33 protein-coding genes and 2 pseudogenes are annotated in these 42634 nt (G+C 74.6%); 17 read left to right on the top strand and 18 right to left on the bottom strand.

Translation table 11 applies throughout. The annotated features are described in order from the left end of the window. A pseudogene (locus ABD353_RS22645) lies at positions 1-666 on the top strand (hypothetical protein); the annotation flags it as partial. Positions 667-743: 77 nt separating this feature from the next. On the opposite strand, the gene ABD353_RS22640 reads toward ABD353_RS22645, so the two are convergent. From ABD353_RS22640 to ABD353_RS22625, 4 genes are all read right to left on the bottom strand, one after another. After that, on the bottom strand, positions 744-2120 hold the full coding sequence (locus ABD353_RS22640) for a S53 family peptidase (protein WP_344625476.1): 1377 nt from the start codon (positions 2118-2120) through the stop codon (positions 744-746). Positions 2121-2304: 184 nt separating this feature from the next. After that, the gene (gene fabG / locus ABD353_RS22635) at positions 2305-3063 is read right to left on the bottom strand and encodes a 3-oxoacyl-ACP reductase FabG (protein ID WP_344625475.1); all 759 of its coding nucleotides are present in this window, start codon (positions 3061-3063) and stop codon (positions 2305-2307) included. A gap of 11 nt (positions 3064-3074) precedes the next feature. Then, a complete protein-coding gene (locus ABD353_RS22630; RefSeq protein WP_344625474.1) occupies positions 3075-4262 on the bottom strand; it encodes a thiolase family protein in 1188 nt (395 codons plus the stop codon). Positions 4263-4289: 27 nt separating this feature from the next. Beyond that, on the bottom strand, positions 4290-5438 hold the full coding sequence (locus ABD353_RS22625) for an acyl-CoA dehydrogenase family protein (RefSeq protein WP_344625473.1): 1149 nt from the start codon (positions 5436-5438) through the stop codon (positions 4290-4292). Positions 5439-5562: 124 nt separating this feature from the next. Between ABD353_RS22625 and ABD353_RS22620 the strand changes: the two genes are divergently transcribed. Next, on the top strand, positions 5563-6192 hold the full coding sequence (locus ABD353_RS22620) for a TetR/AcrR family transcriptional regulator (protein ID WP_344625472.1): 630 nt from the start codon (positions 5563-5565) through the stop codon (positions 6190-6192). A 277-nt stretch (positions 6193-6469) separates the two neighbouring features. Next, positions 6470-7672, top strand: a complete 1203-nt coding sequence (locus ABD353_RS22615) for a serine hydrolase domain-containing protein (protein ID WP_344625471.1) — start codon at positions 6470-6472, stop codon at positions 7670-7672. On the opposite strand, the gene ABD353_RS22610 is transcribed toward ABD353_RS22615, so the two are convergent. From ABD353_RS22610 to ABD353_RS22575, 9 genes and pseudogenes are all read right to left on the bottom strand, one after another. After that, complete coding sequence (locus ABD353_RS22610) at positions 7653-7796, bottom strand: hypothetical protein (RefSeq protein WP_344625470.1); 144 nt, start codon at positions 7794-7796, stop codon at positions 7653-7655. The two genes, ABD353_RS22615 and ABD353_RS22610, sit on opposite strands and share 20 nt — an antisense overlap. A gap of 146 nt (positions 7797-7942) precedes the next feature. Beyond that, positions 7943-8935, bottom strand: a pseudogene (locus ABD353_RS40505) (aminoglycoside phosphotransferase family protein); the annotation flags it as partial. Positions 8936-8966: 31 nt separating this feature from the next. Then, positions 8967-10175, bottom strand: coding sequence for a nitric oxide synthase oxygenase (locus tag ABD353_RS22605; protein WP_344625469.1), 1209 nt, complete (start codon positions 10173-10175; stop codon positions 8967-8969). A 204-nt stretch (positions 10176-10379) separates the two neighbouring features. Beyond that, a complete protein-coding gene (locus ABD353_RS22600; protein ID WP_344625468.1) occupies positions 10380-11828 on the bottom strand; it encodes a sugar porter family MFS transporter in 1449 nt (482 codons plus the stop codon). A gap of 121 nt (positions 11829-11949) precedes the next feature. Beyond that, a complete protein-coding gene (egtD, locus tag ABD353_RS22595; RefSeq protein ID WP_344625467.1) occupies positions 11950-12921 on the bottom strand; it encodes an L-histidine N(alpha)-methyltransferase in 972 nt (323 codons plus the stop codon). Beyond that, entirely contained in the window at positions 12918-13766 is an 849-nt protein-coding gene (egtC, locus tag ABD353_RS22590; RefSeq protein ID WP_344625466.1) for an ergothioneine biosynthesis protein EgtC, read from the bottom strand. The genes egtD and egtC overlap by 4 nt, the downstream gene beginning before the upstream one ends. Beyond that, positions 13766-15106 carry an ergothioneine biosynthesis protein EgtB gene (gene egtB, locus ABD353_RS22585; RefSeq protein WP_344625465.1) on the bottom strand — a complete coding sequence of 447 codons (1341 nt, stop codon included), beginning with the start codon at positions 15104-15106 and terminating at the stop codon, positions 13766-13768. Before egtB ends, egtC begins: the two co-directional genes overlap by 1 nt. Beyond that, positions 15100-16374 carry an ergothioneine biosynthesis glutamate--cysteine ligase EgtA gene (gene egtA / locus ABD353_RS22580; RefSeq protein WP_344625464.1) on the bottom strand — a complete coding sequence of 425 codons (1275 nt, stop codon included), beginning with the start codon at positions 16372-16374 and terminating at the stop codon, positions 15100-15102. Before egtA ends, egtB begins: the two co-directional genes overlap by 7 nt. Before the next feature lie 143 nt (positions 16375-16517). Further along, on the bottom strand, positions 16518-17648 hold the full coding sequence (locus ABD353_RS22575) for an aminotransferase class I/II-fold pyridoxal phosphate-dependent enzyme (protein WP_344625463.1): 1131 nt from the start codon (positions 17646-17648) through the stop codon (positions 16518-16520). Positions 17649-18018: 370 nt separating this feature from the next. Here ABD353_RS22575 and ABD353_RS22570 point away from each other — a divergent pair, with 370 nt between their 5' ends. Further along, positions 18019-20244 carry a glycoside hydrolase family 6 protein gene (locus ABD353_RS22570; RefSeq protein ID WP_344625497.1) on the top strand — a complete coding sequence of 742 codons (2226 nt, stop codon included), beginning with the start codon at positions 18019-18021 and terminating at the stop codon, positions 20242-20244. A gap of 133 nt (positions 20245-20377) precedes the next feature. Here ABD353_RS22570 and ABD353_RS22565 read toward each other — a convergent pair whose 3' ends face one another. Then, positions 20378-22159: a glycoside hydrolase family 15 protein gene (locus ABD353_RS22565; RefSeq protein WP_344625462.1), complete on the bottom strand. Its 1782-nt coding sequence runs from the start codon at positions 22157-22159 to the stop codon at positions 20378-20380. 163 nt (positions 22160-22322) lie between these two features. Between ABD353_RS22565 and ABD353_RS22560 the strand changes: the two genes are divergently transcribed. The 11 genes from ABD353_RS22560 to ABD353_RS22510 all read left to right on the top strand — a co-directional run bounded on the left by ABD353_RS22560 (position 22323) and on the right by ABD353_RS22510 (position 36565). Continuing rightward, positions 22323-23129 carry an SAM-dependent methyltransferase gene (locus ABD353_RS22560; protein WP_344625461.1) on the top strand — a complete coding sequence of 269 codons (807 nt, stop codon included), beginning with the start codon at positions 22323-22325 and terminating at the stop codon, positions 23127-23129. Further along, on the top strand, positions 23126-25252 hold the full coding sequence (locus ABD353_RS22555) for a putative bifunctional diguanylate cyclase/phosphodiesterase (protein WP_344625460.1): 2127 nt from the start codon (positions 23126-23128) through the stop codon (positions 25250-25252). The genes ABD353_RS22560 and ABD353_RS22555 overlap by 4 nt, the downstream gene beginning before the upstream one ends. Positions 25253-25550: 298 nt before the next feature. Beyond that, on the top strand, positions 25551-26384 hold the full coding sequence (locus ABD353_RS22550; protein ID WP_344625459.1) for a glycosyltransferase family 2 protein: 834 nt from the start codon (positions 25551-25553) through the stop codon (positions 26382-26384). Further along, entirely contained in the window at positions 26384-27694 is a 1311-nt protein-coding gene (locus tag ABD353_RS22545) for a glycosyltransferase (RefSeq protein ID WP_344625458.1), read from the top strand. The genes ABD353_RS22550 and ABD353_RS22545 overlap by 1 nt, the downstream gene beginning before the upstream one ends. Before the next feature lie 5 nt (positions 27695-27699). Beyond that, a complete protein-coding gene (locus ABD353_RS22540; protein ID WP_344625457.1) occupies positions 27700-28923 on the top strand; it encodes a glycosyltransferase family 2 protein in 1224 nt (407 codons plus the stop codon). Next, the gene (locus ABD353_RS22535; protein ID WP_344625456.1) at positions 28920-30296 is read left to right on the top strand and encodes a lipopolysaccharide biosynthesis protein; all 1377 of its coding nucleotides are present in this window, start codon (positions 28920-28922) and stop codon (positions 30294-30296) included. The genes ABD353_RS22540 and ABD353_RS22535 overlap by 4 nt, the downstream gene beginning before the upstream one ends. Then, positions 30293-31264: a glycosyltransferase family 2 protein gene (locus tag ABD353_RS22530; protein WP_344625455.1), complete on the top strand. Its 972-nt coding sequence runs from the start codon at positions 30293-30295 to the stop codon at positions 31262-31264. Before ABD353_RS22535 ends, ABD353_RS22530 begins: the two co-directional genes overlap by 4 nt. Next, a complete protein-coding gene (locus ABD353_RS22525; protein WP_344625454.1) occupies positions 31261-32073 on the top strand; it encodes a polysaccharide deacetylase family protein in 813 nt (270 codons plus the stop codon). The genes ABD353_RS22530 and ABD353_RS22525 overlap by 4 nt, the downstream gene beginning before the upstream one ends. Positions 32074-32131: 58 nt before the next feature. Further along, positions 32132-34042, top strand: coding sequence for a glycosyltransferase (locus ABD353_RS22520; RefSeq protein WP_344625453.1), 1911 nt, complete (start codon positions 32132-32134; stop codon positions 34040-34042). Further along, on the top strand, positions 34039-35322 hold the full coding sequence (locus ABD353_RS22515) for a glycoside hydrolase family 16 protein (RefSeq protein ID WP_344625452.1): 1284 nt from the start codon (positions 34039-34041) through the stop codon (positions 35320-35322). Before ABD353_RS22520 ends, ABD353_RS22515 begins: the two co-directional genes overlap by 4 nt. A 22-nt stretch (positions 35323-35344) precedes the next feature. Beyond that, on the top strand, positions 35345-36565 hold the full coding sequence (locus ABD353_RS22510; protein ID WP_344625451.1) for a carboxylate--amine ligase: 1221 nt from the start codon (positions 35345-35347) through the stop codon (positions 36563-36565). A 45-nt stretch (positions 36566-36610) separates the two neighbouring features. Here the strand turns inward: ABD353_RS22510 and ABD353_RS22505 are convergent, their stop codons facing one another. The 4 genes from ABD353_RS22505 to ABD353_RS22490 all read right to left on the bottom strand — a co-directional run bounded on the left by ABD353_RS22505 (position 36611) and on the right by ABD353_RS22490 (position 40663). Next, positions 36611-37837, bottom strand: coding sequence for an NAD(P)-binding domain-containing protein (locus ABD353_RS22505; RefSeq protein ID WP_344625450.1), 1227 nt, complete (start codon positions 37835-37837; stop codon positions 36611-36613). A 75-nt stretch (positions 37838-37912) separates the two neighbouring features. Next, positions 37913-38587, bottom strand: coding sequence for an FxLYD domain-containing protein (locus ABD353_RS22500; RefSeq protein WP_344625449.1), 675 nt, complete (start codon positions 38585-38587; stop codon positions 37913-37915). A 152-nt stretch (positions 38588-38739) separates the two neighbouring features. Next, the gene (locus tag ABD353_RS22495; RefSeq protein WP_344625448.1) at positions 38740-39855 is read right to left on the bottom strand and encodes a baeRF3 domain-containing protein; all 1116 of its coding nucleotides are present in this window, start codon (positions 39853-39855) and stop codon (positions 38740-38742) included. Between the two features lie 148 nt (positions 39856-40003). Further along, positions 40004-40663, bottom strand: a complete 660-nt coding sequence (locus ABD353_RS22490) for a GTP cyclohydrolase II (RefSeq protein WP_344625447.1) — start codon at positions 40661-40663, stop codon at positions 40004-40006. A 205-nt stretch (positions 40664-40868) separates the two neighbouring features. Between ABD353_RS22490 and ABD353_RS22485 the strand changes: the two genes are divergently transcribed. After that, on the top strand, positions 40869-41777 hold the full coding sequence (locus ABD353_RS22485; protein WP_344625446.1) for an NADP-dependent oxidoreductase: 909 nt from the start codon (positions 40869-40871) through the stop codon (positions 41775-41777). 1 nt (position 41778) lies between these two features. Next, positions 41779-42549 (top strand): VOC family protein, encoded by a 771-nt coding sequence (locus tag ABD353_RS22480; RefSeq protein WP_344625445.1) that lies wholly within the window; start codon positions 41779-41781, stop codon positions 42547-42549. The last annotated feature ends 85 nt before the right edge of the window (positions 42550-42634 follow it).

The following is a 42634-nucleotide window of genomic DNA, read 5'->3' as shown; positions in this document are numbered from 1 at the left end:
CCCCTGCCCAGCCGCCTGCCCGCCCCCCCGCCGTTCCCACCGACGATGTCGCCGGAGGCTGCCGCCGCGGCGGCCGAACTCGCGCGGACCGCGGTGGTCCCCGACCCGATCGGGGCGCCCGCGGAGGCGCCCGGCGGCTCCGCGGCCCGGGTCCAGCTCGGCAAGCGGGCCGCCCCCGGGGCGTCCCCCTCCGCGGAGCCGGCAGCGGAGCCGGTGGCCGAGCCGGTCGCGGACTACCGCGAGGCGGTCGGCCGGATCGTCCGCGCCGCCGACGCTGGCGAGCACGACACCGCCGCCGAACTCGCCCTCGCCCTGGAGGAGGAGGCCCTCGGAACGCACGGCGCGGCGGCCCCCGAGGTGCTGCAGGTCCGTCAGGTCCGGGCGCACGTCTCCCGGCTGGCGGGCCGTACGGTGCTCGCCGCCGACCTGTACCGGGAGGTGGCGCTGGCGCTGATCGGCACGGTCTGTGCCGAGGACCCGGAGACCCAGCGGGCCGCGACCAACGCCGAGGCCTGCTGGCGGGCGGTGGCGGACCCGGCCGAGGCGATCCGGATCGCCCCGGAGATCATCGAGCTGCGGGCCCACCTGCCCGGTCCGGAGGGCCGCAAGCTGCGCGCGGCCGAGCGCTACCTCGCCAAGCTGGCGGCCGCGGCCGCCGAGGGCTGACGGACGCCGCGGCCCCGCGGACGCCCGGAGGGCCGCCCCGCCGGCAGCGGCGGGACGGCCCGGACGTGCGGGGCCGGTCAGCGTCCGGCGAGCGCGTGCACGAAGCGGGTGCCGTCCACGGTGCCGAGGCCGGAGGCCAGGTCGTAGCCGGGGGCCGCCTGGTACCCCGTCACCTTGTCCCAGGAGTTGTCGCCGGCGGTGACGTCGTTGATGCCGCTCCACTTGGCGGGCAGCATCGCCAGGCCGTACATCCGCCAGTTCAGCTGGCCGAGGCGGTGCCCGGCGAGCTGGTCGGCGAGCGCGACGACGCCCGAGAAGATCGGGGTGGCCTCGCTGGTGCCGCCGGTGAGGTGCCAGCCGACCCGGGTCGGGTCGTAGGACTCGTACGTCCAGGCCGCGCCGTCGACGGCGGCGCTCATCGAGATGTCCGGGGTGCCGCGGTGGTTGCCGGTCACCTTGGCGACGCCGGCCTGGTACCAGGGGCGCTCGAAGACGCCGGAGACGCCGCCGCCGGCCGCGCCGTAGTCGTCGTGCCAGACCTTGTCGGGTGCGGTGCGGACGCCCTTGTCGTCCAGGGTGAGCTGGGTGCCGCCGACGGAGGTGACCAGCGGGTCGGCGGACGGCCAGGAGTTGACCTTGTACGGGTACAGGTCGCTGCCGTTCTCCATGGCGTCGGTCGCGCCGTTGTCGCCGGAGGCGGCGAGCACGGTGACGTTCCGGGCGGCGGCCTCCTTGAAGGCGTACCGCAGCTTCTCGATGGACGAGAAGTCGTGCTTGTCGAAGCCGGGGAAGGTGTTCTCGGTGGCGCCGAAGCTCTGCGAGATCACGTCGGCCCGGCCGGAGCGGATCATCGCCTTCTCGGCGTCCATCATCTCCGGCAGGCCGGTGACGCCCTCGGTCTCGGCGACGCCGGTCTCGACCAGCACGATGTGCGCGTCCGGGGCGATCGCGTGGGCGTACTCGACGTCGAGGGTGGTCTCGCCGGCCCAGCCGGTGTGGTCCCCGTTGGTCGGGTCGAACGGCGGCACGTCGCCCCACTTGACCACCTCGACGTCGGTGTCGGGCAGCCCCCACTGCTTGTCGAAGACCTCCAGGTCGTGCTGGATCGTCGGGGAGCCGAAGGAGTCGACGATGACGATCGTCCGGCCCTTGCCGGTGACGCCCTGCCGGTACAGCGGGTCCAAGTTGTAGGCGGTGCGGTACTGCAGCGGCGAGTAGCAGTGGATGCCGATCTGTGCGACGCACTCGGCGGTGGATATCGGGGCGGTGCGGCCAGCCGCGCTGATGTGGCCGCTCGACGCGGGCCGGACGTGGACGGCCGGCCCGCGGAGGGCGGACCCGGCGGCCGGCCGGGCGACGGCGGTGCCGCCGGCCAGGGCGGTGGCCCCGACGGCGAGCAGCGCGAGCGCCCGGACGGTGGAGCGGGGACCCGCGGTGACGGGATGCGTGCCCATGGGACTCCTCGGTGGAGGGGTGCCGACCGGTCGGTCGGCACCCCACATCCCACCGGGCGCGGGCCCGTTGATCCATAGTCACCCCGGGGCCGTCGCACCCACCGCAGTGGGCCACCGGATCGGGTAAAGACCACCCCCGGATTCGGTAAGCCCGCACGACTCCGGGGCGGGGCGACAGCTCCCGTCAGCGGGCGCCGCCGTTGATGTACAGCGTCTGCCCGCTCACGTACGAGGCGTCCTCGCTGGCCAGGAAGGCCACCACCGAGGCGACCTCCTCCGGCTGCCCGACCCGGCGCAGCGGGGTCCGCTCGGCGGCCATCGCCTGGTGGTCCTCGGCGGAGGAGCCGACCCGCTCGGCGGTGGCGGCGGTCATCGCGGTGGCGATGTAGCCGGGGGCGACCGCGTTGACGTTGATGTTGAACGGGCCGAGCTCGATCGCGAGGGTGGCGGTGAGGCCCTGGATGCCGGCCTTGGCGGCGGCGTAGTTGGCCTGGCCGCGGTTGCCGAGCGCGGAGCGCGAGCTCAGCGAGACGATCTTGCCGTACTTCTGCTTCACCATGTACTTCTGCGCCACGTGGCTGCAGTTGTACGCGCTGGTGAGGTTGACGGTGAGGACGGCGTCCCAGTCGTTCTTCGCCATCTTGAAGAACAGGTTGTCCCGGGTGATCCCGGCGTTGTTGATCAGGATGTGCAGCGCCCCGAGGTCCTCGACGACCTGCGCGAAGACCGCGTCCACCGCGTCGTAGTCGGCCACGTCGCAGCCGTACGCGCGGGCGGTGCCGCCCTTGGCGGTGATGGCGTCGGCGGTGGCCTGCGCCCGCTCGGCGGTGAGGTCGACGACGGCCACGGTCGCGCCCTCCTCGGCGAGCCGGGCGGCGGTGGCCGCGCCGATGCCCTGGGCGGCGCCGGTCACCACGGCGACCTTGCCTGCGAATCGCGTCATCTGATCTGCCCTCAGTTCTTCTCGACGAGTACGGCGGTGCCCTGTCCGACACCGACGCACATGGTGGCCAGGCCGCGCCGGGCGCCGGTCCGGCGCATCCGGTGCAGCAGGGTGGTGAGGATGCGGGCGCCGGAGCCGCCCAGCGGGTGGCCGAGCGCGATCGCTCCGCCGCTCGGGTTGACCAGGTCGTGGTCGAAGCCGAGCTCGTTGACGCAGGCGAGCGCCTGGGCCGCGAAGGCCTCGTTGAACTCGGCCTCCTCGACGTCGCCGACCTGCCAGCCGGTCCGGGCCAGCACCTTGCGGGTGGCGGGGACGGGGCCGATGCCCATGACGTCCGGGTGGACGCCGGCCGAGGCGCCGGCGACGTAGCGGCCGAGCGGCTCCAGGCCGAGCCGGCCGAGCGCCTCCTCGGAGACCAGCAGCAGGGCCGCGGCGCCGTCGTTCATCGGCGAGGCGTTGCCGGCGGTCACGGTGCCGCCGGCCCGGAAGACCGGCTTGAGACCGGCCAGCTTCTCCAGGGTGGTGTCCTCGCGGATCGACTCGTCGGCGGTGACGGTGACCCCGTCCGGCCGGACGACGGGCAGCAGTTCGGCGTCGAAGTGGCCGTCCTTGCGGGCGGCGGCGGCCCGCTGGTGGCTGCGCAGCGCGAAGGCGTCCTGCTGCTCGCGGGTGACGCCGAAGCGCGCGGCGACCTCCTCGGCGGTCTCGCCCATGGAGAGGACGCCGTGCAGCTCCTTCATCCGCGGGTTGGTGAGCCGCCAGCCGAGCCTGGTGTCGAAGGTCTCCATCCGGTGCGGCATCGCCTCGTCGGGGCGGGGCAGCACGAAGGGGGCGCGGGTCATCGACTCGCAGCCGCCGGCGACGACGACCTCGGCCTCGCCGGAGCCGATCGCCCGGGCGGCGCTGGTGACGGCCTCCATGCCGGAGGCGCACAGCCGGTTGACGGTGGCGCCGGGGATGCTGTCGGGCAGTCCGGCGAGCAGCACGGCCATCCGGGCGGCGTTGCGGTTGTCCTCGCCGGCCTGGTTGGCGGCGCCCCAGTAGACGTCGTCGATGAGGGCCGGGTCGAGCTGCGGCACGTCGGCCAGCAGACCGGAGAGGACGGCGGCCGACAGGTCGTCGGGCCGGACGGTGGACAGCGCGCCGCGCAGCCGCCCGATCGGGGTGCGGCGGGCGGCGGCGAAGTAGACGGGACGCACTTCGTCGGGCTCCTGTTCTCGTGGGTTCTAGAACGCGTTGATGCCGGTCAGGGATCGCCCGATCAGCAGCTTGTGGATCTGGCTGGTGCCCTCGTAGAGGGTCATGACGCGCGCGTCGCGCAGGTACTTGCCGACGGGGTACTCGTCGATGAAGCCGTAGCCGCCGAACACCTGCAGGGCGTTGTTGGCGGCGCGCACCGCCGCCTCGCTGGCGTACAGCTTGGCGGTGGAGGACTCGGTGGCGAAGGGCAGACCGCGCTCGATCAGGTCGGCGACCTTCCAGGTGAGCAGCCGGGACGCCTCGACGTCGACGGCGATGTCGGCGAGCAGCTCCTGCACCAGCTGGTGGGAGGCGATCGGCTTGCCGAACTGCTCGCGCTCGCCGGCGTACTTCACGGCGGCCTCCAGGCAGGCCCGGGCGATGCCGACGCAGCCGGCCGCGACCGACATCCGGCCCTTGGCGAGCGCGGACATCGCGACCCGGAAGCCCTGGCCCTCGGCGCCGAGCCGGGCGCCGTCCGGCACCCGGACACCGTCGAGGACGAGCTCGGCGGTGGCCTGCCCGCGCAGCCCGAGCTTGCCGTGGATCGTGCGCCGCTCGAAGCCGGGCAGTCCGGTCTCCACCAGGAAGGCGGTGATGCCGCGGTGGCCCTCCTCGCCGGTGCGGGCGAAGACCAGGGCGACCTCGGCCCAGGTGCCGTTGGTGATGAAGGTCTTGCTGCCGGTGATCAGCCAGTCGCCGCCGTCGCGGACGGCCCGGGTGGTCAGGTTCGCGGCGTCGGAGCCGGTGCCGGGCTCGGTGAGGGCGAAGCAGCCGAGCGCCTCGCCGGAGGTGAGCCGGGGCAGCCAGGCGCGCTTCTGCTCCTCGGTGCCGTACCCGGCGATCGACTTGCCGACCAGGCCGAGCGAGACGGAGACGATGCCGCGCACCGCGGAGTCGCCGCGGCCGAGCTCCTCCAGCACCAGGCAGTACGCCAGGTGGTCGCCGCCGCTGCCGCCGTACTCCTCGGGGATAGTCAGACCGAGGAAACCGAGCTTGCCGAGCTTGCCGACGATGCCGCGATCCACGGACTCGGCGCGGTCCCAGGCGGCCGCGTGCGGCACGATCTCGCGGTCGGTGAAGGCCGCGGCGAGGTCGCGGACGGCGGCCTGCTCCTCGGACAGCTCAAGATTCATGGCGGCGGACGCTCCATAAACTAGCAGTGCAAGTTTTAATGGGAGCGTAGCCCCACCGCGCCGCCCGCGGAAGGGCCGCCTGCAAGAATGTGTGACACCCCACCCGATCGGAGGCCGCGACCGCATGGCCCGCCCGCGCACCCCGCTGCTCAGCCGCGAGCGGATCGTCGCCGCCGCGCTCTCCCTGGTCGACGCCGACGGCCTGGACGCGCTCTCCACCCGCCGCCTCGCCACCGAGCTCTCGGTCAGCGGGCCCTCCCTCTACAACCACTTCGCCACCAAGGACGACCTCCTCGACGCCGTCGTCGACAGCGTGATGGGCGAGGTCGACCTCTCGATGTTCGACGCGCCGGAGGACTGGCGCACCGCCCTGCGCGACTGGGCCCGCAGCTACCGCGCCGCGCTCGCCGCCCACCCCAACGTCGTCCCCGTCCTCGCCCAGGGCCCCGGCCGCCGCCCCAACGCGCTGCGCCTCGCCGACGCCGTCTTCGGCTGCCTGGTCGACGCCGGCTGGCCGCGCGGCCAGGCCACCCGGATCGGCGCGCTGATGCGCTACTTCATCACCGGCTCCGCCCTCGGCTCCTTCGCCGGCGGCTTCCCCGAGGACGCCGCCGTCTACGCCGCCGACTACCCCCACCTCGGCGAGGCCCACCTGCTCGCCGAACACCGCCGCGCGATCGACGAGGGCGCCTTCGAAACCGGCCTCGCCGCCCTCCTCGACGGCCTCGCCCTGCGCCACCCCGCGGCCGGCTAGGCGCTGTAGCGCAAAGGGGTAGCCCACCAGGGGCCCCCACGCGCCCCTGGTTTGTGCTTCTTCGCCGGAGACCGGATGCCCCCAAGAGGCGCGGGGAACTGCGCAGTCCGGGCGCGGTGCTCCCGACCACTCCGGCTCGCCCGGGTCCGTACGGTGGCAGCCATTCGAAGGGTGTCGTTCTCCCCTCCGGGTCACAGCCGCCCAGGATGCGTTTGCCCGGCCCGACGGACGGTCATCACTGGCTGCTGTCCCCTCGGTCCGCCACCCGGAGCCCACCGTGCAGCCATCGCCCCGCCCGGCCCGCACCTGCCGCCGGCCCCTGCGCCCCGCCGCCGTCCTGGCCGCCGCCCTCGCCCTGACCGGCCTGCTGCCCGGCACCGCCCTGGCCGGCGGCCGAGGCGGAGGCCAGGACGGCGGCCGCCCGTCGCTCGACCGCGCACTGCGCGAGCTGGTCACCGCCCCCGGCGGCCCGCCCGGCGCCATCGCCGTCCTGCGGTACGGCGACCGCACCGAGGTCCACCGCGCGGGCACCGCCGAGGTCGGCACCGGCCGCCGGCCCCGCATCACCGACCACATGCGGATCGCCAGCGCCGCCAAGGCCTTCAGCGGCGCCGTCACCCTGCGGCTGGTGGACCGCGGCGCCCTCGGCCTGGACGACACCATCGGCGAACGGCTGCCCGACCTGCCCGCCGCCTGGCACGCGGTGACGCTGCGCCAGCTGCTGCAGCACACCAGCGGACTGCCCGACTACAGCGACTCGGCCGCCTTCCGGGCCGTCATCACCGCCGACCCGCACCACGTCTTCGACCCGCACCACCTGCTGGACTACGTCTTCGGCCAGCCGCTCGGCTTCGCCCCCGGCACGCAGTACCGGTACTCCAACTCGGACAACATCGCCGCCGCCCTGATGGCCGAGGCCGCCACCGGCCGCCCGTACGAGGAGCTCCTCGCCCGACTGGTGAACCGCCCGCTCGGCCTGCGCGAGACGACCCTGCCGCGCGGCTACGAACTGCCCGAGCCCTACCTGCACGGCTACGACGTCGTCCCGCCCGACCCACCGGAGGACGTCTCCACGCTGTTCGGCGCCTCGGGCGCCTGGGCCTCGGGCGGCATCGTCTCCACCCCCGCCGACCTGTCCGCCTTCATCCGCGCCTACGGCGGCGACGGCTTCCTGAAGCCCTCGACCCGGCAGCAGCAGACGGACTGGGTGCCCGGCGCCTCCGAGCCCGCCGGGCCCGGCACCAACGCGGCCGGGCTCGCGCTCTTCCGCTACACCACCCGCTGCGGCGTCGTGTACGGCCACACCGGCAACACCGCCGGCTACACCCAGTTCGCCGCCGCCACCCCCGACGGCCGCCGCTCGGTGACGGTCTCCGTCACCGAGCAGATCAGCCAGAGCACCCGGCCCGCGCTGCTCGTGCAACTGCGGGCGGTCGAGGAGGAGTTCGTCTGCCGGCTGCTCAACGGCCCGGGACACTGAGGGCGTCGGCCGCCGCCAGTGCGGCCCGCACCTCGGAGGCCGGGTCGCCCTCGTGGTAGATCCGTTCGCTGCGCTCGATCCCGTCCAGGAACTCCTGGTAGCGGACGGCGTAGCCGAGGTGCACCAGCGGGGCCGCGAGCTCCAGCGCCCGCAGCGGGTCCGAGCCGGGGGCCGCCGCCGACCAGGCGGGGGCCCAGACCGGCCCGGCCTCCCCCCCGCGCTGCCCCAGACGGACCGGACGTCCGCCCAGCGCTGCTCGCCGAGGAAGTCCTGCGGCCGCAGCCCGTCGAAGGCCGGATGCCCGAAGAAGGCGTCGGAGAAGTCGACCAGCACCGTGGCGCTGCCGTCCGAGCGGTAGTTGCCCGGGTGGAAGTCGCCGTGCACCAGGGTGAGCGGCAGCCCGCAGGCGTCCAGCGCGTCGATCACCGTGGGCAGGCCGTCCAGCAGTGCCCCGGCCCGCCCGCGCTCCTCGGCCGACAGGTCGTCCAGCCGGGGCAGCAGCTCCCGGGCCTGCTCCAGCACCCGCCGCGGCGAGCGGTCGCGCAGCCCGTGCGCCGCCGGGTCGGCGGCCAGTGCCGAGGCCAGCCCGGCCTGGACGGCGACGGTGCGTCCGACCGCGTCCAGCATGGCGTCCTCGGGCAGCCCCCAGCAGTCCTCGCCCGGCACGTGCTCCAGCAGCAGCCGGCCGGGCGCCGCGGCGATCACGCCGGGCACCAGGGCCGGGTCGAGCGAGGCGACCAGGGCGATCGGCCGGTGCTCGTCGGTGCCGAACGGCGGCGTGGTCTTCAGCCAGGCCGGCCCGTCCGCCGTGGGGATGCGGACCAGACCGGAGAGGTTCCAGCTCTTCACCTGCTCGGCGGGGCCGGTCGCCGGGCGGCCGCACGCGCGGAGCTCCTCCTCGGCCCAGGCCAGCGCGGCCCGCAGGCCGTCCGGGGTGGCCCAGGCGGCTCGCAGCGGGTCCTCCTCCAGCCGGACGGATCCCTCGTCGAGCACGGCCTCCGGCCGGCGCAGCGCCTCCGCGTGGTACACCACGTGCCCGCCGAGTCCGGCCTCCCCGCCCGCCACGGACACCAGGCGCAGCACCAGCACCGGCACCCCGAGCCGCTGTTCCAGCCCCCGCGCGACCGGCCCGACCTCCTGCCACCGCGGATGGTCCACCGGGAACGGCCCGACCTCCCCCAGCCTCTCGCCCTCGAAGGTCACCACTGCCGTCACACTGCGCTGCACACTCTGTTCCACCCGCGCATTGTGACCACCCGTCATCCCTCCGGCCAGCGATTTTCCCCGCCGCCGCTCAGGGCGCCCCCGCGTCGCCGGGCAGGAAGGCCGGCCGCAGGTCCGGGTCCACCGGGTCGTAGTACCGGTGGTACACCGGCGTCAGCCCGCCCGAGACCGGCGGCACGATCCAGCTCCAGTCCGCCGGTGTGGGCCGCCCGTGCCGCCGTTCCCGCGCGACGTGCGCGAGGAAGCGCGCCGACTCCGTGTGGTGGTCCGCCATGGTGACCCCGGCCCGCTCGTAGGAGTGCAGGACCGCCACGTTCAGTTCGACGAGCGCCCGGTCGCGCCACAGGCTCCGCTCCGACCCGGTGTCGAGGCCGAGCCGCCGGGCCACCTCGCCGAGCATGTCGTACCGGTCGGCGTCGGCCAGGTTCCGGGCGCCGATCTCCGTCCCCATGTACCAGCCGTTGAACGGGGCCGCCGGGTAGCGGACGCCGCCGATCTCCAGGGTCATGTCGCTGATCGCCGGCACGGCGTACCACCGCAGGCCGAGCCCGGCGAACCACGCGTGGTCGGGATGCCGCAGCGGCACCTCCAGCACCGCGTCGTCCGGCAGCTCGTACCAGCGCGGCTCCTCGCCGGGCCGGTGCCGGATCATCAGCGGCAGCACGTCGAACCGGTCCTCGCCGCTCTTCCAGCCGAGCCCGCGGGCGAGTCCGGCGAGTGCGGCGCCGGCCGGGTCGCCGATCCAGCCGCCCGCCCCGTCGGGGTGGCCGGCGTAGCGGACGAGCTGCTGGTTGAGGATGCGCGGGGCGGGCCGCCCCGGCCGGTCCGGGGCGAAGACGGAGACCACCGGGCGGATCCGGCCGCCGTTGGTGGCCGTCCGCAGGTGCTCGAAGCACTCCTCGGCCATCGCGTCGGGGGTGTCGACGTGCCGCAGGTCGCGGACGACGAGGCTGCGCCAGTAGAGGCGGCCGATGCAGCGGGCGGCGTTGCGCCAGGCCAGCCGGGCGCCGAAGGCGAGTTCCTCGGCGGTGTGCCGGTAGCTGCCGGTCCGTTCGATCTCGGCGAGCACCTGGCGGACCCGCGGGGCGGGGTCGCCGGTGCCCGGCTGCTCGCGGTGGAACTGGCGGACGAAGGCGACGGCCTCGCCCGCGAGCGCCCCGGTCGGCGGCGGTGCGGCCGCGGCCGGCGGGGCCGGCGGCTGAGGTGCGTGCTGGTGGGCGTAGGGGCAGGCCGCGGCGGGTCTGCGGGTGGCGCGAATCCGGCGGAAGATCAAGGACACATCCCTCCCTGGCGTCATGGGTACCGGATGTGCCGGGTCGGGCGCGGAGAGTGCGCGATTGTGCCGCGTCCCGCCGCGGCGGCCGCTATGGTGCCCCCCCCCCCCCCCCCCCCCCCCCCCCGCCCCCGCCGCTGTCCGGCGCGGTCGGCCGGACACGGCGGAGGGGCGCCCGCACCCCGCGGACGCCCCTCGACTCCCGGAGGATCAGCCCATGTCCTCCAGGCGGATCCCCTTGGTCTCCTTCATGAAGCGGGCCACGAAGACCATCGAGCCGAGCGCGAAGGCCGCGTACAGGGCGTAGGTGGCCGAGAGGTTCCAGCGGGACATCGCCGGGAACGACACGGTGATCGCCCAGTTGGCCAGCCACTGCGCGGAGGCCGCGACCGACAGGGCGGCGGCACGGATCCGGTTGGGGAACATCTCGCCGAGCATCACCCAGACGACGACGCCCCAGGAGAGCGCGAAGAACAGCACGAACAGGTTGGCCGAGACCAGCGCCACCGTGCCCTGCAGGTCGGGCAGGGTGACGTCGTCGCCGGTGCCGGTGGCGGAGGAGAACGCCCAGGCGGCGGCGCCGAGGGTGACGGCCATGCCGGCCGAGCCGATCAGCGCGAGCGGCTTGCGGCCGATCCGGTCGACGAGCAGGACGGCGATCGCGGTACCGGCGATGTTGATCACCGAGCCGATGAAGCTGATCATCAGCGAGTTGCTCTGGTCGATGCCGACGGACTGCCAGAGGATCGACGAGTAGTAGAAGATCACGTTGATGCCGACGAGCTGCTGGAAGACCGAGAGGCCGATGCCGACCCAGACGATCGGCAGCAGCCCGGCCCGGCCGCCGAGCAGGTCGCGGAAGCGCGGCCGGTGGTCGGAGTCGATCAGGCCGCGGATCTCGGCGATCCGGGCCTCGGTGTCCGTCCCCTCGCCCTCGACCTCGCGGAGCACGGAGCGGGCCTCGTCCAGCCGCCCGGCGGAGATCAGGAAGCGCGGGGACTCCGGGATCATCGCCGACATCACGAAGTACAGCACCGCCGGCAGCACGCAGATGCCGAGCATCCACTGCCAGGCCTCCAGGCCGAGCAGGCTGCCGCGGGTGTCGCCGTCCGCGGCCTCGGCGAGCAGCCAGTTGACCAGCTGGGAGATGGCGATGCCGAGCACGATGGCGGCCTGCTGGAAGGAGGCGAGCCGGCCGCGGTAGCGGGTCGGGGCGACCTCGGCGATGTAGGTCGGGGCGATCACCGAGGCGATGCCGATCGCGGCGCCGCCGAGGACGCGCCAGGCGGCGAGGTCCCAGGCGGAGAAGGGCAGCATCGAGCCGACGGCGCTGAGCGCGAACAGCACGGCGGCGGCCTTCATCACCCGGATCCGGCCGTAGCGGTCGGCGAACCGGCCGGCCAGGGCGGCGCCCACCGCGGAGCCGAGCAGCGCCGAGGAGACGATCAGCCCGGTGACGCCGTCCCCGATCCCGAACCGGGCCTGGATGCCGGAGACGGCGCCGTTGATCACCGAGCTGTCGTAGCCGAACAGGAAGCCGCCGAGCGCGGCCGCCGCCGTGATGAAGACCACGAAGCCGAGCCGGTCCGGCGACTGCGCGCGGGCCGCTACGGGCTGTTGGGTGACGCTCACGATCACTGACTCCTGTGTACTCGACATTGAGAGAGGCGTCAGGATCGTACCCCCGGTCTGTTCATCACATGTACGCACTATCCGGTCATTGGGGCAAACCCTTCCGGACGAGCGTTCAAGAGCCGAATCGTATGAGGATTCAGCCGGCTCAGACGGGCTCCGACAGCGACAGCCCGAACCGGCCCTCGGCGTCCGTCCACCAGTGGGTCAGCCGCAGGCCGGCCGCCGCCAGCTCCCGGGCCACCCGCTCCCGCCGGAACTTCGCCGAGACCTCGGTGCGCAGCTCCTCGCCCTCGTCGAAGTGCACCGGCAGGTCGAGCGCCGGGATCTTCACCGTCTGGTCGCGGACGGAGCGCAGCCGCATCTCGATCCACTCCTGCTCGGTGTCCCAGAACGCCACGTGCTCGAAGGCGTCCGGGTCGAAGTCGGCGTCCAGCTCCCGGTCGAGCACGTTCAGCACGTTCTTGTTGAACTCGGCCGTCACCCCGGCCGCGTCGTCGTACGCGGCGACCAGCACCGCCGGGTCCTTCACCAGGTCGGTGCCGAGCAGCAGCGCGTCGCCCGGCTCCATGGCCGCCCGCAGGGTGCGCAGGAAGCCGGCCCGCTCGGCGGGCACGAAGTTGCCGAGCGTGCCGCCGAGGAAGGCCACCAGTCTCGGCCCGCCGCCGGGCGGCAGCCCGAGCCCCTGGGTGAAGTCGGACAGCACCGCGTGCACGTCGGTGCCCGGGTAGTCGGCGATCAGCGCCTTGCCCGCGGCCTCCAGCGCGCTCTCGCTCACGTCCACCGGCACGTACCCCCGCAGGCTGCCGATCCCGTTCAGCGCGTCCAGCAGCAGCCGGGTCTTCTCCGAGGAGCCCGACCCGAGTTCCACCAGGGTGCGGGCCCGGGTGAGCGCGGCGATCTCGCCGGCCCGGTCGGTCAGGATCTCCCGCTCGGCCCGGGTCGGGTAGTACTCGGGCAGCCGGGTGATCTCCTCGAAGAGCTCGCTGCCCCGCGCGTCGTAGAACCACTTCGGCGGCAGCCACTTGGGACTCGCGGTCAGGCCCCGCTGCACGTCGTGCCGTAGCGCGTGGCTGAAGTGGTCGGCGGGCAGCAGGCGGGTCAGGTCGAAGGTGCTCACGGCGAGTCGTCCTCTCGCGTCGGGCGGCCGGACCCGGGTGCGGGCCGGTCGCTCTCCTCCTCGGTGCGCCCCGGTCGGGCGGACTCCTGTGCGGCGGGCGCCGGTCCGGCGCGGTCGATGGGGTGCAGCGCCACGCCCGCCGGCCCGGCGAGCAGCAGCGTGCGGTCGGGGACCTCGGCCCAGCCGGGTCCGTCGTCGTACGGCTCCGAGGCGACCACCACGCCCGGGCCGGAGCGGTGGAACAGCGTGTCGCCCCAGGCCGTCGCGGCGATCGAGGTCCCGTCGGTGACGAGCAGGTTGAGCCTGGCGTCGCCGTACTTGGCGGCCTCCCGGACGGTGTCGGCCAGCGCCTCGCCCAGCTCGGCGCCGGTGCGCAGCCTGGCCAGCAGCAGCGCCCACAGCAGGGCCGAGTCGCTGCGCGCCTCCAGCGCCATCAGGTCGGCCGGCGGCAGGGTGGCGGCGAGCGGGCCGTACCGCTCCGGCCAGCCCGGCAGGGCGCCGTTGTGGCTGAACAGCAGCCGCCCGGCGGCGAACGGCGCGGCGGCGGCCTCGCCGGGCGCGCAGCCGGCGGTGGCCGAGCGGACGGCGGCCAGCAGCGCCCGGGTGCGCACCACCCGGGCGAGGTCGGCGAGGTTCTCGTCCGCCCAGATCGGCCCGGCCCGGCGGTAGCGGGCGGGCCGCTCGTCGCCCGGCGCGTACCAGCCGATCCCGAAGCCGTCGGCGTTCACCGTGCCGTACCGCTGCCGCCGGGGCGCCCAGGACTGCCGGACGAGCCCGTACGGCGGGTCGAACAGCAGCGCGCCGAGCGGCAGTTCACCGCCGAGGTAGGCGAGGTGGCGGCACATCAGGCGCCCTCCGTGCCGCTGGCGGCGTCGGCGGAGCGGGCGGTGCGGAACCCGGCGAAGATCTGCCGCCGGACGGGGTAGTCCCAGTTGCGGAAGGTCCCGCGGCAGGCGACCGGCGCCACCGCGAAGGAGCCGCCGCGCAGCACCTTGTACTCCGGGCCGAAGAACACCTCGGAGTACTCCTTGTACGGCCACGGGGCGAAGCCCGGGTAGGGCAGGAAGTCGCTGGCCGTCCACTCCCAGACGTCGCCGATCAGCTGCCGGGCGCCGCAGGGGGCGGTGCCCTCCGGGTAGCTGCCGGCCGGGGCGGGCTGCAGGTGGCGCTGGCCGAGGTTGGCGTGCTCGGCGGCGGGCGGTTCGTCGCCCCACGGGTAGCGCCGGGAGCGGCCGGAGGCCGGGTCGAAGCGGGCGGCCTTCTCCCACTCGGCCTCGGTGGGCAGCCGCCGCCCGGCCCAGCGGGCGTACGCGTCGGCCTCGTACCAGCTCACGTGCAGCACCGGCTCGTCCGGCGGGACGGGTTCGACGGTGCCGAACCGGCGGCGCAGCCACTGGCCGCCGTCCCGGCTCCAGAAGAGCGGGGCGGTCAGGCCGGCCTGCGCCCGGTGCTCCCAGCCGGCCGGTGTCCACCAGCGCGGCTCCCGGTAGCCGCCGTCCTCGACGAAGGCCAGGTAGGCGGCGTTGGTGACGGGGACGGTGTCCAGCCAGTACGCGGGCAGCTCCACCCGGTGCGCGGGCCGCTCGTTGTCCAGCGCCCACGGCTCGGTGTCGGTGCCCATGGTGAACGGGCCCGCGGGGACGAGGACTTCGGCGGGCAGCCGGTCGGCCGGGACGGCCGGCGGGGGAGGGGCGGCCAGCACGGCGGCGCCCTGCCGGAGCTGGTGGGTGATCAGCATGGTCTCGTCGTGCTGCTGTTCGTGCTGGGCGATCATGCCGAAGGCGAAGCCGGCGTCCAGCAGCGGCGCGCCCTCCAGCGGGCTGGCCTCCAGCAGGTCGAGGACCCTGCCGCGGACCTCGTGCGCGTAGCGCCGGGCCTCGTCGGGCGGCAGCAGCGGCAGGCTCGGCCGCTCGGCCCGCGGGTGCTCGAAGGCGTCGTAGAGCGGGTCGATCTCGGGGTGCATCGGGTCGTGGCCGCCGACGTTGCGCAGCAGCCACAGCTCCTCCTGGTTGCCGATGTGCGCGAGGTCCCAGACCAGCGGCGACATCAGCGGGGAGTGCTGGGCGGTGAGGTCGTGGTCCTCCACGCAGTCGGTGAGCCCGGCGGTGCGGTCGCGGGCGGCCAGCAGCTCGGTGGCGATCGCCTCGCGGAGCGTCGCCGGGTCGGTGCGGTCGGCGTTCAGCACGGTGCGTCCTCCTCGACGGCGGGGCGACGGCCCGCGCGCACGGCGTCCAGCTGGTCGTCGGCCGGGCAGCGGCCCCGGGCGGGGTAGCGGTCGGCGTACTCGGCCAGGGCGCGGCGCAGGCCGTCGGTGTCGGGCCGGCGGGCGAGCGCCCGCTCGGCGGCGGCGAAGCAGGTGAGCGCGGCCTGCCGCAGTTCGGGGTCGGTGGTGGCGAGGGCGGCGGCCCGTCGCCAGAGGCTGCAGCGCGGCGGCGGCAGCGCCCGGTCGTGGCCGAGCGGCTCCAGCGCGGCGAGCGCGGCGTCGGTCGCCTCCGGGTCGTCGAGCAGCGCGGTGACCAGGGCGAGCGGCACGAGCCAGCCGTCGCCGGGCTGGGCGTCGATCATGCGCAGCTCCAGGTGGCCGCGCGGCCGGACGGGCGGGAAGAGCGTGGTGCGGTGGTACTCGAGGTCGGCGAGGGTCGCGGGCCGCTCGCCGGCGCCGCGCAGCCACTGCCGGAAGGTGAGGCCGGGCGGCGCCGTCCAGGGCCGGCCCTCGGGCCGCCGCACGCACAGCACCTCGGCGTCCAGCACGTACCGGGCCCAGGCCTCGCGCGGGTCGTCGCCGGGCGGCGGTGCGAGGGTGCGGGTCGGGTCCATCCGGGACCACACCACCTGGCGGCTGGACCGGAATCCGGTCGGCCGGCCGTCCAGCAGCGGGGAGTTGGCGAACGCGGCGACCAGCACCGGGCCGAGCCGGTGGACGAGCCGCCAGCGGCGGGCGACGGCGGCCTCGGTGCCGGCGTCCACGCAGACCTGGACGGAGGCGGTGCCGGTCATCATGATCCGGCCCCAGGGCCCGGCGCGGTCGAAGAAGGTCTGCATCGCCCGGTAGCGGGGGTGTTCGGCCTGCATCCGGCGGGTCCGGCCGAGCGGGTCGGTACCGCTGCCGGTGAGCCGCAGGCCCTGCCCGGCGAGTGCGGTGCGCAGGGCGGCCTGGTCGCGCAGCAGGTCGGCGGCGCAGGCGGCGGGGGAGTCGGCGGGCCGGGAGCTGAGCTCGACCTGGCCGCCGGGTTCGCGGGTGAAGCGGGAGCCCGCCGGGAAGCACGGGCCGTCGTGGTCCTCGGGCAGGGCCGCCAGGGCGGCCGCGGTGCGGGCGGGGTCGACCGGCTGCTCGGGACATCGGCTGTCGTGGACGAACCACTCGGCCTCCACCCCCACCAGGGCGGGCGGCCCGATCTTGAAACAGATTCCGGCCAGATGGGTTTCGGCGGACGCCTCGGTCAGCGGCGTCACGCTGGGTGTCTGATCGATTCGGTCGGTGCTTCGCTGCGAACGGACGGGTATCACCGGACTCACCATCCCTCGGTACGCGGTTGCGGCCCGGTATTTCCTGCTCAGTCTGCTACGCGGCAAACATCGCCGCCGCTCAACGCAGGTCAGGAGCGTGCCAGTCGGTGCAGTGCGCACTCCAGCCGCGGTAGCGGCAGGGCGTAGTTGAGCCGGAGCAGCCCCGGTCGGGGCGCGCCGAAGTCCGAGCCGTCCGCCAGTTCCACGTCACGCTCCGTCATCGCCTGCTCCCTCGCCCGTTCGGGTGGCAGGCCGAGGGCGGCCCCGTCCAGCCACAGCAGGTACGAGGCCTGGGGGCGGGCGAGCACGGCCGGGCCGAGCGCCGCCAGGGCGAGGTCCCGGGCTGCGACGAGGTGCCGCAGCAGTCCGTCCAGCCAGTCGCCGCCCTCGGCCAGGGCGGCGCGCTGGACGATCTGCTCCAGCAGTCCGCCCTCCCACACCCCGAGGGCGGCGGCCCGGTCGCGGACCCGGTCGCGCAGGCCGGGATCCGGCACCAGCAGCCAACAGCTGGGGATGCCCGAGGTGTTGAAGGTCTTGCCGACCGATCCCACGGTCACCGTGTGCCGGGCCGCGGCCGGATCGGCGACGGCCACCGCGACGGGATGGGGCAGGCCGTGGTCGGGGTGGACGAGGTCGCCGTGCACCTCGTCCGCGACCAGCAGGCCGTCCTCGGCGGCGGCGAGTTCGGCCAGCGCGCCCACCTCGGCGGCCGTGCGCAGCCGCCCGGTCGGGTTGTGCGGACTGCTGACCAGCAGCACCCCGGGGCGCTGCGCGGCGAAGCGGTCGACCGGCAGCCCGGACGGGTCGTCGGCGCGGCCGGGCGGGACGGCGGTGAAGGGCAGGCCGGCCGCCGCGCAGAGCCCGGCGAAACCGCCCCACTCCGGCGCCGCCGCGACGGCGGTGCGGCCGCGGACGAGCGGTGCGGCGGCGTCCAGCAGCAGCCGCATCGCGGTGCGCGGACCGCAGGGCAGACAGAGCACCCACGCCGGGTCGACGACCGCGCCGTGCCGTCGGCGGTACCAGTCGGCGACCAGGCGCGGGCCGTCCGGATCGGCCACGGTGTAGCCGAACGCCGGGTGGCGGGCCCGCTCCGCGAGGGCGGCGCCGATCGCGGCGGGGCCGGGGAGGTCCATGTCGGCGAGGCCGAGGGCGATCCGGCCCCGGCCGGCCCGGGCCCACTTGCTGCTGCCCGTCCCGCTGCGGTCGAAGGACTCCGTCACCGCCGCTCCTTCCGTCCGGTCGGCGGGCAGCGACCCGCCGTCTCCACGCTACGGGTGCGCCGGGCGACCGCGCAGCATGCCCAAAAGGGGAGCGCTCCCACGGGAGTTCAGGTTTCGCGTCGTCAACTCCGTCCGATGCCTTGACGGGGCATGGCCTTCGTGGCTTGATATCCCATGAGCTCAGGGCCTGGCCCTGAAGCGCGGGTTGAGAATTCCCGCTGCTCCGACGACTCGTCGACCGAGCTCCGACTGTTCCATCGACGTATCGTCGATCCCCAGCAAGTGGGAGCGCTCCCACTCGCGACTCCCTCCGATGCACGTCAGGGTCCCTCCCCCACCCGAAAGGACTCCGTAAGTGCCTTCCCCCATCATGCGGCGTCTGCGCACGTCGGCAGCGGCCGCGGCGCTGGGCGTCGCAGCCGTGCTGCCGCTCGCGACGGCCGTCCAGCCCGCAGCCGCAGCCGAGGCCAAGCTCGACAACCCGTATGCCGGCGCCAAGGTCTATGTGAACCCGGACTGGTCCGCCAAGGCCGCCGCCGAGCCCGGCGGTTCCGCGGTCGCCAACCAGCCGACCTTCGTCTGGATGGACCGGATCGCCGCGATCAGCGGCTCCTCCGCCGCCAAGGGCCTGCGCGCCCACCTGGACACCGCCCTCGCCCAGGGCGCCAACCTGGTGCAGATCGTCATCTACGACCTGCCCGGCCGCGACTGCTCCGCCCTCGCCTCCAACGGCGAGCTCGGCGCCACCGAGATCGGCCGCTACAAGACCGAGTACATCGACCCGATCGCCGCGATCATGTCGGACTCCAAGTACGCGGGCCTGCGGATCGTCAACGTCATCGAGCCCGACTCGCTGCCGAACCTGGTCACCAACGCCGGCGGCACCGCCGGTTCGACCGACGCCTGCGCCACCATGAAGGCGAACGGCAACTACGAGGCCGGCGTCGGTTACGCCCTGCACACCCTGGGCGCCATCCCGAACGTCTACAACTACATCGACGCCGCGCACCACGGCTGGCTCGGCTGGGACTCCAACATGGGCCCCGCCGCCACCGAGTTCAAGAAGGCCGCCACCACCGGCGGCGCCACCGTCAACGACGTGGCCGGCTTCATCGTCAACACCGCCAACTACAGCGCGCTGACCGAGCCGTACTTCAAGGTCACCGACTCGGTGAACGGCACCACCGTGCGCCAGTCCAAGTGGGTCGACTGGAACTACTACGTCGACGAGCTGTCCTTCGCCCAGGCGCTGCGCACCAAGCTGATCGGCGAGGGCTTCAACAGCAGCATCGGCATGCTGATCGACACCTCCCGCAACGGCTGGGGCGGCACCGCCCGTCCGGCCGGCTCCGGCCCGCTGACCTCCGTCGACGACTACGTCAACGGCAGCCGCGTCGACCGCCGCATCCACGCCGGCAACTGGTGCAACCAGAGCGGTGCCGGCCTCGGCGAGCGCCCGACCACCGCGCCCGCCACGGGCATCGACGCCTACGTGTGGGCCAAGCCCCCGGGTGAGTCCGACGGCGCGAGCCAGGTGATCCCGAACGACGAGGGCAAGGGCTTCGACCGGATGTGCGACCCGACCTACACGGGCAACGGTCGCAACGGCAACAGCATGACGGGCGCGCTGGCGAACTCGCCGCTCGCCGGTGCCTGGTTCTCCGCGCAGTTCCAGCAGCTGCTGGCCAACGCCTACCCGCCGGTCGGCGGCACCACCACCGACACCCAGGCGCCGACCGCCCCGACCGGTCTGACCTCGTCGGCGAAGACCTCCAGCAGCGTCTCGCTGTCCTGGACGGCCTCCACCGACAACGTGGGCGTCACCGGCTACGACGTGTACCGGGGCAGCACGCTGGTCGGCTCGTCCGCGACCACCTCGTTCACCGACACCGGTCTGACCGCCTCCACGGCGTACAGCTACACGGTCAAGGCGAAGGACGCGGCCGGCAACGTCTCGGCGGCCTCCACGGCGCTCTCCGTCACCACCTCGGCCGGCGGCACCACCGACACCCAGGCGCCGACCGCCCCGACCGGTCTGACCTCGTCGGCGAAGACCTCCAGCAGCGTCTCGCTGTCCTGGACGGCCTCCACCGACAACGTGGGCGTCACCGGCTACGACGTGTACCGGGGCAGCACGCTGGTCGGCTCGTCCGCGACCACCTCGTTCACCGACACCGGTCTGACCGCCTCCACGGCGTACAGCTACACGGTCAAGGCGAAGGACGCGGCCGGCAACGTCTCGGCGGCCTCCACGGCGCTCTCCGTCACCACCTCCGGCACCAGCAACGGTTCCGGCTGCACCGCCACCTACAAGGTGAGCAGCGACTGGGGCGCCGGCTTCAACGCCGACGTCACCGTCACCAACAACGGCACCACGGCGATCAACGGCTGGAAGGTCACCTGGACCTACGGCGGCCAGCAGAAGATCTCCAACCTCTGGAACGGCAGCTACACCCAGACCGGCCAGGCGGTGACCGTCACCAACGCGGCGTACAACGGCGCGATCGGGGCAGGCGGCTCGGCGAGCTTCGGCTTCGGGGCCACCAACTCGGGCGGCAGCAACGCCGTCCCGACGCTGACCTGCACGGCGCTGTGACCCGCACCGCGACCTGATCGCGGACCCCGGGCGGCCGATCCCACGGCGGTGGGATCGGCCCCCCTCCCGCATGCGGGGGCAACCCCTCAGGACAACGGAAACCCCTCAGGGGCGCGTGGGGGCACCCGACGGGTCACCCCTGCTCAGGATGCCTGGCAGCGAGTTCGAAGGCGGAGTTGACCAGGGCCACGTGGCTGAACGCCTGTGGCATGTTGCCGAGTTGGCGTCCGGAGTGCGGGTCCCACTCCTCGGCCAGCAGTCCGACGTCGTTGCCGAGCGAGACCAGCCGGACGAACAGGTCGCGGGCCTCGCCGGTCCGCCCGATCGCGCCGAGGGCGTCCGCGAGCCAGAACGAGCAGGCCAGGAAGGCGCCTTCGTTGCCGGGGAGGCCGTCCGCGGGGGAGCCCACCGAGTAGCGCCGGATCAGCCCGCCGTGGTCCAGCCCGGTGCGGACGGCGTCCACCGTGCGCACCACCCGCGGGTCGTCCGGCGGCAGGAAGCCGCTCTTCACGACGAAGAGCGTGGCGGCGTCCAGGTCCTGTCCGCCGTAGTCCTGGACGAACAGGCCGCGGCGGCGGTCCACGCCGTTCTCGCAGACGTCCGCGTGCACCGCGTCCCGCATCTCCCGCCAGCGGTCCACCGGGGCGGGCAGGCCGGTGAGTTCGGCCATCTTGAGGGCGCGGTCGGCGGCGACCCAGGCCATCACCTTGGAGTGCACGAAGTGCCGCCGGGCGCCGCGTACCTCCCACAGGCCCTCGTCGGGTTCCGTCCAGTGCTTCTCCAGGTAGGCCATGAGCGTCCGCAGCAGGCTCCAGACCTGGCGTTCCATCGGGATCCCGGCCTGCAGGGCGAGGTGCATGGTGTCCACCACCTCGCCGTAGACGTCGAGTTGGAGCTGGCGGACGGCGACGTTGCCGAACCGCACCGGCGTCGAGCCGTCGTAGCCGGGCAGCCAGTCGGCCTCGATCTCGGGCAGTCCGCGTTCGCCCGCGACGCCGTAGACGGCCTGCAGGTCGCCGGGGTCGCCGGCGATCGCCCGCAGCAGCCACTTGCGCCAGGCGGCCGCCTCCTCGCGGAAGCCGCCGCGCAGCAGCGCGGAGAGGGTGAGGCTGGAGTCGCGCAGCCAGCAGAAGCGGTAGTCCCAGTTGCGTTCGCCGCCGAGCACCTCGGGCAGTGAGGCGGTGGGGGCGGCGACGATCCCGCCGGTGGGCTCGTAGGCGAGTGCCTTGAGGGTGATCAGCGAGCGCAGCACGGCGCGGTGCCACTCGCCGTCGTAGTGGCAGTCGGACGCCCAGCGCTCCCAGCCGTCGAGGGTGCTGGCCAGGGCCTGCACGGAGTCGGCCCGGGGCGGGGCGTGCAGGTGGGAGGGCTGCCAGGTGAGCACGAAGGGCACCTGGTCGCCCGCGGAGACGGTGAAGTCGGAGGCGGTCGTGCCGTCCTCGCCGTAGGTGTGCACCCCGGTCGGCACCCGCAGCCAGGCGGAGTCCGGGCCGGCGACGGCGACCCGGTGGTGCTCGGTGCGGCGGACCCAGGGGTGGACCCGGCCGTAGTTGAACCGCAGCCGCAGCTCGCCGCGCATCGGGACGGTGCCGGAGACGCCCTCGACGATCCGCACCAGTTGGGGGGCGCGGTCGCGCTGCGGCATGAAGTCGATGATCCGGACGGTGCCGTCGGGGGTGGCCCAGAGGGACTCCAGGACGAGGCTGTCGCCGAGGTAGCGCCGCCGGGTGCACTCGCCGCCGGTGGCGGGTGCGATCCGCCACGCGCCGTGCCGGCGGTCGCCGAGCAGTCCGGCGAAGCAGCTGGGGGAGTCGAAGCGAGGCAGGCAGAGCCAGTCGACCGAACCGTCCTTGCCCACCAGGGCGGCGGTCTGGAGGTCACCGATGAGGGCGTAGTCCTCGATGCGTCCGGCCATCATGACCATTCTCCGCCGAAGGCGTCAGGAACCGCGCGGCGTAAGGAATCCGGGGCCGGCAGGGGTGGAGCCGGGAACTTCCGTTCCGCTTGCAAGGAAGATCAGATCATAGGAAAATCATGTCGAGTTGTTGGCTTTTTCCTGAACCGGAGGGGGTGCCGTCATGCGGCAACCGAACTGGGTGCCCGCCGGAACAGACCTCGAGAAGCCCAACGCGGCCCGCATGTACGACTACTACCTCGGCGGCTCGCACAACTTCGAGGCAGACCGGCAGATGGCCCGCAAGGCGGTGGAGCTCTGGCCGGAGCTCCCGCGGATCATGCGGGCCAACCGGGCGTTCCTGCGGCGGGCCGTCCAGTACCTCGCCGAGTCCGGCATCACCCGGTTCCTGGACATCGGCTCCGGGATCCCCACCTTCGGCCCGGTCCACGAGGCCGCCCGCCGGACGGCCCCCGACGCCCGTGTGGTGTACGTCGACAACGACCCGGTCGCCGTGGCGCACAGCCGCCTGCTGCTGGAGGACGACCCGCTCAGCAGCGTCGTCCAGGCCGACCTGCGCCACGTCGACGACCTGCTCGCCCGTCCCGAGGTGAGCGGCCTGCTCGCGGCGGGCGAGCCGGTCGCGGTGCTGCTCGTCGCGGTGCTGCACTTCGTGCCGGAGTCCGACGACCCGCACAAACTGGTCGCCGCGCTGCGCGACGCGCTGCCGCCCGGCAGCGCCCTGGTGCTCTCGCACGCCTCGCTGGAGGGCCGCCCCGACCAGGCCGGCTCCCACCAGGACCTGTACCGGAAGACCCCGACCCCGCTCACCATGCGCGGTCGGGAGGCCATCGAGGCCTTCTTCGACGGCTTCGAGCTGGTCGAGCCCGGGGTGGTCTACCTCCCCGAATGGCGTCCGGACGATCCGCAGGAGGTCGGCCCGCATCCGGAGCGGATGACGGGCGTGGCCGGCGTCGGACGACTCCCGTGAGCGGCGGGCTGCCGGTGGGGGCCGGCAGCACGGAGGGCCTGCGCAAGGAGTGGGCCCGGCTGCTCGGCGGCAACCACGGCGGAGCGGTCCACCCGCGGGTCGTCGACAGCCTGGTCGACCGCACCGCCGAGCTGCTCGACCGGGCCCGCCGTGCCCGGCCCTTCGACCCCGTGCCCGCCCGGCAGGCCGGCGCGCTGCTGGTCGACGCGCACTTCACCGATCCGGAGGTGCTGGCCCGGGCGGTCGAGATCCTGCACCGGCAGCCCGCCGCCGACGGCGTCGGCCCGATGCTCTCCGGCGCCTTCGCGGCCGGCTGGGCCGCGGCCCTGCGCGAGCGGACGCTGCGCGAGCAGGAGGCGATCCGGCTGGCCGCGGACACCGCCCGCCACGGCGTGGAGCGCGCCCTGCGCGAGTCCGAGGCCCGCTTCCGGGCGCTGTTCGAGAGCGCGGCGATCGGCATCGGCATCGGGGACGTCGAGGGCAACATCCTGGCCGTGAACAAGGCCATCGGGGAGATCTTCGGGGTCGGCACGGAGGACATGGCGGGCCGCCGGGTCGGCGACCTCGTCCACCCCGAGGACACCCCGGGCGTGTGGGAGGCGTACGGCGACCTCATCAGCGGCAAGCGCGAGTACTTCCAGGTCGACAAGCCGTACTACCGGCGCGACGGCGAGGTGGTCTGGACGCACCTGACCGTCTCGCTGATCCGCGACGCGGACGGCGTGCCCAAGTACCAGGTCGCCATGCTGGAGGACATCACCGACCGTTACCGCCTGCAGGAGCGGCTGCGCCACCAGGCCACCCACGACCCGCTCACCGGCCTGCCCAACCGGGCCGCCTTCTTCGAGCGGCTGGAGCGGCTCTTCGAGGAGCCGGAGCCGGGCGCCCGGTTCGGTCTGTGCTACGTCGACCTCGACGGCTTCAAGGTGGTCAACGACAGCCTCGGCCACGACATGGGCGACCAGCTGCTGACGGCGGTCGCCAGCCGGCTGGACGCCGCGCTCACCCCGCTCGGCCACATGGTGGCCCGGCTCGGCGGCGACGAGTTCGTGGTGCTGCTGGAGAACTGCCGGGGCGAGCAGGAGGCGGTGGCCGCGGCCAAGACGGTGCTCGCCGCGCTGGCCAAGCCGGTGATCGTCGGCGACCACAAGCTCGCCGTCGGCGCCAGCGTCGGCGTCCTCGAACGCCGGGTCGCCACCACCACCCCGGGCGCCGCGGTACGGGCCGCGGACCTGACGCTCTATCGGGCCAAGGAGGCCGGCCGCGGCCGCTGGACGCTCTTCGACCCCAAGGAGAACGCCCGCGCGGTCAGCCGGTACGCGGTGTCCGTGCGGATGCCGTCCGCGCTGGACCGCGGAGAGTTCTTCATCGACTACCAGCCACTGGTCAACCTCGCCGACGGGTCGCTCGCCGCGGTGGAGGCGCTGGTGCGGTGGCGTCACCCGCAGCTCGGCGTGCTCGGGCCCGAGGAGTTCGTCGGCACCGCCGAGGAGACCGGTCTGATCATGCCGCTCGGGCGGTGGGTGCTGGAGCAGGCCTGCGGCCAGGCGGCCGACTGGGTGCGCCGGTTCGGCGACCGGGCGCCGCAGTTGAACGTCAACCTGGCGGTCCGTCAGGCCCGCAACGCCGGGCTGGTCGCCGACCTCGACCGTATCCTGCGCGCGAGCGGTCTGCAGCCCGGCAAGCTGCAGCTGGAGATCACCGAGTCCACCGTGGTCGGCCCCGAGGACGAGGCGCTCAAGTCGCTGCACGGCCTGGTCGACCTCGGCGTCTCGCTGGCCGTGGACGATTTCGGCACCGGCTGGTCGAACCTCGCCTACCTGCGCGACCTGCCGGTCTCCGGGCTGAAGATCGCCGGCTCCTTCGTCGGAGACCTGCACGACCCGGCCAAGGACACCCACCTCGGCTGGCGGATCGTCAGCGGACTCGTCTCGCTCGCGCACACCCTCGGGCTGACCGTCACCGCCGAGGGCGTGGAGAACCGCGCCGACGCCGAGCGGTTGCGGCTGATGGGCTGCGACTGGGCGCAGGGGTGGCACTTCGGCCGTCCCGTCCGCCCCGGCGAGATCGCCCGCCGGATCGCCGAGGCCAACCTGTCGGAGACGGTCGACCTCGCCGAGTGAGGGGCCGTCGACCGCCCGTCGAAAAATCGGGCAATTCAGATAAACCGCCCCAAAGTCCTTGACTCGGCGTGACCGCCGTGAGGATGATGGCTCCAACCGGTACCGCTACGGCGGGACGCCAGGTACCGGCCGTCACCGTCGGCGCCGCGTGCGCCCGAGACGACCGACGCATTCCGAGGGCAGGGCCCGGGGGGCTCACCGAGGCCGCGGGGGACGCAGCCCGAGCGTCGTTGATCCGTCTCCACCCCGTTTCCGCGGGCACCCCTGTGCCCTGCCGCCTCCCGAGAGGCCGCTCGCGATGAGCACCACTGCGTCTTCCGACCCGCACCAGCCGTACCCGATGCACAACGGCCGGCCCATGCGCCGAGCCACCGACAGGGCGGAGGGCGCACCGCAGCCCATGCGCCGGGCCGGGGACCTCGCCCCCCGGCACACCGTCAGCCTGGTCGTGCCGGCCCACAACGAGGCCCGCAACATCCCCTGGGTGTTCGAGCAGATCCCCCGCTGCGTGGACGAGGTCATCCTGGTCGACGGCTCCTCCAGCGACGCCACCCTCGCCATGGCGCGGCACTGCCTGCCGACCGTGCGCAACGTCCAGCAGACGGGCCCGGGCAAGGGGAACGCCCTGCGCACCGGATTCGCCGCCGCCACCGGCGAGTACATCGTCATGATGGACGCCGACGGCTCGATGTGGCCCGGCGAGATCCCGCACTACCTGCACTTCCTCGACAACGGGTACGACTTCGTCAAGGGCTCGCGCTGCATCGCCGGCGGCGGATCGCTCGACCTCACCCGCATCCGCGCCCTCGGCAACCGCGCCCTGATCGCCGTGGTCAACCGGCTGTACCACACGGTGCTGACCGACCTCTGCTACGGCTACTGCGCGTTCAACCGCAGCTTCCTCGACGAACTCCGGCTGCGCTCGTCCGGCTTCGAGATCGAGGCCGAGATGATCGCGCACGCCCTCCGCTCGGGTCTCCGCATCGCCGAGGTCCCGAGCCTCGAACTTCCCCGCCGCAGCGGTCGCTCGCACCTCCACGCCGTCTCCGACGGCCGACGGGTGCTGCGGACGCTGATCGCCGAGCGTCCCGGAGCCAGGTCCGCGGCGCCCGTTGCCGTGGGGGAGCGATGATGAATGGCTACGACCGGCGCACCCCGGCAGCCTGCCCGCGCCCAGCCGCGCGAGAATCGCTCTACACCCCCGTCCGGGTGGTCGAGCTGGACCTGGACGAGCCCGGGCGGCTGCATTCGCCCGGCGGTCTCGGCCCCGTCGACCCGGAGGGCCGCGTGTTGGCGTTGGTGCGGCTGCACGGACACCCGCTGGGGTTGGTCGAGGCCACAGGCACGGCAGGCGATCCCGCCACGCTGCGCCGGGCGCTGGTCGAAGCCGCTCACCGGGAACTTCGCGTTCCCTCCCTGTCCACCGCGACACCCGCGGCGCGTCCCCGCCGGACCGGGCCGCCGCGGGTGCCCGCGGACTCGCCGACCGTCACCGTGGTGGTCTGCACCCGCAACCGGCCCCAGTCGCTCCGCAGCTGCCTCGACTCGCTGCTGCGCACCGACTACCCGTACGTCGAGGTGGTCGTGGTCGACAACGCGCCGGTCGGGACCGCCACCCGCGACCTGATCGAGGCGCTCTACTCCGACCAGGTCCGGTACGTCTGCGAACCGCTCCCCGGCCTCGCCCGGGCCAGGAACGCCGGGCTCGCCGCCGCCCGCGGCGACGTCTGCGCCTTCGCCGACGACGACCTCGTGATCGACCGGGGCTGGGTCGCCGCGCTCGCCGAACCCTTCCGGGCCGACGACCGGATCGGCTGTGTCACCGGCCTGGTGCTGCCCGCCGAACTCGACACCGCCGCCCAGGCCGTCCTGGAGCGCTACGGCGGGTACTCCCGCGGCTTCGCCGCCCGCAGCTGGTCGCTGCGCGAGAAGGACGCCGACCCGCTGCAGCGGTTCTCCGTCGGCCGGTTCGGCTCCGGCGCCAACATGGCCTTCCGCACCGACCTGCTGCGCGCCGTCGGCGGCTTCGACCCGGCCACCGGCGCCGGCACCCCCGCCCGCGGCGGCGAGGAACTGTACGCCTTCTTCTCCGTCTACAACGGCGGACACGACATCGCGTACCAGCCGGAGGCCATCGTCTGGCACCGCCACCCGCGCACCGACGAGGCGCTGGCCCGGCAGATCTTCAACTTCGGCGTCGGCTTCGGGGCTTACCTGACCGCCGCCGTCGCCCACCGGCCCGACGTGCTCGCCGACCTGATCCGCCGCCTGCCGCAGGGCCTGTGGCGCTGGCAGGCCGTCCACCGCCGGCGCGCCGCCGAGGGCTGCGGGCCCGAGCCGGTGGCGGGCCTCGGCCGCCGGGAGTTCCGGGGCCTGCTGTACGGCCCGTTCTCCTACCTCTACACCGTCTGGCACCAGCGCGGCGCCCGAACCGGAGAGTGATCACCATGACCGCCGCCACCGCGCTGCCCGACCCGCCGGCCGCGATCGTCGACCTCGACCTCGCCCACCCCCAGGAACTGCGGGTCCCCGGCGGTGCCGCCGCCCCGCCGCCGACCGGCGGCCCCGTCCTCGCCCTGGTCAGACGGCACGGCCGCCCGCTCGGCCTGGTGACCACCACCGCGTCCCGGGGCGACACCTCCGGGCTGCGGGCCGCGCTGCTCGCCGCCGGCACCGCGCTCGGCGCCACCCCGGCCGCCCCGCCGCCCGCGGCCGCCCCGCCGCCCACCCTCAGCGTGATCATCTGCACCCGCGACCGCACCGAACTGCTGCCGCGCTGCCTTGACGCGCTGCTGCGGGCCGCACCCGCCGACGCCGAGCTGCTGCTGGTCGACAACGCGCCCACCGACCTGACCACCCACGACCTGGTCCGCGACCGCTACGGCGACCGGATCCGCTACCTGCGCGAACCGGTACCCGGGCTGGCGCGGGCCCGCAACACCGGCGTGGCCGCCGCCACCGGAGAGGTGTGCGCCTTCACCGACGACGACGCCCTGCCCGACCCCGGCTGGCTGCACGCCATGCTGGCGACCTTCCGCAGCGACCCCAGGATCGGCTGCGTCACCGGCCTGGTGCTGCCCGCCGAGCTGGACACCCCGTCCCAGGCGGCCTTCGAGCGCCACTGCGGCTTCTCCCGCGGCTTTGCCCCGCGCACCTGGTCGCTCGCCGACCAGGGCGGCGACCCGCCCGTCCCCTACACGGTCAGCCGCTTCGGCACCGGCGCCAACATGGCCTTCCGGACGGAGGCCCTGCGGGCCATCGGCGGCTTCGACCGGGCCACCGGCGCCGGCACCCCGACCCGCGGCGGCGAGGACCTGCTCGCCTTCCTGCGGGTGCTCACCACCGGACGCCTGGTCGCCTACGCGCCCGACGCACTGGTCTGGCACCGCCACCGCCGCACCCCGGCCGCGCTGCGCTCCCAGGTGTACGGCTTCGGCGTCGGCTACGGCGCCTACCTGGCCGCCGCCGTCGTCCAGCGCCCCGCGCTGCTCGCCGACCTCCTCCGCGGCCTGCCCAAGGCCCTGCCGATGGCCCCCGGCCGCCGCCGCACCAGCGCCTCGTCCCCGCGCGAACTCGTCCGACTGCACCGCCGCGGGCTGCTGGTCGGGCCGCTCAGCTACCTCTACAGCCGCGGGCGCCAGCGCACCCTGCCCGCCGGGATCCGGCCGTGATCACCGACTTCGTCTCCCGCCGCACCACGGCCGGCCGCCCGTGCTCGTGCCCGCTGCCGCTGCCCTGCGAGTGCTCGTACGCCGCGCTGCTGCGCGCCCGCGTCCGGGCCGTCACCCGCCGGACGGCCGGCGAGCCGCTGCTGCGCAACGGGCACATCCTGGCCGCCAGCGCAGTGCTCTCGGCAGCGCTGGGCTCGCTGTTCTGGATCTTCGCGACCCGCTGGTACAGCGCGGAGACCGTCGGCACCAGCTACGCGGCGCTGTCGGTGGCCGCCCTGATGTCCGGCGTCGGCCGGTTCAACCTCGGCGACGTCCTCGTCCGGTTCGTCCCCCGGGCCGGCCGGCACACCCGGCGGCTGGTACTGCGCTGCTACGCCATCAGCGGCGGGCTCAGCGCCCTCGCCGCCTGCGGCTTCCTGCTGCTGATCCCGGTCGTCGCCCCCAGCCTGGACTTCCTGCGCTCGCCGCTGCTCGCCGTCGCCTTCGTCGTCGCCACCGCCGGCTACTCGATCTTCGACCTGCAGGACGGCGCGCTCACCGGACTGCGCCGCACCGGCTGGGTGCTCGGCGAGAACATGCTCTTCGCCGCCGCCAAGGCCGCCGCCCTCGCCGTCTGCGCGGCCCTCGCCGTCGGCACCGGCATCCTCACCTCCTGGGCCGTCGCCCTGCTGCTGTCGATCGTCGTCACCAACTCCGTGCTGTTCCGCCGGGCCATCCCCGCGCACCAGCGCGCCGACCGGACCGGCGCACCCATGCCGCGCCGACTGATGCGCTACGCCACCGCCGACTACCTCGGCAAGCTCGCCAGCATCACCACCTACGCCGTGCTGCCGCTGATCGTGCTCGCCCAGCTCGGCGCCGCCCAGAACGCCTACTACTCGCTCGCCTGGATCATCGCCGACACCTTCGACATCGCGGTCTTCAGCATGGGCGCCTCCCTCGTCGTCGAGGGCGCCCACCGGCCCGACCGGCTGCCCGAGCTCGCCCGGCGGATGCTCCGCCATGCCGGCCTGCTGGTCGCCGCCGCCACCGCCGTCGTGGTCGCCGCCGCGCCCTGGATCCTCGGCCTCTTCGGCCCCGACTACGCCGCGCACGGCACCCCGGTGCTCCGGCTGATGGCGATCGCCTCGCTGCCGACCGTCCTGATCACCGTCGCCATCGACGTCGCCCGGGTCCGCCGCAACCTGCGGCGACTGATCGGCCTCCAGGTCGCCCACTGCGTCCTGGTCATCGGCCTCACCGCCGTACTGCTCCCGGTGTACGGACTCACCGGGGTCGGCCTCGCCTGGCTGCTCGCCTGCTGCGCCGTCGCCGTGCCGTTGCTGCTGACAATGCCACGCTGGATGAAGGCGCCCGAAAGGAGGACGGCATGACCACCGCCCCGCCCGACGCGCGGACCACCCTGTCCGTCGTCATCTGCGCCTACACCCTGGACCGCTGGGACGACCTGTGCGCCGCCGTGGACTCCGTCCGCGGTCAGCGCCGGCCGCCCGAGGAACTCGTCCTGGTCGTCGACCACTGCCCCGAGCTCGCCCGCCGGGCCGGGCACCGTTGGCCGGACGTCCGGGTCCTCCCCAACGAGCAGCGCCGCGGCCTGTCCGGCGCACGGAACACCGGGGTCCGTGCGGTCCGCGGCGACGTGGTCGCCTTCCTGGACGACGACGCGGTGGCCGCACCCGACTGGGCCGACCGCCTGCTCGCCGGCTACCGCGACCCCGCGGTGCTCGGCGTCGGCGGGTTCGTCCGGCCGCGCTGGGAGACCGGCCGGCCCGCGTGGTTCCCCGGCGAGTTCGACTGGGTGGTCGGCTGCTCCTACCGCGGCCTGCCCGACCGGCCCGCGGCGATCCGCAACTTCACCGGCGCCAACATGTCCTTCCGGCGTGCCGAGGCCGTCTCCGCCGGCGGCTTCCGGCTCGACCTCGGCAGGGTCGGCACCCGCCCGGTCGGCTGTGAGGAGACCGAGTTCTGCCTCCGGCTGGCCGCCCGCCACCCGCAGGCGCAGCTGCGCTACGACCCGGCCGCCGTCGTCCACCACCACGTCCCGCCGGGCCGGGCCACCTGGGCGTACTTCCGGGCCCGCTGCTACGCCGAGGGCCGCTCCAAGGCCGTCGTCGCCCGGCACAGCGGACCGCACCCCGCCCTGGCCTCCGAGCGCCGGTACCTCCGGCACACCCTGCCGGCGGCCGTGCTGCGCCACCTGCGCCGGGCCGACCTGCGCTCCGCGGGCGCGCTCTGCGCCGGGGCCGGGATCACCGTGCTGGGCTACACCGTGGGCCGCGCAGCCCTCCTGCTGCCCCGGCCGTCCGTGCCGACCCTCCGGCCGGCGAGGAGCCCGCGATGAGAGCCGTCCCCGTCTTCCTGTACCACTCCGTCTCGGAGGACCCGCCGGACTGGATCGCGCCCTACACCGTCTCCCCGAAGACCTTCCGCGAGCAGCTCGACCGGATCGCCGACGCCGGCCTGACGGTCGTCCCGCTGCGCCGGCTGGTCGCCGCGCTGCACGGCGGGCCCGCGCTGCCGGCCAACGCCGCGGTGCTCACCTTCGACGACGGCTTCGCCGACTTCTACTGGACGGTCGCCCCGATCCTCACCGAGCGCGGCCTGCCCGCCACCCTCTACGTCACGGTCGGCGCGATCCACCCGCCCGGCGGGGAGCCCACCGGCAGCCTGCTGCCCGACTCGCGGATGCTCAACTGGCGCCAGGTCGGCACCCTCGACGCGGTCGGCGTGGAGATCGGCGGCCACTCCCAGACGCACGCCCAGCTCGACACGGTCTACGGCCAGCGCCGCACCGACGAGATCGTCGGCAGCAAGAAGCGGCTGGAGGACGCCATCGGCCACCCCGCGACCGCCTTCGCCTACCCGCACGGCTACTCCAGCCCCGCCGTCCGCCGCCAGGTCCGCGCGGCGGGCTGGACCTCGGCGACCGCCGTGGAGAACAAGTTCAGCTCGGCGACCGACGACCCGATGCGGATCTGCCGGCTGATGGTCCGCAGCGACACCCCGGACAGCGTCTTCGACGACTGGACGGCCGGCCGCGGCAGCCGCGTCGGCCCGATCCGGGAGAGCCTCTACACCCGTGGCTGGCGGTCCTACCGCCGGTTCACCCGGTTCGTCGGCGCCCCGGTGGGCGGGCCGCCCAAGGACTGACCCCACGCACGAGCCGCCACACCTTGTGACACGACAACAGCCCGGAGAGGGCCCGACGATGGTCGACCAGCAGATCGCAGACACGGCCGGTCCGCCGGTGCCGCGGCGCCCGCCCGCGGCGCTGCTGGACCGGGTGCTCGGCGGACGCAGCCCGGCCGGCCGGTTCGCCGCGGGCGCGCTGCCGGTGGCGGTCGCGCTGTGGGTGCTGGCACTGCGCGGCGCCCGCCTCGACCGGATGGGCGACCTCGGCCTGCTCCAGGCCCTGCCGATGACCTACTGGGCCGGCTTCGCCGTGCTGCTCGCCGGCTTCGTCGCCGTGCTCTACCAGCCGCGCGTCCCGCAGGGCTGGGCCGCCGCGTACGTCGTCGCGCTGATCACGATGATCCACGCCACCCCGAGCGTGCTCTACCCCACGCTGCGCTACGCGTGGGCGTGGAAGCACATCGCGGTGGTCGACGCCATGCTCCGGCACAACGGCACCGTCCCGAACGCCGGCGGACTGGAGCTCTACAACGAGTGGCCCGGCTTCTTCCAGCTCAACGTGCTGTTCCTGCGCGCCACCGGGCTGCACTCCGCGCTCGGCTACGCCTCCTGGTACCCGCTGCTGGCCAACCTGATGCTGCTCGGCCCGCTGCTGCTGCTCTACCGCGCGCTCACCGACAACCGCCGGCTGGTCTGGGGCGGGGTCTGGCTCTTCTACTCCGTCTCCTGGGTCGGCCAGGACTACTTCTCGCCGCAGGCGTTCGCCTTCCTGCTGTTCGTGCTGCTGCTCGCGCTGGTGATCGGCCGGCTCGCGGCCGCCCGGCGCGCCGCCGCGGCCGCCGCCGAGGGGCCGCCGACGGCCACCGCGCTCACCGCCAGGACACCCTGGCTCGGCTGGTACGCCATGACGGTGGTGGTCCTCGCCGGCATCGTGATCTCGCACCCGCTGACCCCGATCATGACGATCAGCGTCCTCGCCATGCTCAGCCTGCCGCGCCGCAACCGGCGGACCGTCCTGCCGGTACTGGGCGCCGCCGTCGCGATGACCTTCGCCTGGGACTACACGGTCGCCCACAGCTACCTGGCGCAGAACGCCAACCAGCTGATCGCCGGCCTCAGCGCCACCAACAGCAACGTCCGCCCACCGGGCCAGCTGAGGTTCGGCACCATCGCGCCCGGCCAGGCGATGGTCGCCCGGCTCTCCCTCGGCATGTGCGCGGTGCTCGGCCTGCTCGCCGTCGTCGCGCTGGTCTCGCAGCGCTGGGTCCGCCGCACCGGCCTGATCGCCGTGCTGTTCGGCCCGCTGCCGCTGCTGCTGGGCAACAGCTACGGCGGCGAGATGATCCTGCGCGCCTACCTGTTCGTCCTCCCGGCGACGGCCTTCCTGGCCGGCACGGTCGTGCTGCGCAGCGGCCGGAGGCCCGTCCTGCACCGCGCCCTCGCCGCCGCCGCGGCGGGCGCGCTCGCCCTCGGCATGTTCGGCAACTACTACAGCAAGGAGGCGATGAACTACTTCAGCCCGCAGGAGGTCGCGGCCCTGAAGCAGGTCACCGCGGACGCCCCGTCGGGCACGCGCATCGTCTCCGTCACCGGCGACCTCCCCGGTGGCGAGTTCAACTACGACGACCGCACCCGGGTGATCCTCAGCCAGCTGTCGGCGGAGGAACAGCGCATCATGCTCGCCGACCCGTTGCCGCTGCTGCGCCGCGAGCTGACCGTCCCGGTGGTGCCCGGGCCGTCGTTCCTGGTGCTCACCCGCGCCCAGGCCGAGGCCCTCCGGCTGACCGGGGCGCTGCCCGAGGACACCGTCCGGCGGCTGGCCGGACTCGCGGCCGGATCACCGGAGTTCCGCGCCGTCTACACCAGCCCCGACGCGGTGGTCTACCAGTACACCGCGCCGTCCGCCGGCGTCGTCGGCGAGGTCGCGCCGCCGTGGGGCACCGGCGGCAGCACCGACCAGCAGAATCCCACCGGGAGGCAGCCGTGAACAGCTTCGCCGGTCCGGCGGTGCGGTGCGTGCTCGCCGGCCTCGCCTGGGCCGGGGCCGCGGCCACCGTGCTGCCCGCGGGCCGCGTCCGCACCGTCCTCGCCGCCGTCGCCGTGCTGGCCGTCCCGGGCACCGCCCTGGTGCTGCGGTGCCGCTGGCCCGCGCGCTCCCGGTACGCGCCGACGGCGGCCGTGGTGCCCGCCGTCGCCTGCAGCGCCGTCCTCTCCGCGGTCGCCGCCGCCCCGCTGCTGCTCACCCACACCTTCACGGCCCGCCGGGTCCTGGTGGAGCTGGCCGTCCTCACCACCCTGCTGGTGCTGCCCTACCCGCGGCGGCGGCTGCCGCCGCCCGACCCGGCCACCCGCTCCACCCGCGAGGGGCCGCCCCCGCCGCCCGGCCGGTACGACCGCTCGGCGCTGCGGGCCGGTGCGCTGGTCGCGGCCTGCGTCCTGGCCGGTGCCACCGCCTGCGGCGACCCGACCGCCGACGGCTCCCCGGCCTCGCGGACACAGGCCGCCGTGCCGGGCGCGCAGCGGGCGACCGACCCGCCGACCCCGCCGGGGCCCTGGCACCGGGTCTTCCTCGACGACTTCACCGGCTCCCGGCTGAACACCGCGGACTGGGCCACCTGCTACGACTGGAACGACGGCGGCTGCACCAACGCCGGCAACCACGAGCTCCAGTGGTACCTGCCCGGCCAGGTGTCCGTAGGCAACGGGGACCTCGCCCTCACCGCCGACCGCCGGACCACCCACGGCACCGACGGCAAGACCTACCCGTGGACCTCCGGCATGGTCAGCACCGGCCGCGACCACTGGGACGGCGCACCGCGGCACACCTTCACCTACGGCTGGTTCGCCGCCGCCGTCAAGGTGCCGGTCGCGGCCGAGGGCATGTTCCCGGCGTTCTGGCTGATCCCCGCCGACGCCCGCGGCACCCCGCCCGAGATCGACATCGCCGAGTTCATCAACAGCGCCTCGCACGTCGACTCCAACCTGCACTGGCGGGCCCCCGACGGCAGCGACACCCACATCGGCAACCGCTACGGCCCGGCCGACTTCTCGGGCGGCTACCACGTCTTCGCGGTCGACTGGCAGCCCGACTCGGTCACCTGGTACGTCGACGGCGTCCAGCGCTTCAAGGTCACCGAACCGGCCGCGATCCCGCACGTGGCCATGGAACTGGTGATCAACCTGGCGGTCGGCTTCCAGACCGCGCCGCCGCCCGGCACCGACTCCGCCCGGCTGGACGTCGGCTGGGTCGCCGTCTGGCAGCGCTGACCCGCCCGAGGAGGTGGACCCGATGCAGGCCGAGGGCCCTGAACTGGACCGCGGAGTACCCGTGCTGATGGTGAAGGTCGGCCACTACCCGGACGCCTACGGCGCCTACGGCGCCGCCCGGTCGCTCGGCCGGGCCGGCGTGCCGGTGTACGCCATGGTGGAGGACGCGCTGACCCCGACCGCGCTCTCCCGCTACGTGCGGCGGGCCTTCGTCCGGCCCACCAGCGCGGGGGAGCCGCCCGAGGCACTGGTGGCCGCCCTGCTGGCCGCCGGGAGGGCGATCGGCCGCCCCACCGTCGCGGTGCCCACCGACGACGAGGCCGCCGTGCTGCTCGCCGAGCACCGCTCCGAACTGGCCGGGCGGTTCCTGCTGCCACCGGTACCGGCGGACCTGCCGCGCAGGCTCGCCGACAAGGGCGGCCTGCACGAGCTCTGCCGCACGAACGGCGTGGCCACCCCGCGCGCCGCGACCCCGGCCGACCGGTCCGAACTCCTCGCCACGGCGCGGGAGTGGGGCTACCCGGTCGTCCTGAAGAACCTCGCCCCCTTCACCCGACAGGTGCGCCCCGCCGTCAGCCACACCACGGTCGTGCCCGACGAGCCGGCCCTGCTGGCCGCCTGCCCCTCGGACGGCCCGCTCTCGGTGCTGCTCCAGGAGTACGTCCCGCAGTCCTGCGCCGAGGACTGGATCACCCACCTCTGCTGCGGGTCCGGCGGCAAGCCGCTGGTCGTCTTCACCGGCGTCAAGGACCGCTCGTGGCCGCCGGAGAGCGGTGTCACCACCCGCGGCCACACCCGGCCGAACCCCGAACTCGCGGCGCTGGCCACCGACTTCTGCGAGGCCATCGGCTACTGCGGCAGCGCCGACCTGGACTGGCGCCTCGACCGGCGGGACGGCCGCTACAAGCTGCTGGACTTCAACCCCCGCAACGGCGCCCAGTTCCGCCTCTTCGAGACGGTGGACGGGGTCGACGTCGTCCGCGCCCTGCACCTCTGGCTGACCGGCCGCCCCGTCCCGGCCGGGCCGCAGCGGCCGCGACGCTTCCGGGCGGGCCGGCTCGACACCCTCTCCGCGCTGGCCGGTGCCTGGCAGGACCGCTGCCGCCCCTGGGGCCTGTGGGCGGAGCCCCACACCGAGCACGCCTGGTTCGCCGCGGACGACCCGGCCCCGGCGGTGGCGGCGCTGCTCCGCTTCGGCGTTCCCGCGCCGTACCGGATGCTGAGGTCCAGGATCGGCGGGTGAGCGGGGGCCCGGCGCCGCGCGCCGGGCCCCCGCCCGCCGTTCGTCCTACGCGTCCCGGTTGCTGCGGGCGGCGACGTGCCGGCCGATCCGGTTGGCCGCGAAGTGCGTCCCGCAGACGAAGCGCATCACCGGCCCGAAGGTGTTCGCCGCGGCCAGCCCGGTGAAGTACAGGCCCGGCACGGACGACTCCAGACCCGGGCCGAGCCGCGGCGCGCCCGCGGCCGTGGTGCGGATCGCCCGGCGCAGCCCCTCGTCGAGGACGGCGAGCCGGGCCACGTCCGCCCGGTAGCCGGTGGCGGCCAGCACGTGGTCGGCCTCCAGCAGTTCGGTCGGGCCCTCCAGGCTCAGCCGGACGGTGCCGTCCACCGCCTCGGCCGCCGCCAGCGGATGCCCGGTGAGCACCGGGAAGAGACCGTCCACCCGCTCCTCCAGCCACCAGGCACCGGCCGGGCCGAGCACCCGGCGGACCCGGACGGCCCGCGCCTCGTCCGGCAGGAACCGGAACAGCCAGGGGATGTCGGCATACGCGCGCATGCCCCACCCCGGGCCGAGGTTGCTGGACGGCCGGGTCACCCGGGCGGTGAGCGGGCGGCTGGCCGGCAGGTCGGCGTCCGGCGGCTCGCCGAAGATCACCCGCGGGCCGCGGACCACCACGGTGGGGGAGGCCCCGGCCTCGTGCAGCAGGGCCGCGCTCTCCAGCGCCGACTGTCCGGCGCCCACCACGGCCACCCGCTGCCCGGCGAACTTCCGCAGGTCCGCGTGCTCGCTGGTGTGCGAGCACAGGCCCGTCCCGGCCAGTGCGGCGAGTTCGGGCGGCAGGTACGCGAAGGGCCGCAGACCGGTCGACACGACGACCGAACGGGCCGCCACCGACTCGCCGCCCTCCAGGGTCACCCGGAACCCGCCCGGTGCGCCCTCGACCCGCGCGACCTGCGTCCGTTCCAGCTCGGGCACCCGCTCCCGCTGGAACCACTCGCCGTACTCGACGAACTCGTCCAGCGGGATCGGGTAGGTGTCGCCGACCGTGCCGCGGCCGGCGCGGTGGCGGAAGTCGTTGAAGCCGTAACGGCCCGAGGGATCGGAGATGCAGGACGCCCGCGGTGTCGACTTCAGGAACATCCCCGCGGGCATGCCCTCGCGCCAGCCGGCCATCGGCTCGCCGAACGCCCGGAAGGACACGCCGGCGCCCCGCAGGTGCGCCGCTGTCGCCAGCCCGTACGGGCCGGCTCCGATCACGACGGCCTCGGGCTCGACCGTTCCCCGTCCCTGCATGAGTGGCCACCTCCGGTGTGGAACAACCCTCGTCCCAGCATGCGGCGGCCTCACCCGGTCGGCACCCCGGCAGGGTCAGAAACGCTGCGCCCGCGCGACCTTGGCGCTGGCTGCGTCGACCTTCTGGTCGCCGTGCGCGAGCACCGTGCGGCGCTCACCGGGGGCGACGTCCGAGGTGCCCACCACCACCGTCTCCACAGTGGCGCCGGAGGAGTCCACGAAGTCCACCTGGACGGCGTAGCTCGCCTTCTGAGAGGTCGAGTTGGTGATGGTGACGGTGGCCGCCGGGAAGCCGTCCGTGGCGGTGGTGGGCACCCCGGTCAGCACCACGTCGCCGATCGCGTTGCCGGTGCCGGCGACCCCGCTCAGGGCGGCGCTGGCGCTCTGCCGGGCCTTCGAGATCTGCGCGGAGACCGAGGACTCGAAAGCGGCCGCCCGGGACTCCACCGAGGCCGCCGCGGCCGAGGCGGAGGCGGCCCGGGCGAGCGCCTCCTCGGAGATCAGCGCCGCCGCGCTCGACGCGGCGGCCGAGGCGTCCTCGCCGGTCAGCTCCGAGGCCTCGGCGGCGGCCGAGGCGGCGTGCCGGGAGGCCTCCGCGGCGGCCGACACGACCGCCGGGCTGATCCCGCCCTTGGTCTTCTCCGAGCTGCACGCGGCCGCCGTTGCGGTCAGCGCGGCCGCCACGGCGAGGATCGCGCCGGCCCGGGCGGTCGGCCCGGTGAGGGGGCGCAGGCGGGAGTGCGGGGACATGGCGGCTCCTGGATCGCTCGGCCGGGGGTGCACAACTCCTCCAGCCTCCGCCGCGGCGCGGCCCGCCGCGCGCAGGGCTGCGCCGCCCGGGTGCGTCGTGGCCCCCGGCCGCGCAGGGGCGGGCCGGGGGCCACGACGGCCCGGGCAGGGTGTCAGTAGCGCAGCACCGCGGCGATCCGGTCGTGCGCGGTGAGGTCGTCGTCGGGGACGAAGACCACCTCGGCGCCCTTGTCCAGCGCGGTCTCCACGAGCTCGTCGACGATGTCCTCGCGGACGCCCTCCTCCCAGCCGCCGGGCCGGTCGCCGTCCGCCGGTGCGAGGTGGCCGTCGGCGAGCCGCATCGTCCGCTGGAAGTGCTCCTCGACGGCGACCATCTCGACGCGTCCCTCGCAGACGGCCTCCCAGACCTCGTCCAGGCCGGCGGCGAAGGCCTTGCGGCTGCGTGCGGAGTCCAGTGCGGTGCTCACCCGGTCCGACTCGTGCGAGGCGAACTGGGCCATCGCCGGGGCGAGTTCCTGCAGCAGGACGCGGTCGGGGCCGTCCGTGAGGCCGCCCTTGAGCACGGTCGCGACGGCCGCGCCCGCGGCGGTGCCGACCTCCTGCAGGGCGGACACCGCCTGCGGCAGGCCGATCAGGAACAGCGGCCGGCGGTCCGCGGCGAGGACGGCGCCGAGCGCGGTGTCCACCGAGCGCAGGAAGCGCCGGGTCTCCTCGTCGCTGAAGGTGCTGGGCTGGCCGCCGGTGCGCTCCTCGCGCTGGACGTCCCAGTCCACGCCCTCCGCCTCCATCGGGAAGCCGTCCGCCTCGTGCTCGTGCAGCGCGAGGCCCGCGCCGCCCCACAGGGTGGCCCGGTCGGCGGCGACCGCCATGACCCAGTACGGGCGTTCCTGGGCCTTCGCGGCGACCAGGTTGCGGGTCAGGAAGGTGTCGCTGAGCACGACCCGTTCGGGCACCTCGCGCGGCAGGCTCCACACCTGGTGCTCGTCGGTGGTCGCGTACACCACCAGCCCGTCCAGCGAGTGCCGCAGGTCCACCTCGGCGACCGCCCGTTCGAGCTGCTTGTGCAGGTCGATGCGGTTCTGCCGGGAGGCCTCCGGATCGGCGTCGATCCGCCGCTCGGCCTCGGCGAGGAGGTTCCTCAGCCGCACCGCGTCCTGCGCGTTGTCCGGCTCGCGGCGGTGCGTCGGCATGGTCAGCGAGACGGCCGGGTACGGCCGGGGGCTGCGCAGTTCGCGCAGGGTGTCGGAGGTGAGGGAGTCGGTTTCCACGGGCGCTCTCCCGGGGTCGGTCCGCGCCGGGCGGGGCCCGGCGGGGCCGCGGGGCGGGGTGGAGCGACGGATGGCGCGGCCCACCGACCGACGCTTCCACGCGCTCCCCGGCGCCGCGCGCGCCCTGCGCCGATCGGGTGAACCCCGGTCAGGCGCCCAGCGACAGGAACTCGATGCCGTGGCCGAGGGTGCGCGCGGTGCCGTCCGCCTTGGTGCGCAGGTAGCGGACGTTGCTCTCGGACAGGTGGACGCCGGTCGGCACCTGCTCGGCCACCGTGATGCCGAGCCGGGACAGCTGGCCGGCCTTGTCGGGGTTGTTGCTCAGCAGCCGGATGCCGCGCGCGCCGAGCGTGGCGAGCATCTGGGCGGCGGCGGTGTAGTCGCGGCCGTCCTCGGGCAGTCCGAGCGCGGTGTTCGCCTCGTAGGTGTCCAGCCCGGCGTCCTGCAGCGCGTAGGCGTCGAGCTTGTTGTAGAGGCCGATGCCGCGGCCCTCCTGGCGGAGGTACAGCAGGTAGCCGCCGGCCTCGGCGATCCGCTCCGCGGACTCGCGCAGCTGCGGGCCGCAGTCGCAGCGGGCGGAGCCGAAGACGTCGCCGGTGAGGCACTCGGAGTGCAGCCGCACCAGCGGGGTCTCGCCGACCTCGCCGAGGGCGAGCGCGAGGTGCTCGGCGCCGTCCGCCAGGCCGTGGAAGGTGAAGACCTCGGCCTCGACCCGGAAGCCGTCCGGGAAGGCCAGCGGGATGCGCACCCGGGAACGCACGGTGGCGGGGCCGGGCAGCGGCGTCCGGGCGGTGTCGGTCTGCGGCATGGCCGGGCCTCCGAGGTGGTGTGGTTCAGATGTGGTTCAAATTCGAACCGGTCGGTCAGGGTCAGACCGTACCTCGTGGTTCCAATTTGAACAACTGCCGTTGCGTCACGCACAACACCTCCCGTTCGGCCCACCATCCCCGGCCGTCCCGGCCTTCCGCCCAGCAAGCTGGGCGGAAGGAAGTCGCCGACCCCGAGGGAGCAGCATGTCCAAGGCGTTCGGATACCGGGCGTTCGGAGGCCCGGAGCACCAGGAGTTCCTGGACCGCCCCGTGCCCGTCCCCGGGCCGGACCGGCTGCAGATCGCCGTCCGCGCTGCCGGGGTCAACCCGATCGACTGGAAGATCCGCAACGGCTGGCTCGGCACCGACCGACCCCTGCCCGCCGTCCTCGGCGCCGAGGCCGCCGGTGTGGTCGAGGCCGTCGGGCCGGGCGTCGAGGGCTTCGCCGTCGGCGACGAGGTCTTCGGCGTCACGGTGGCCGGCGGCTACGCCGAACACACCCTGCTGGACGCCGCCGTCAGCGCCCGCAAGCCCGCCGAGGTCCCCTTCGCCACGGCGGCCGCGCTGCCCGTCGCGGGCGCCACCGCCTGGGACGCCGTCGAGCAGCTCGCCCTGGAGCCGGGGCGCACCCTGCTCGTCCTCGGCATCGCCGGCGGCGTCGGCAGCGCCGCCGCCCAGCTCGCCCGCGCCCGCGGCGTCAAGGTGGTCGGCACCGCCGCCGACCGCAACCGCGACTGGGTCGCCTCCTTCGGCGCCACCCAGGTCCGGTACGGCGAAGGGGTGGCCGACCGGATCAGGACCGCCGCCCCGGACGGCGTCGACGGACTCCTCGACCTGATCGGCGGCGAGGACCTGCGGGAGGCCGCCGCCGTGCTCGCCGACCGCACCCGGCTGGTGTCCACCGCCGACCCCGACACCGCCGCCGCGCTCGGCGGCAGCGCCGTCCGCCGCAACCCCGGTCGGGAGGCGCTCGCCGCACTGGCCGCACTCGTCGCGGCCGGCGGCCTCGACCCGCGGATCACCGCGACCTACCCCCTCGACCGGGCTCCCGAGGCACTCGCCGAGGTCGAGTCCGGACACGCCCGCGGCAAACTCGTCCTGGTGGTGGAGTGACATGAGAATCGACAGACCCGCGCTCGGAGCCCCCTGCTGGGTGGAGATCTCCACCACCGACCCGGAGGGCTCCAAGGCCTTCTACCGCGAGACGTTCGGCTGGCGCACCGAGGTCGACCCGAACCCGGAGGCCGGCGGCTACACGCTGATGATGCTCGGCACCGACCCGGTCGCCGGCCTCGGCCCCGTCCAGCGCGCCGGGCAGCCCACCAGCTGGACGATCTCCTTCGCCGTCGACGACGCCGACGCCGCCGCCACCGCCGTCCGGGGCGCCGGCGGCCGACTGGTGACGGAACCCGCCGACGTCCTCGACCTCGGCCGCTTCTCCGTCGCCGCCGACCCGTCCGGCGCGGTGTTCGCGCTCTGGCAGGCCCGCGGCTTCACCGGCACCCCGCTGATCGACGAGCCCGGCGCGCTCGGCTGGGTCGAACTCGCCACCCGGGACACCGCCGGCGCCAAGGAGTTCTACCCGAGGGTCTTCGGCTGGAGCGTCACCGTCGGCGAGATGTACACCCAGTGGGGCCTGCCCGGCCGGGAGTTCGGCGGCATGGCCGACATGGCCGACCAGTTCCCCGCCGACGTCGGCCCGTACTGGATGCCGTACTTCGCGGTCGCCGACGTGGACACCACCACCGAACGCGCCGCCGTCCTCGGCGCCACCATCGCGCTGCCGCCCACCGACGTGCCGGACGGGCCACGGCTCGCCGTCCTGCACGACCCGCAGGGCGCGATCTTCGGCATCCACGTCGCGGGCGGCGGCTCCGGGCAGTGACGGCGGCGGGGGAGAGCCCGCCGGCTCAGGCCCGGCCGCGGGCCGCCGGGCTGCTGGCCCCCTGCTGCGCCCCGTCCGCCGGGCC

The organism is Kitasatospora arboriphila, assembly GCF_039528095.1.
Taxonomy (GTDB): domain Bacteria; phylum Actinomycetota; class Actinomycetes; order Streptomycetales; family Streptomycetaceae; genus Kitasatospora; species Kitasatospora arboriphila.
Note: the sequence above shows the minus strand (reverse complement) of the source record. Positions and strands in the feature narration are given on the sequence as shown.

What these genes read in the sequence shown, in the direction of transcription:
- ABD353_RS22540 (WP_344625457.1), top strand. Translation starts at nt 27,700, where the DNA reads ATGACCGCCGCCACCGCGCTGCCCGACCCGCCGGCCGCGATCGTCGAC.
- ABD353_RS22520 (WP_344625453.1), top strand. Translation starts at nt 32,132, where the DNA reads ATGGTCGACCAGCAGATCGCAGACACGGCCGGTCCGCCGGTGCCGCGG.
- ABD353_RS22530 (WP_344625455.1), top strand. Translation starts at nt 30,293, where the DNA reads ATGACCACCGCCCCGCCCGACGCGCGGACCACCCTGTCCGTCGTCATC.
- ABD353_RS22640 (WP_344625476.1), bottom strand. Translation starts at nt 2,120, where the DNA reads ATGGGCACGCATCCCGTCACCGCGGGTCCCCGCTCCACCGTCCGGGCG.
- ABD353_RS22620 (WP_344625472.1), top strand. Translation starts at nt 5,563, where the DNA reads ATGGCCCGCCCGCGCACCCCGCTGCTCAGCCGCGAGCGGATCGTCGCC.
- ABD353_RS22625 (WP_344625473.1), bottom strand. Translation starts at nt 5,438, where the DNA reads ATGAATCTTGAGCTGTCCGAGGAGCAGGCCGCCGTCCGCGACCTCGCC.
- ABD353_RS22565 (WP_344625462.1), bottom strand. Translation starts at nt 22,159, where the DNA reads ATGGCCGGACGCATCGAGGACTACGCCCTCATCGGTGACCTCCAGACC.
- ABD353_RS22560 (WP_344625461.1), top strand. Translation starts at nt 22,323, where the DNA reads ATGCGGCAACCGAACTGGGTGCCCGCCGGAACAGACCTCGAGAAGCCC.
- ABD353_RS22525 (WP_344625454.1), top strand. Translation starts at nt 31,261, where the DNA reads ATGAGAGCCGTCCCCGTCTTCCTGTACCACTCCGTCTCGGAGGACCCG.
- egtC (WP_344625466.1), bottom strand. Translation starts at nt 13,766, where the DNA reads ATGTGCCGCCACCTCGCCTACCTCGGCGGTGAACTGCCGCTCGGCGCG.
- ABD353_RS22490 (WP_344625447.1), bottom strand. Translation starts at nt 40,663, where the DNA reads ATGCCGCAGACCGACACCGCCCGGACGCCGCTGCCCGGCCCCGCCACC.
- ABD353_RS22500 (WP_344625449.1), bottom strand. Translation starts at nt 38,587, where the DNA reads ATGTCCCCGCACTCCCGCCTGCGCCCCCTCACCGGGCCGACCGCCCGG.
- ABD353_RS22600 (WP_344625468.1), bottom strand. Translation starts at nt 11,828, where the DNA reads ATGTCGAGTACACAGGAGTCAGTGATCGTGAGCGTCACCCAACAGCCC.
- ABD353_RS22505 (WP_344625450.1), bottom strand. Translation starts at nt 37,837, where the DNA reads ATGCAGGGACGGGGAACGGTCGAGCCCGAGGCCGTCGTGATCGGAGCC.
- ABD353_RS22550 (WP_344625459.1), top strand. Translation starts at nt 25,551, where the DNA reads ATGAGCACCACTGCGTCTTCCGACCCGCACCAGCCGTACCCGATGCAC.
- ABD353_RS22510 (WP_344625451.1), top strand. Translation starts at nt 35,345, where the DNA reads ATGCAGGCCGAGGGCCCTGAACTGGACCGCGGAGTACCCGTGCTGATG.
- ABD353_RS22545 (WP_344625458.1), top strand. Translation starts at nt 26,384, where the DNA reads ATGAATGGCTACGACCGGCGCACCCCGGCAGCCTGCCCGCGCCCAGCC.
- fabG (WP_344625475.1), bottom strand. Translation starts at nt 3,063, where the DNA reads ATGACGCGATTCGCAGGCAAGGTCGCCGTGGTGACCGGCGCCGCCCAG.
- ABD353_RS22480 (WP_344625445.1), top strand. Translation starts at nt 41,779, where the DNA reads ATGAGAATCGACAGACCCGCGCTCGGAGCCCCCTGCTGGGTGGAGATC.
- ABD353_RS22570 (WP_344625497.1), top strand. Translation starts at nt 18,019, where the DNA reads ATGCGGCGTCTGCGCACGTCGGCAGCGGCCGCGGCGCTGGGCGTCGCA.
- ABD353_RS22485 (WP_344625446.1), top strand. Translation starts at nt 40,869, where the DNA reads ATGTCCAAGGCGTTCGGATACCGGGCGTTCGGAGGCCCGGAGCACCAG.